This is a genomic window from Streptomyces sp. ITFR-6, from assembly GCF_031844725.1.
Taxonomy (GTDB): Bacteria; Actinomycetota; Actinomycetes; order Streptomycetales; family Streptomycetaceae; genus Streptomyces.
On sequence record NZ_CP134612.1, the window covers coordinates 5758488 to 5816158 of the forward strand.

At 71.1% G+C, this 57671-nt stretch carries 44 protein-coding genes, 2 tRNA genes and 4 pseudogenes (2 of these 50 cut by a window edge); 29 read left to right on the plus strand and 21 right to left on the minus strand.

The window, feature by feature from the left end:
• The 4 genes from RLT59_RS26270 to RLT59_RS26285 form a co-directional block, all read right to left on the minus strand.
• Nucleotides 1–265 carry the 5' end (the start) of an FtsX-like permease family protein gene (locus RLT59_RS26270; protein ID WP_311305681.1) on the minus strand. The gene continues 1079 nt to the left of window position 1, outside the view, so 265 of the gene's 1344 nt are visible here — the first part of the coding sequence; it begins with the start codon at nt 263–265; its stop codon lies beyond the left edge, outside the window.
• A complete protein-coding gene (locus RLT59_RS26275) occupies nt 255–992 on the minus strand; it encodes an ABC transporter ATP-binding protein (protein ID WP_311305682.1) in 738 nt (245 codons plus the stop codon). Before RLT59_RS26275 ends, RLT59_RS26270 begins: the two co-directional genes overlap by 11 nt.
• On the minus strand, nt 989–1546 hold the full coding sequence (locus RLT59_RS26280; protein ID WP_311305683.1) for a PadR family transcriptional regulator: 558 nt from the start codon (nt 1544–1546) through the stop codon (nt 989–991). The genes RLT59_RS26275 and RLT59_RS26280 overlap by 4 nt, the downstream gene beginning before the upstream one ends.
• Before the next feature lie 109 nt (nt 1547–1655).
• Complete coding sequence (locus tag RLT59_RS26285; RefSeq protein WP_311305684.1) at nt 1656–4655, minus strand: glycoside hydrolase family 84 protein; 3000 nt, start codon at nt 4653–4655, stop codon at nt 1656–1658.
• Nucleotides 4656–4966: 311 nt separating this feature from the next.
• Here RLT59_RS26285 and RLT59_RS26290 point away from each other — a divergent pair, with 311 nt between their 5' ends.
• The 6 genes from RLT59_RS26290 to alc all read left to right on the plus strand — a co-directional run bounded on the left by RLT59_RS26290 (nt 4967) and on the right by alc (nt 10992).
• On the plus strand, nt 4967–5239 hold the full coding sequence (locus RLT59_RS26290; protein WP_311305685.1) for a hypothetical protein: 273 nt from the start codon (nt 4967–4969) through the stop codon (nt 5237–5239).
• On the plus strand, nt 5240–7468 hold the full coding sequence (malQ, locus tag RLT59_RS26295; protein WP_311305686.1) for a 4-alpha-glucanotransferase: 2229 nt from the start codon (nt 5240–5242) through the stop codon (nt 7466–7468).
• A gap of 38 nt (nt 7469–7506) precedes the next feature.
• A complete protein-coding gene (locus tag RLT59_RS26300) occupies nt 7507–7722 on the plus strand; it encodes a hypothetical protein (protein ID WP_073738998.1) in 216 nt (71 codons plus the stop codon).
• Nucleotides 7723–7888: 166 nt separating this feature from the next.
• The gene (locus RLT59_RS26305; RefSeq protein WP_399126125.1) at nt 7889–8866 is read left to right on the plus strand and encodes a DMT family transporter; all 978 of its coding nucleotides are present in this window, start codon (nt 7889–7891) and stop codon (nt 8864–8866) included.
• Nucleotides 8863–9783: a LysR substrate-binding domain-containing protein gene (locus RLT59_RS26310; RefSeq protein WP_311305687.1), complete on the plus strand. Its 921-nt coding sequence runs from the start codon at nt 8863–8865 to the stop codon at nt 9781–9783. The genes RLT59_RS26305 and RLT59_RS26310 overlap by 4 nt, the downstream gene beginning before the upstream one ends.
• A 63-nt stretch (nt 9784–9846) precedes the next feature.
• Complete coding sequence (gene alc / locus RLT59_RS26315) at nt 9847–10992, plus strand: allantoicase (protein ID WP_311307865.1); 1146 nt, start codon at nt 9847–9849, stop codon at nt 10990–10992.
• A gap of 82 nt (nt 10993–11074) precedes the next feature.
• Here the strand turns inward: alc and pepN (RLT59_RS26320) are convergent, their stop codons facing one another.
• Nucleotides 11075–13651 (minus strand): aminopeptidase N, encoded by a 2577-nt coding sequence (gene pepN / locus RLT59_RS26320; RefSeq protein ID WP_311305688.1) that lies wholly within the window; start codon nt 13649–13651, stop codon nt 11075–11077.
• Nucleotides 13652–13765: 114 nt separating this feature from the next.
• Between pepN (RLT59_RS26320) and RLT59_RS26325 the strand changes: the two genes are divergently transcribed.
• Nucleotides 13766–14287 carry a DUF1203 domain-containing protein gene (locus tag RLT59_RS26325; RefSeq protein WP_311305689.1) on the plus strand — a complete coding sequence of 174 codons (522 nt, stop codon included), beginning with the start codon at nt 13766–13768 and terminating at the stop codon, nt 14285–14287.
• Between the two features lie 54 nt (nt 14288–14341).
• Here RLT59_RS26325 and RLT59_RS26330 read toward each other — a convergent pair whose 3' ends face one another.
• From RLT59_RS26330 to pepN (RLT59_RS26345), 4 genes are all read right to left on the minus strand, one after another.
• Nucleotides 14342–15370, minus strand: coding sequence for an aspartate-semialdehyde dehydrogenase (locus tag RLT59_RS26330; RefSeq protein WP_311305690.1), 1029 nt, complete (start codon nt 15368–15370; stop codon nt 14342–14344).
• Between the two features lie 188 nt (nt 15371–15558).
• The gene (locus RLT59_RS26335) at nt 15559–18870 is read right to left on the minus strand and encodes a S8 family serine peptidase (RefSeq protein ID WP_311305691.1); all 3312 of its coding nucleotides are present in this window, start codon (nt 18868–18870) and stop codon (nt 15559–15561) included.
• Nucleotides 18871–19055: 185 nt separating this feature from the next.
• Nucleotides 19056–20123, minus strand: a complete 1068-nt coding sequence (locus RLT59_RS26340) for a hypothetical protein (protein WP_311305692.1) — start codon at nt 20121–20123, stop codon at nt 19056–19058.
• Nucleotides 20124–20464: 341 nt separating this feature from the next.
• Entirely contained in the window at nt 20465–23062 is a 2598-nt protein-coding gene (gene pepN, locus RLT59_RS26345; RefSeq protein WP_311305693.1) for an aminopeptidase N, read from the minus strand.
• A 134-nt stretch (nt 23063–23196) separates the two neighbouring features.
• Here pepN (RLT59_RS26345) and RLT59_RS26350 point away from each other — a divergent pair, with 134 nt between their 5' ends.
• The gene (locus RLT59_RS26350) at nt 23197–23847 is read left to right on the plus strand and encodes a mycothiol-dependent nitroreductase Rv2466c family protein (protein WP_311305694.1); all 651 of its coding nucleotides are present in this window, start codon (nt 23197–23199) and stop codon (nt 23845–23847) included.
• A gap of 48 nt (nt 23848–23895) precedes the next feature.
• On the opposite strand, the gene RLT59_RS26355 is transcribed toward RLT59_RS26350, so the two are convergent.
• The gene (locus tag RLT59_RS26355; protein WP_311305695.1) at nt 23896–24429 is read right to left on the minus strand and encodes a DUF4240 domain-containing protein; all 534 of its coding nucleotides are present in this window, start codon (nt 24427–24429) and stop codon (nt 23896–23898) included.
• An 80-nt stretch (nt 24430–24509) separates the two neighbouring features.
• On the opposite strand from RLT59_RS26355, the gene RLT59_RS26360 reads away from it, so the two are divergent.
• Complete coding sequence (locus RLT59_RS26360; protein WP_311305696.1) at nt 24510–24968, plus strand: GNAT family N-acetyltransferase; 459 nt, start codon at nt 24510–24512, stop codon at nt 24966–24968.
• Nucleotides 24969–25028: 60 nt separating this feature from the next.
• Nucleotides 25029–25316 (plus strand): annotated as a pseudogene (locus RLT59_RS26365) (aspartate aminotransferase family protein); the annotation flags it as partial.
• Between the two features lie 167 nt (nt 25317–25483).
• Here the strand turns inward: RLT59_RS26365 and RLT59_RS26370 are convergent.
• Nucleotides 25484–25840 (minus strand): NUDIX domain-containing protein, encoded by a 357-nt coding sequence (locus RLT59_RS26370; protein WP_311305697.1) that lies wholly within the window; start codon nt 25838–25840, stop codon nt 25484–25486.
• Nucleotides 25841–26049: 209 nt separating this feature from the next.
• Nucleotides 26050–26889 carry an MOSC domain-containing protein gene (locus tag RLT59_RS26375; RefSeq protein WP_311305698.1) on the minus strand — a complete coding sequence of 280 codons (840 nt, stop codon included), beginning with the start codon at nt 26887–26889 and terminating at the stop codon, nt 26050–26052.
• 115 nt (nt 26890–27004) lie between these two features.
• Here RLT59_RS26375 and RLT59_RS26380 point away from each other — a divergent pair.
• Nucleotides 27005–27675, plus strand: a pseudogene (locus tag RLT59_RS26380) (O-methyltransferase).
• Between the two features lie 131 nt (nt 27676–27806).
• On the opposite strand, the gene RLT59_RS26385 reads toward RLT59_RS26380, so the two are convergent.
• Together RLT59_RS26385 and RLT59_RS26390 are read right to left on the minus strand one after the other, a co-directional pair.
• Nucleotides 27807–28448, minus strand: coding sequence for a superoxide dismutase (locus RLT59_RS26385; RefSeq protein ID WP_073739012.1), 642 nt, complete (start codon nt 28446–28448; stop codon nt 27807–27809).
• A 202-nt stretch (nt 28449–28650) separates the two neighbouring features.
• The gene (locus RLT59_RS26390; RefSeq protein ID WP_311305699.1) at nt 28651–30081 is read right to left on the minus strand and encodes an amino acid permease; all 1431 of its coding nucleotides are present in this window, start codon (nt 30079–30081) and stop codon (nt 28651–28653) included.
• 402 nt (nt 30082–30483) lie between these two features.
• Between RLT59_RS26390 and RLT59_RS26395 the strand changes: the two genes are divergently transcribed.
• A complete protein-coding gene (locus RLT59_RS26395) occupies nt 30484–31080 on the plus strand; it encodes a biotin transporter BioY (protein ID WP_073739014.1) in 597 nt (198 codons plus the stop codon).
• On the opposite strand, the gene RLT59_RS26400 is transcribed toward RLT59_RS26395, so the two are convergent.
• Complete coding sequence (locus tag RLT59_RS26400; protein WP_311305700.1) at nt 31061–32359, minus strand: FAD-binding oxidoreductase; 1299 nt, start codon at nt 32357–32359, stop codon at nt 31061–31063. The genes RLT59_RS26395 and RLT59_RS26400 overlap by 20 nt on opposite strands.
• Before the next feature lie 112 nt (nt 32360–32471).
• Entirely contained in the window at nt 32472–33923 is a 1452-nt protein-coding gene (locus tag RLT59_RS26405; protein ID WP_311305701.1) for an amino acid permease, read from the minus strand.
• Between the two features lie 228 nt (nt 33924–34151).
• Here RLT59_RS26405 and RLT59_RS26410 point away from each other — a divergent pair, with 228 nt between their 5' ends.
• Both RLT59_RS26410 and RLT59_RS26415 read left to right on the plus strand, forming a co-directional pair.
• The gene (locus RLT59_RS26410) at nt 34152–34640 is read left to right on the plus strand and encodes a ribose-5-phosphate isomerase (RefSeq protein ID WP_073739017.1); all 489 of its coding nucleotides are present in this window, start codon (nt 34152–34154) and stop codon (nt 34638–34640) included.
• An 85-nt stretch (nt 34641–34725) separates the two neighbouring features.
• Nucleotides 34726–35535 carry an Fpg/Nei family DNA glycosylase gene (locus RLT59_RS26415; protein ID WP_311307866.1) on the plus strand — a complete coding sequence of 270 codons (810 nt, stop codon included), beginning with the start codon at nt 34726–34728 and terminating at the stop codon, nt 35533–35535.
• A 28-nt stretch (nt 35536–35563) separates the two neighbouring features.
• Here RLT59_RS26415 and RLT59_RS26420 read toward each other — a convergent pair whose 3' ends face one another.
• On the minus strand, nt 35564–36796 hold the full coding sequence (locus RLT59_RS26420; protein WP_311305702.1) for a GNAT family N-acetyltransferase: 1233 nt from the start codon (nt 36794–36796) through the stop codon (nt 35564–35566).
• 105 nt (nt 36797–36901) lie between these two features.
• On the opposite strand from RLT59_RS26420, the gene RLT59_RS26425 reads away from it, so the two are divergent.
• Nucleotides 36902–38047, plus strand: a complete 1146-nt coding sequence (locus RLT59_RS26425; RefSeq protein WP_311305703.1) for a SpoIIE family protein phosphatase — start codon at nt 36902–36904, stop codon at nt 38045–38047.
• 50 nt (nt 38048–38097) lie between these two features.
• Here the strand turns inward: RLT59_RS26425 and RLT59_RS26430 are convergent, their stop codons facing one another.
• Nucleotides 38098–39261, minus strand: a complete 1164-nt coding sequence (locus RLT59_RS26430) for a cation:proton antiporter (protein WP_311305704.1) — start codon at nt 39259–39261, stop codon at nt 38098–38100.
• A gap of 307 nt (nt 39262–39568) precedes the next feature.
• On the opposite strand from RLT59_RS26430, the pseudogene RLT59_RS26435 reads away from it, so the two are divergent.
• The 3 genes and pseudogenes from RLT59_RS26435 (at nt 39569) to RLT59_RS26445 (ending at nt 43381) form a co-directional block, all read left to right on the plus strand.
• Nucleotides 39569–40136, plus strand: a pseudogene (locus tag RLT59_RS26435) (ATP-binding cassette domain-containing protein).
• A complete protein-coding gene (locus RLT59_RS26440; protein ID WP_311305705.1) occupies nt 40136–42886 on the plus strand; it encodes an ABC transporter permease in 2751 nt (916 codons plus the stop codon). The pseudogene RLT59_RS26435 and the gene RLT59_RS26440 overlap by 1 nt, the downstream one beginning before the upstream one ends.
• Nucleotides 42887–42895: 9 nt before the next feature.
• Nucleotides 42896–43381 carry an HD domain-containing protein gene (locus RLT59_RS26445; protein ID WP_311305706.1) on the plus strand — a complete coding sequence of 162 codons (486 nt, stop codon included), beginning with the start codon at nt 42896–42898 and terminating at the stop codon, nt 43379–43381.
• 64 nt (nt 43382–43445) lie between these two features.
• Here RLT59_RS26445 and RLT59_RS26450 read toward each other — a convergent pair whose 3' ends face one another.
• Nucleotides 43446–44603 carry an acyltransferase family protein gene (locus RLT59_RS26450; RefSeq protein WP_311305707.1) on the minus strand — a complete coding sequence of 386 codons (1158 nt, stop codon included), beginning with the start codon at nt 44601–44603 and terminating at the stop codon, nt 43446–43448.
• Between the two features lie 479 nt (nt 44604–45082).
• Here RLT59_RS26450 and RLT59_RS26455 point away from each other — a divergent pair, with 479 nt between their 5' ends.
• Nucleotides 45083–45277, plus strand: a complete 195-nt coding sequence (locus RLT59_RS26455; RefSeq protein WP_145763503.1) for a hypothetical protein — start codon at nt 45083–45085, stop codon at nt 45275–45277.
• A gap of 136 nt (nt 45278–45413) precedes the next feature.
• Here RLT59_RS26455 and RLT59_RS26460 read toward each other — a convergent pair.
• Nucleotides 45414–45487: transfer RNA gene (locus RLT59_RS26460), tRNA-Gly, on the minus strand.
• 165 nt (nt 45488–45652) lie between these two features.
• On the opposite strand from RLT59_RS26460, the gene RLT59_RS26465 reads away from it, so the two are divergent.
• The 5 genes from RLT59_RS26465 to clpX all read left to right on the plus strand — a co-directional run bounded on the left by RLT59_RS26465 (nt 45653) and on the right by clpX (nt 50364).
• A tRNA-Pro gene (locus RLT59_RS26465) sits at nt 45653–45729 on the plus strand.
• A gap of 150 nt (nt 45730–45879) precedes the next feature.
• Nucleotides 45880–47274, plus strand: coding sequence for a trigger factor (gene tig, locus RLT59_RS26470; RefSeq protein ID WP_311305708.1), 1395 nt, complete (start codon nt 45880–45882; stop codon nt 47272–47274).
• A 264-nt stretch (nt 47275–47538) separates the two neighbouring features.
• Complete coding sequence (locus RLT59_RS26475) at nt 47539–48144, plus strand: ATP-dependent Clp protease proteolytic subunit (protein ID WP_164494417.1); 606 nt, start codon at nt 47539–47541, stop codon at nt 48142–48144.
• An 80-nt stretch (nt 48145–48224) separates the two neighbouring features.
• Nucleotides 48225–48908, plus strand: a complete 684-nt coding sequence (locus RLT59_RS26480; RefSeq protein WP_024492986.1) for an ATP-dependent Clp protease proteolytic subunit — start codon at nt 48225–48227, stop codon at nt 48906–48908.
• Between the two features lie 157 nt (nt 48909–49065).
• Entirely contained in the window at nt 49066–50364 is a 1299-nt protein-coding gene (clpX, locus tag RLT59_RS26485) for an ATP-dependent Clp protease ATP-binding subunit ClpX (protein WP_311305709.1), read from the plus strand.
• 75 nt (nt 50365–50439) lie between these two features.
• Here the strand turns inward: clpX and RLT59_RS26490 are convergent.
• A pseudogene (locus RLT59_RS26490) lies at nt 50440–51276 on the minus strand (hypothetical protein).
• A 150-nt stretch (nt 51277–51426) separates the two neighbouring features.
• On the opposite strand from RLT59_RS26490, the gene RLT59_RS26495 reads away from it, so the two are divergent.
• The 5 genes from RLT59_RS26495 to RLT59_RS26515 form a co-directional block, all read left to right on the plus strand.
• On the plus strand, nt 51427–54048 hold the full coding sequence (locus tag RLT59_RS26495; protein WP_311305710.1) for a valine--tRNA ligase: 2622 nt from the start codon (nt 51427–51429) through the stop codon (nt 54046–54048).
• A 115-nt stretch (nt 54049–54163) separates the two neighbouring features.
• Nucleotides 54164–55687, plus strand: coding sequence for a bifunctional tetrahydrofolate synthase/dihydrofolate synthase (locus RLT59_RS26500; protein ID WP_311305711.1), 1524 nt, complete (start codon nt 54164–54166; stop codon nt 55685–55687).
• A gap of 5 nt (nt 55688–55692) precedes the next feature.
• Nucleotides 55693–56049 carry a DUF4233 domain-containing protein gene (locus RLT59_RS26505; protein ID WP_311305712.1) on the plus strand — a complete coding sequence of 119 codons (357 nt, stop codon included), beginning with the start codon at nt 55693–55695 and terminating at the stop codon, nt 56047–56049.
• A gap of 139 nt (nt 56050–56188) precedes the next feature.
• Nucleotides 56189–56602: a nucleoside-diphosphate kinase gene (gene ndk, locus RLT59_RS26510; protein WP_024492992.1), complete on the plus strand. Its 414-nt coding sequence runs from the start codon at nt 56189–56191 to the stop codon at nt 56600–56602.
• Between the two features lie 293 nt (nt 56603–56895).
• A protein-coding gene (locus RLT59_RS26515) for a rod shape-determining protein (protein ID WP_024492993.1) crosses the window boundary here: on the plus strand, nt 56896–57671 show its 5' portion. It continues 244 nt past the right edge of the window; the window shows 776 of its 1020 coding nt (coding positions 1–776); its start codon is at nt 56896–56898; its stop codon lies beyond the right edge, outside the window.

Below are 57671 nucleotides of genomic sequence, written 5' to 3' on the forward strand. Positions count from 1 at the left end.
TCCGGGCGCACTGGCCCAGGAAGCCGAAGACCGGGACGAGCAGGAGCACCAGGGTCGCCACCACACCCGCGCGCCGGCCGGGCTGATTCAGCAGCCCGTGTCCGAACGCGATGGACGCCTGCCCCTGGACCGAGGACACCGTGACCGCAGCGAGGGCCAGGCCGGTGGCGAGCAGCGCGCCCACCGAGGTGAGCGCGATCCGCCACCACTCACGGCGGTCGGAACCGAGGACCAGGGTCCAGGCGATGCGTGCGTCAGTCCTCATGGCGGGCCGCCTCCTGGACGGTGAACCGGGTCGCGCCGGAGTGCACGGCCCCGTCGCGCAGCCATACCTCCCGGTCCGCGTACGCGGCGATCTGCGCGTCGTGCGTGACGAGCAGCACCGCGGTGCCGGACTCACGGGTGGCGTGCACCAGAGCGGTCATCACCTGTTCGCCCGCGAGGGAGTCCAGGGCGCCGGTCGGCTCGTCCGCGAAGACGGCCTTCGGCCCGGTGATCAGGGCCCGCGCCAGCGCGACCCGCTGGCTCTGACCGCCGCTCAGCTCGCCGGGCCGCAGCTCGGCCTGTCCGCGTACGCCGAAGCGCTCCAGCCAGGAGTCCGCTTGCCGCTGTGCCTCGGCGCGGCCGGTTCCCGCGAGCAGGAGGGGCAGCGCCACGTTGTCGAGCGCGGTGAGCTCGGGGATCAGCTGCCCGAACTGGAACACCACACCGAAGTCGGTACGCCGCAACTCGCTGAGGCGCGCCTCCGGCACCAGGCCGAGCTGCTCGTCCCCGTAGCCGACCGTGCCCTCGTCGGGGCGGACGATGCCCGCGAGGCAGTGCAGCAGCGTGGACTTCCCGCTGCCGCTGGCTCCGGTGACGGCGAGGATCTCGCCGGCGCGGAGTTCGACCGAGGCGCCGCGCAGTGCCTCGGTCCGTCCGTACCGCTTCGTCAGTCCGGTGGCGGTGATCAGTGGCGCCGGTGCCGTGGGCCGGTCGGCTCTGCTGCTCATGTCGGCTGGACCTCCGTGGTCAGGGTTGCGAGGCGGGTCGCCGTGGTGGCCATCCACCGGACGTCGGCGTCCAGATGGTTCAGGGCGTAGTCGGCCGAGAGGACCGTGCTGAGGCCCGCCCCGGGCGTGGTCTTGAGCTGGGTCAGTTCGTGCATCCGTGCCATGTGCGCGGCGCGCTGGGCCTGGAGGTAGGCGGCCGCGTCCGCGGTGCGGTCGCCGCCGACGGCCGCCGCGACGAGGATCGAGGTGACGACCTTGGCGAAGATCTCGTTCGTCACGAAGGGCGCGGGCGGCGCGGTCTCGCCGGCCCAGTGGGCGAGCTCGCGCGCGCCCTCGTCCGTGGACCGGTAGAGGGTGCGCTCCGGCCCGCCGTCGGAATCGGTGCCCTCGACCGAGGCCAGGCCGTCCCGCACCAGGCGTTGCAGGGTTGTGTAGACCTGGCCGTACGCCAGGGGGCGGGCCTGCGGGAAGAGTTCGTCGTACCGCCGTTTCAGCTCGTACCCATGGTTGGACCCCCCGGCAAGCAGCCCGAGGAGGACGTGACGGATGCTCATGGCGGCGACTATATACTCGGTATATGTACTGAGTGAATAGTACGGCGTGAAAACCCCGGCACGTGGTGAGCGGAGGGAACAGCGCTCGGTCCAGGGGGTGTTGCCGCCGCTACCCCGCGACGGCGTACGCCTGGACCGACCAGAGCGAGTAGCCGTACTCGGTGGCCCGCCCGTCGCCCTGGATCCTGATGAACCGGGTGTCCTTCGCGTCCATCCGGACCGACTCGTGGCCGCCCCTGCCCTCGCGGACGGTGGCCGCGGTGCGCCAGGTGCGGCCGTCGGCGGAGACCTGTACGCGGTAGCGGGAGGCGTACGCGTCCTGCCAGTCCAGCACCACCTGCCCGAGCCGGGCCGGGGCGGGCAGTTCGGCCTGCCACCAGGCGCCGTCCTCCGCGGGGGAGGACCAGCGGGTCTCCGGGTCGCCGTCCGACGCGGCAGACGCGGGGAAGTCCGCCGTCTCGTCACCCGAGGAGGAGGCGGTGGCCGTACGGAGCAGGTCGGGGCCCGCGGTGCGCGGGAAGGCCCGGACGGTCAGGGTGGTCTCCTCCGCGCCGAAGGAGAACGGCACCTCGTACTCGCCCGCCGGGGTGTCCGCGGGCACGGTGATCTCCACGGGCACGTCCGTACGGGAACCGCGCTGGACGGTCGTCTGCTTGGGCAGCCGCACCTTGATGCCCTTGGGCGCCTTGGCGGTGAGCGAGCCCTTCACCTCGGCCGGACGGCCGGGTGAGAGCCGGGCCTCGACCCGCTGCGGCTTGCCGCCGATCTCCGCGTCCGTCGCGCCGTGCGCGAGGTCGAGCCGGGCCGCGGGTTCGTCGCCGAACCACGGCACCAGCGAGCGCACCCGGGGCGCCGTTCCCGCCGACGGGGCCGCGCCCGCGAGCGGCGGGATGATCAGCGGCGGCGCGCCGGTGATCGAGGGGGTGACGGTCGGCCAGCTGATCCGGACCGCGTCGGCCCGCAGGCCCTGGCCCCCGGTCTGGGTCCAGCCGCTCGACGAGAGCGCGCCGAGGCTGTGCCAGCCCTCGCCGGGCACATGGGCCTGGACCGTCGCGTCCGCCGGGGTGGCGCCGCCGTCCGGCACGGCGGTCGCGGTGACGGCCGCCAGCGGACGGGCCCGGTCCAGGCGCACCGTGTAGCTGCCCTGCGCCTCGGTCACCGTGCCGTTGTCGCGGTCCGCCCCGGTCCAGGCGTCGGCCTCCTTGCGCGCCCGGTCCAGGAACGGGCCGAGCACCCCCTTGCCGACCGTCGCGCCGCTCCCCTTCACGGACCTGCTCACCGGCTCCAGGGCCAGCGACGCCTGCCAGGCGGCCGCCCCGTCGCCGCGTGCCTGGGCCTGGAGCAGATCGACGGCCAGCTCGCCCGCCCTGCCGTACCGGGACAACTGCTCGGTCCACGGCCGCACTTCGTCGTCGAGCCGCCCGTCGGCGAGCCCGGCCAGCCGCTGCGGGGTCTCGCGCATCACGGTGAACGCGGAACGCAGCCGGGCCGCCGCCTTGTCACGCGCCGAGGCGTCCGTCCCGCCATGGGTCTTCCAGAACGCGGCGAGCAGCGGCTTCAGGTACGCCGATTCGTCGCCGCCCAGCACCGAGGCGGCGCTGTTCCCGGCCAGGGCGCGCAGCGCGTCCCGGCTGCCGGGGTCCGTGCCCGCGAGGTCGTCGATGGCCGCCTGCCAGGACTGCTGCGGCTGGTAGCCCTTCGGGTTCCAGGCGAAGTCGGCGGCGGTGAACAGCGGGATCCGGGAGGCGGACGGCTGCTCCATCGCATTGGCCAGCAGGGCGGCGGAACCGATGGCGACCGCCGGGTCGCGGCCGGTGTACGGACCGAGGAAGATCCGGTCCTGCGCGTAGTCGTTGACCGGGTAGTTGTCCATCGTGACCAGCGGATGGCGGAACGTGGCGCGCGCACCGGCCAGTTCGCCGCCGGTGATGGTCCTCGGCACCACCCCGACGCCGGTCCAGGCGACCTGCACCCGGTCGTCGAGCTCCTTGGCCAGCTCGGTGCGGTAGTCGGTCGCCCCGTCCTGGTAGAACTCCGTCGGCATCATCGACAGCGGCTGCGCGTCCGGATGGCGCTCCGCGAGGTGCTGGGCCACCGCGCTCACCACGCGGGCCTGCGCCCTGGCCGCCGCCCTCGGTCCGTCACCGAAGGCGTCGGCGTCGGCCGAGCAGTGCCATTCGCTGTAGCTGACGTCCTGGAACTGCACCTGGAAGGCCCGCACCCCGAGCGCCCACATCGCGTCGATCTTCTTCGTCAGCGCCTTCACATCGCGCTCGGAGGACAGGCACATCGACTGGCCGGGTGCCACGGCCCAGCCGAGCGTCACGTGTTCGGCGGCGGCCCGCTCCGCGAGCGCGCGGAAGTCGGCGCGCCGGTCCGCGGGGTACGGGTCGCGCCAGCGGGCCTGCCGGTAGGGGTCGTCGCCCGCCGCGTACAGGTACCGGTTCTGCTTGGTGCGCCCCATGAAGCCGAGCTGGGAGAGGCGTTCGGTCTGGGTCCAGGGCTGCCCGTAGAAGCCCTCGGTCATCCCGCGCACGGCACTGGAGGGCCAGTCCCGGACGGTGGCCCCGGCGACGCTGCCGCCCCGGATCAGCTGACGCAGGGTCTGCACCGCGTGGAACAGCCCGTCCTCACCCAGGCCGTCCATGGCGACGGTGTCCCGCCCCGCGACGTGGCCGGCCGCGATCCGGTAGCCGCCGGCGGGCAGATCGCCGCGCTCCGGGGCGCGCAGGGTGCGCAGCGCGTCCAGGGCTCCGTCGCCGCCGAACCGGATGACGGGGCCGCGCCCCGGCAGGGATTCGTGGACGGTCCGCACGCCCGCGTCGCGCAGCACCTCGCGGAGCGCGGTGACGGCGTACGGGTCGGCCCGCGCGTCGGCCACCAGGGTGACCTCGCCGGACAGTGGTACGGCGGAGCCGGACGCCTTGATGCTCTGCGGCCGGGGCCACACGGTGGGCAGCGCGCCGTCGTCCGTGCGGTCGGGGGTGCTGGAGACGGGCGTTCCGGGCGGCGCGGGGGCGGCGAAGGCGGCCGGGGCTCCGGTGGAGAGGAGCCCGCCGAGCACGGCCACGGCGACCGCCGCCGCCTGCTTCCTGCGCCTGAGCCGCATGCCCGTTCTCCCCTCGCTCCCACTGGTGGGCTCCGAGCCCACCACCCGCGCGCGAGGGTGTCAATGTGCGTGGTCGTTGTGGTGCAAATGCCCGTTGTGGCGGATGGGACGGGGCGGGTGCGGCTGACGCCGCGTCACGCGAAAGATGGCGCCGAATGGCCGAAAACGACGGACGTCTTACGGGGAATCCGCCTCCGGGGAACGGATTGTGACCCAGAGCACGTTGAACTCGTTGTCATAACGCCTACGTCTGCGGACGCGTCCGCTGGGTAGGTCTGCTGTGTCCTGCTCTCCACGGCCAGGAGGCCACCATGCCCGATGCCGCGCAGCTCCTGCTCTCCGCCCTGACGAAACAGGTGCCGGGACCCGCCCCGCTGATCAGCGCCTGCCCCGCCACCGTCCCCGGCCCCGGACCGCTCACCAGCGAGGCCCCGCTGGCCGACGCCATACCGCTGACCAGTGAGCCCCCGCTCGCTGACGCCACGCCTCTGACCAGCGAGCCCCCGCTCGCCGTCCTCGCCCCGCTGACCAGCGAGCCGGCTTCCTCCGGCAGCGCTTGGGGCATGGAGTCCCCAGGAGTCTGAATGGGCCTGTCCCGGCTCGCCGCACTGCACGGCGTCGCCGCCTCGTACTCCCCGTCCGCCGACGTCACGGTGCCCGTCCCCGACGGCACGGTCGTCGCGGTGCTCGCCGCGCTCGGTGTCGACGCCGCCACGCCGGAGGCGGTTCAGGAGGCGCTCGCCGCCGCCGAGTCCGCGGCCGGCTCCCGGCTGCTCCCGCCCACGCTCGTGGTGTGGACCGGGGAACCGCTGCCCCCGGCGCTGACCGTACTGCCCCCCGGCACGGAGCTGACCGTCCGCCCCGAGGAGTCCGTCCGCCCGGAGGAGTCCGGTCCCGTCCGGCCGGCCCGGATGCGGATCCCCTCCAGGAGCACGGCTCCGACCGTTTCCGGCCAGACGCCCGGCGCGGTGGCCGTTTCCGGCCGAGCGCCCGGCCAGGCGGCCGGTGCGGTGAGCGGTGCGCCCGCGCCCGGCTGGTGGGCCGAACCCCCGCTCGGCGTGCACCGGCTGACCGCCCGCGCGCCGGAGCGGCCCGCGGAGTCCTGCACGCTGATCGTCGCCCCGACCCGCGTCCCGCAGCCGCCGCGCGGTCACGGCTTCCTCGTACAGCTCTACTCCCTGCTCTCCGCCCGCTCCTGGGGCATGGGCGACCTCGGTGACCTCGCCGACCTCGCGTCCTGGTCCGGGCGGTGCCTCGGGGCCTCCTTCGTCCAGGTGAACCCGCTGCACGCGGCGGTCCTGGGCACCCCCACCGACCCGTCCCCCTACCGCCCGTCCTCGCGGCGTTTCCCCGACCCGGTGCACCTGCGCGTCGAGTCCGTCCCGGAGTACGGGCACGCGGCCGACCGGGCCGCTCTCGACGAGCTGCGCCGCCGGGCCGCCGAGCTCAGCGACGGCGTACTGAACAAGGGCGCCCTGATCGACCGCGACGCCGTCTGGGAGCTCAAGCGGCAGGCCCTCGCCATCCTCGCGGCCGTCCCCCTCACGCCCGGCCGCCGCGCCGAGTACTGCGACTTCCTCGCCCGGCAGGGACCGGCCCTGGAGGACCACGCCCTGTGGTACGCCCTGGCCGAGGTGCACGGCTCCGACTGGCACAGCTGGCCGGCCGGGCTGCGCGACCCCCGCTCCCGGGAGACTGCCCGCGCCCGGGGCGAACTGCTCGACCGGGTCGACTTCCACTGCCGGCTCGCCTGGCTGACCGACACTCAGCTGGCCGACGCCCAGCGCGCCGCCCGGGACGCCGGGATGGCCGTCGGGATCGTCCACGACCTCGCGGTCGGCGTGCACCCCGGCGGCGCCGACACCTGGGCCCAGCAGGACGCCTTCGCGCACGGCATGTCCGTCGGCGCGCCCCCGGACGCCTTCAACGCCCGCGGCCAGGACTGGGGCCTGCCGCCCTGGCGTCCCGACGCGCTGGCCGCCTCCGGCTATGCCCCGTTCCGGGGTCTGCTGCGCGGGATCCTCGGCCGGGCCGGGGCCCTGCGCATCGACCACGTGATGGGCCTGTTCCGGCTCTGGTGGGTGCCGGAGGGCCGTCCGCCGACCGAGGGCACCTATGTCAGTCAGGACGCCGAGGCGATGCTCGCCGTGCTCGTCCTGGAGGCCCACCGGGCGGGCGCCGTCGTCGTGGGGGAGGACCTCGGCACCGTCGAACCGGGCGTCCGTGAGGCGCTCGCCCGGCGCGGCGTCCTCGGCACCTCCGTCCTCTGGTTCGAGCGGGACTGGGCGGGCACCGGCCGCCCGCTGGCCCCCGAGGAGTGGCGCGAGGACTGCCTGGCCACCGCCACCACGCACGATCTGCCCTCCACCGCCGCCCGGCTGACCGGCGACCATGTGACGCTGCGCCACCGCCTCGGCCTGCTCACCCGCCCGCTGGACCAGGAGCGCACGGAGGACGGCGCGGACACCGCGGAGTGGCTCGGCCTGCTCTCCCGGCTCGGCCTGCTCCCCGAGGGCGGTGGCGAGGAGGAGGCGGCCGTCCGCGCCGTCCACCGCTTCCTGCTGCGCACCCCGGCCCGGATGACCGGGGTCTGGCTGCCCGACACGGTCGGTGACCGCCGCCCGCAGAACCTGCCTGGCACCTGGGACGAGTACCCCAACTGGCGGCTGCCCATCGCCGATGCGGAGGGCCGGCCGGTCACCCTGGAGGAACTGGCCGCCTCCCCCCGGCTGCACCGGCTGATGGAGGTGCTCAACCCCCGCCAGGAGCCCGGAAGGGCCCGTACGGCACCCCCGGGCGCGCGGCCCTCGTAGCCGTTCGCTACGTTTGCACCGTGGACAAGAAGAACGCTATGCGCGCCGGCGCCGTCGCCGCCGGAACGACGCTGATGATGCTGCTCATGACGTCCCCCGCGCTCGCGCTCACCCGCGACGACGGCGACGACCCGGGTCCCGGCCTGAGCGTGATCGACACGATCGGCCTGTTCGTCGTGGCCCCCCTGGTGCTGTTCGGGGTCATCGCCGGTCTGGTCATGGTCCTCGACAAGTCCAAGAAGCAGCAGGCCTGACACCCGGCCGCGCGGCACACAGGGCCTGCGCGGCACCCATAACGTCCCAGGGCGTCCCGACGTGCGCGAGCGCGCCGGGGCGCCCTGTCGTGCGTCAGTGAGCCGCCCACTCCCTCATCGTTAAGCTCTGCTTCATGAAACCATCGGAAGTATTCGATGGACCTGAATGCTCGGCCGGTGTGACGGTGGCTCCGTGACCGATGTCAGCGAGGTTCCCCCGAAAACGGTACGAGCGGCAGCGGCCCGGCGGACCTCGGGGGCGGGCCTCCTGCTCGCCCTCGTCGCGACGGTCGTCTGGTCCGGCAGCTTCGTCGCCTCGCGCGCCCTGCACGACACCGTCCCGCCCGTCCAGGCCGCCTTCTGGCGCTGGATCGTCGCCGTCGCGGCGGTCGCCCCACTCGCGGCGCGGGAGACCTGGCGGCAACGCGCGTTGATCCGCCGCCACCTGGGCTTCGTCACCCTCGCCGCACTGCTCGGGATCACCGTCTACAACACCCTGGTCAACCAGGCGGGCCTGTCCACCCCGGCCGGCCGGATGGGCATGATCATGGCCGCCTCACCGGTGGTGACGGCGGTGTACGAACGCCTCGGCGGCCACCGGCTCGGCGGGCGCCGCATCGCCGGAATGGCCATCGCCTGCACCGGAGTTCTGCTGCTGGTCGGCAACGGCTCCCTCGCACCGCACGTCGCCCCAGGTGACCTGTGGATGTTCGCCGCCATGCTCAGCTTCGCCTCATACAGCGCCCTGCTGCGCCGCCGCCCCCCGGAGATCGGCCAACCGGCCTTCCTCCTGGCCACCTTCGTGCTGGGCGCGCTGATGCCGGCGCCCGCCTTCGCGGTCAGCGTCGCCGTCCAGGGCGGGTTCGAGCCGACGGCCGGCACCGTCGGGCCGCTGCTGTACGTCGGGGTGTTCTCCTCGGCCCTCGCGTTCTTCGCCTGGAACCGGGCCGTCGCGCTGATCGGCGCGGTGCGGACCGGGATCGTCTACTACCTCCAGCCCGTCTGTGTGGCCGGGCTCCCCTTCGTCCTGCTGGGGGAGCCGACCGGGCCGGGCGGGCTCCTCTGCCTGGCCCTGATCCTCGGCGGGGTGGCGCTGGGGGCGGGCCGGGTCCGGGACCGTCCGGCGGCTAATGTGCGGACATGACCGAGTGGGACATCAAGAAGCTCCGGATCCTGCGGGTGCTGAGCGAGCGCGGGACCGTCACGGCGACGGCGGAGGCGCTCATGATGACCCCCTCCGCGGTGTCCCAGCAGCTCTCGAACCTCGGCAAGCAGCTCGGCGTGCCGCTGCTGGAGGCGCAGGGCAGGCGGGTCAGGCTCACCGACGCCGCCCACCTCGTGCTCCGCCACGCCGAAGTGGTCTTCGCCCAGCTGGAGCGCGCGGACGCCGAACTGACCGGCTACCTGCGGGGCGAGGCGGGGGAGGTGCGGGTCGGCGCGTTCTCGACCGCGGTGCCCGCCCTCGTCGTCCCCGCCGTCCAGCTGCTGGGCGCCGACGGCAGGCCGGGACCGGGGGTGCGGGTGCGGGAGGCCGAGGCCGCCGAGGCGTACGAGCTCCTCGCGGCCGGTGACGTCGACCTCGCGCTCTCGCTCGCCGCGCACGCCCCGACGGCGCGCGACACCCGGTTCGCCCTGCTGCCGCTGCTCGCGGACCCGCTCGACGTCGCCCTCCCCGTCGGGCACCGGCTGGCCGGATCCCCCGGACTCCGGCTGGCCGACCTCGCCGCGGAGCCGTGGATCTTCGGCGGCTCCGGCCCGTGGTCGGAGATCACCACCGCCGCCTGCGAGGCCGCCGGGTTCGTCCCGGAGCAGGCCCACAGCGCCTCCGGGTGGACCGCGATCCTGGCCATGGTGGAGGCGGGCATGGGGGTCGCGCTGATCCCCCGGATGGCCTCCGCGGAACGCCGCAAGGGCGTGGCGCTACGGGTGCTCGGCGCCGATCTGCCCCGGCGCCATGTGGTGGCGGCGGTGCGGCAGGGGGCCGAGACCGGTCCCGCGGTGGCCCGGGTGCTGGCCGCGCTCAAGGAGGTCAGCGCCGCGCGCGAAGCATCGTTCAGCTGAGCTGAACGAAATGTGCGAAAACTTTCGATGGACCTGATCGATGGTCTGTACGACAGTGAGCACATGACCTTCGACGCGAGCGAGACCCCCGCCCTGGACAACGACCCCCACGCCAACGACGCGGCCCCGTACGGCGGCGGTGACCCGTACGCCGACTACCGCACCACCGAGCTCCCCTTCACCGAACTGGTCGACCTCGCGGACCGGCGCCTGGGCGCGGGCGTGATCGCCGCCAACGACGAGTTCTTCGCCCAGCGCGAAAACCTCCTGCTCAGGGAGCGCGCGGTCTTCGACCCCGAGCACTTCGGCCACAAGGGCAAGATCATGGACGGCTGGGAGACCCGCCGCCGCCGCGGCGCGGACGCCGCCCACCCCTTCCCCGCCCCCGAGGAGCACGACTGGGCCCTGATCCGCCTCGGCGCCCCCGGCATCATCCGCGGGATCGTCGTCGACACCGCCCACTTCCGCGGCAACTACCCGCAGCGCGTCTCGGTCCAGGCGACCTCGGTACCGGGCTCGCCCAGCCCGGAAGCCCTCCTCGCGGACGACGTCAAGTGGGACGAGATCGTCCCGCAGACCCCGGTACGCGGCCACGCCGCCAACGGCTTCGAGATCACCGGCGACCGCCGCTACACCCACATCCGCCTCTGCCAGCACCCCGACGGCGGCATCGCCCGGCTGCGGGTGCACGGCGAGGTCGTCCCCGACCCGTCCTGGCTCGCCGCGCTCGGCACCTTCGACCTGATCTCGGTCCTGAACGGCGGAAGCTACGAGGACGCCTCCGACCGCTTCTACTCCTCACCGACCCAGATCATCCTGCCCGGCACCTCCCGCAAGATGGACGACGGCTGGGAGAACCGCCGCCGCCGGGTCCGCGACACCAACGACTGGGTGCGCTTCCGGCTGCCCGCCCAGGGCGCCGTCCGCGCGGTCGAGATCGACACCGCCTACCTCAAGGGGAACGCGGCCGGCTGGATCGCCCTCCAGGGCCGCAACGGCGAGACCGGCGAGTGGTTCGAGATCATCCCCCGCACCCGCCTCCAGCCCGACACCCTGCACCGCTTCCCGCTCCGCGCCCAGGCCGTGGTCACCCACGTCCGCCTGGACGCCTTCCCGGACGGCGGGGTGGCCCGGATGCGCCTGCACGGCTCGCTGACCGAGTCCGGCGCGGCGGCCCTGGCCGCCCGCTACGAGGAGTCGGGCGCCTGAGGACTGCCCGTAAAGACTCCCGCCCGGCGGACGGCTGCGCTTCAGCGCCTGCCCGCCGGGCGGTTTCCATGTTCCGCGAGGGTCAGGCGGTCGCCGCCGCCTCGTCCGCCGCACGGGCCCTGAGCGCCCGCTCCACACCCGAACGGGACTCCGACATCAGCCGTCGCAGGGCCGCGCCCGGCTCCGCGGAAGCCAGCCAGGCGTCCGTGGCGTCCAGGGTCTCCTGCGAGACCTGGAGCGCCGGGTACAGACCGATGGCGACCTGCTGGGCCATCTCGTGGCTGCGCGAGTCCCAGACGTCCTTCACCGCGGCGAAGAACCGCTCCGTGTACGGCGCCAGCAGCTCGTGCTGGTCGGTCTGGACGAACCCGCCGATGACCGCCTCCTGGAGGGAGTTCGGCAGCTTGTCGGACTCGACGACCGAGGCCCACGCCTCCGCCTTCGCCTCCTCGGAGGGACGCGCCGCACGCGCGGAGGCCGCGTGGCGCTCGCCCGCCGCCGTCCGGTCGCGCTCGTACTCGGCGGCGATCTCGTCCTCGTCCAGCAACCCCGTCGCGGCCAGCCGCTGCACGAACGCCCAGCGCAGCTCGGTGTCGACGGCCAGGCCCTCGATCACCTCCGTGCCGTCCAGCAGCGACTGGAGCAGGTCGAGCTGCTGCGGGTTACGGGCCGTGGCCGCGAAGGCACGCGCCCAGGCCAGCTGGTGGTCACTTCCCGGCTCCGCCGCGCGCAGGTGCGCGAGCGTCGCCTCGGTCCACTGCGTCAGCCCCGCCTCGCGCCACTGGGGCGCCGAGTACAGGTCCAGCGCCATCTTCACCTGGCGGTGCAGCGACTGGACGACGCCGATGTCCGACTCCTTGCCGACCCCGGACAGCACGAGCGACAGGTAGTCCCGGGTGGCCAGCTCGCCGTCCCGGGCCATGTCCCAGGCGGAGGCCCAGCACAGGGCGCGCGGCAGCGACTCGGTGAAGTCGCCCAGGTGCTCCGTGACGACCCGCAGCGACTCCTCGTCGAGCCGGACCTTCGCGTACGAGAGGTCGTCGTCGTTGAGCAGCACCACGGCCGGGCGCCTGGTGTCGGCCGGGAACGGCACGGCGGTGCGCTCGCCGTCGACGTCCAGCTCGATCCGGTCGGTGCGGACCAGCTTCCCGGCCTCGTCGAGGTCGTAGCAGCCGATGGCGATCCGGTGCGGCCGCAGCGTCGGCTCGCCCTTCGCCCCCGCGGGCAGCGCGGGCGCCTCCTGGAGCACGGCGAACGAGGTGACGTTGCCGTCGGCGTCCGTCTCGATCTCCGGGCGCAGGATGTTGATGCCGGCCGTCTCCAGCCACGCCTTCGACCAGGTCTTCAGATCGCGCCCGGAGGTCTTCTCCAGCGCGCCCAGCAGGTCGGAGAGCCGGGTGTTGCCGAAGGCGTGCGCCTTGAAGTAGGCCTGCACACCCTTGAAGAACTCGTCCATGCCGACGTACGCCACCAGCTGCTTCAGGACAGAGGCGCCCTTGGCGTACGTGATGCCGTCGAAGTTGACCAGGACGTCGTCCAGATCACCGATGTCGGCCATGATCGGGTGCGTCGAGGGCAGCTGGTCCTGCCGGTACGCCCAGGTCTTCATCGAGTTGGCGAACGTGGTCCAGGAGTGCGGCCACTGCGAGCCCTCGGCGTACGAGAGGCAGGCGATCGAGGTGTAGGTGGCGAACGACTCGTTCAGCCACAGGTCGTTCCACCACTCCATGGTCACGAGGTCGCCGAACCACATGTGGGCCAGCTCGTGCAGGATCGTCTCGGCCCGCGTCTCGTACGCCGCGTCCGTCACCTTGGAGCGGAACACGTACTGGTCGCGGATGGTGACCGCGCCCGCGTTCTCCATCGCGCCCGCGTTGAACTCCGGGACGAACAGCTGGTCGTACTTGGCGAAGGGGTACGCGTAGTCGAACTTCTCCTGGAACCAGTCGAAGCCCAGCCGGGTCACGTCGAAGATCGCGTCCGCGTCGAGGTACTCGGCGAGCGACGGGCGGCAGTAGATGCCGAGCGGGACGCTCTGCCCGTCCTTCTCGTAGCTGCTGTGCACCGAGTGGTACGGGCCGGCGATCAGCGCGGTGATGTACGTGGAGATGCGCGGCGTCGGCTCGAAGGACCAGACGTCGTCCGTGGGCTCCGGCGTCGGAGAGTTGGAGATCACGGTCCAGCCGGACGGGGCCTTCACGGTGAACCGGAAGGTCGCCTTCAGGTCGGGCTGCTCGAAGCTCGCGAAGACGCGGCGCGCGTCCGGCACCTCGAACTGGGTGTAGAGGTACGCCTGCTGGTCGACCGGGTCGACGAACCGGTGCAGCCCCTCGCCCGTGTTCGTGTACGAGCAGTCGGCGACGACCTTCAGCTCGTTGGCGCCCGCCGCCAGATGCGCCAGGGTGATGCGCGAATCGCGGAACACGGCCGCGACGTCCAGGGGCTTGCCGTTCAGCTCGACCTCGTGGACGGCCGGGGCGACCAGGTCGATGAAGGTCTGCGCCCCCGCTTCCGCCGAGTCGAAGCGCACGGTGGTGACGGACCGGTAGGTCCCGCCCTCCTGCGCTCCGGAGAGGTCGAGATCGATCTCGTACGCGTCCACGGTCAGCAGGCGCGCCCGCTCCTGTGCCTCTTCGCGGGTCAGATTCGTGCCAGGCACGCGGTCATCTCCTTGATGTGTGATGTTTCCGGTCATCCTTCCACGTGACCCGCGCCCAAGGCGATGTCCGTTTTCCGCCGGACCGTACCCGGTGGGGCGCGCCATTCTCTCCGTATGACCAGTTACGAGGCACGCGCGATCGAAGAGGCCGCGCTCAAGGAACTCCGGGAGACCGACGACGCGGGACGCCCCTGCGTCCCGTACACCGCCACGGACGCGGGCAGCCCGCTGCGCTGCTGTCTGCGCGGCAACGAGGTGGGGGAGCGCATCGCCCTCGTCTCCTACGCCCCGCTGCGCCGCTGGGCGGCCGCGGCCTGGGCGAAGCCGGGGGCGTACGACGAGCAGGGTCCCGTCTTCATCCACGCCGAGGAGTGCGAGGGCCCGGCGCCCGGCCGCACCGGCTACCCGTTCTCCCGGGCGGGCGCGCTGCGGACGGTGCGGCGCTACGACGGGGACGGGCACATCGCGGGCGGCCGGCTGCTCCAGATCCCGGCGGACGGGGAGCGTGGCTTCGACGAGGCCTTCGCAGAGGCGTTCGCGGACCCCGAGGTGGCGTTGGTGCACGTCAGGGCGGTGGAGTACGGCTGCTGGCACTTCGAGGTGCGCCGCCCGGATTCAAGCCCCTCCGGCGACTGAGGAGCTGGGGTCCGGGGGCGGAGCCCCGGACCCCAGCGGACGGGCTGATCGCGGTCAGCCCGCCAGCTCCGCCGCGACCAGCTCCGCGATCTGGACCGCGTTCAGCGCCGCGCCCTTGCGCAGGTTGTCGTTGGAGACGAAGAGCGCGAGACCGTGCTCCACGGTCTCGTCGGCCCGGATGCGCCCGACGAAGGACGCGTCCTGCCCGGCGGCCTGAAGGGGGGTGGGGATCTCCGAGATCTCCACGCCCGGGGCGGCCGCGAGCAGCTCGTACGCGCGCTCCACGCCGATCGGCCGCGCGAACCGGGCGTTGACCTGGAGCGAGTGGCCGGAGAAGACCGGGACCCGGACACAGGTGCCGGACACCTTGAGCTCGGGGATCTCCAGGATCTTGCGGGACTCGTTGCGGAGCTTCTGCTCCTCGTCCGTCTCGAAGGAGCCGTCGTCGACGATCGCGCCGGCCAGCGGCAGCACGTTGAAGGCGATCGGACGCTTGTAGATGTCCGGCTCCGGGAAGTCGACGGCGCCGCCGTCGTGGGTGAGCTTGTCGGCCTCCGCGACGACCTTGGCGACCTGGCCGTGCAGCTCGGCCACACCGGCCAGACCGGAGCCGGACACCGCCTGGTACGTGGCGACGGTCAGCGCTTCGAGACCGGCCTCGTCGTGCAGCGGGCGCAGCACCGGCATGGCGGCCATCGTGGTGCAGTTCGGGTTGGCGATGATGCCCTTGGGGCGGTCCGCGATCGCGTGCGGGTTGACCTCGGAGACGACCAGCGGGACCTGCGGGTCCTTGCGCCAGGCGGAGGAGTTGTCGATCACGACGGCACCCTGGGCGGCCACCTTCTCGGCGAGCGCCTTCGACGTCGCGCCGCCGGCCGAGAACAGCACGATGTCCAGGCCGGTGTAGTCGGCGGTGGAGGCGTCCTCGACGGTGATGTTCCGGCCCTGCCACTCGATCGTGGAGCCCGCGGAGCGCGCGGAGGCGAACAGCCGCAGCTCGTCGGCCGGGAACTTCCGCTCGGCCAGGATCCTGCGCATGACTGTGCCGACCTGACCGGTGGCGCCGACGATTCCGACCTTCACAGGAACTCCTTCACGCGTACGAATGGCACGGTTGCCACTCCATGATGCGTATGTCCACGGCTCCCTTGTCCAATCCATTGTCCGGCTGGCGGACGGGGAGCGGACCGGGTGCGCACAGCGCGGTGGGGCGGGCGCCCGTTGAGCGCCCGCCCCACTGTCGTACGGATCACATGCCTACGGTGACGCGGTTACGGCGTGACCTTCTCGATCACGACGCTGCCGGTGCCCGCCGCGGTGCCCCGGGCGTTCACCAGCTGGACCTCACCGAAGAACTGCCGGCCCTCCGGTGCCGCTCCGGCGACCGCGACCTCGGCGCTGACCTGTGCCGACGCGCCGGCGGCCAGGTTGACCGCCTTCGACTCGTCGACGGAGAGGGTGCCGAGCGACGGCGAATAGTACACGTCGCGGTAGTCGTACTCGGTGGTGCCGGCCGGGACGTCGTAGCCGTCGACGACGACCGTGTACGTGCCGGCGGCCGGCTTCACCAGGCTGACCGACTCCTCCGAGCCGGCCGTGGTGGAGGCGCCCACCTGGGCCGAGCCCTGGTAGACGTACAGGTCGAGGTCGGCGTTGGCGTCCGCGGTGTTCCCGATGGCGATGTCGAGCTTCTCGACACCTTCACCGATGGTGACCGTGGTGGTCTGCTCGTCGCCCGTGGAGATCGACGGGCGGTCGACCTCGGCCGAGCCCAGCGAGCCGCCCTTGAGCTTGCCCTCCAGGGCGCCCGCGTTGTTGGTGACCGTCCAGTCCACCTTGGCCGGGGTGCCGATCTTCGCCTCGGGGATGGTCTGCACCGCCGGGTCGAAGGAGGCGCCGAGCAGCGAGACATCCAGCTTGTACGGGTTGTCCAGCAGCGGCGAGGTACGACGGGCCTCGACCTCGATCTCCCAGACGCCGGCCTGCGGGTCCGGGTACGAGCGCACGTCGGGGCGGCAGGTGTTGGCCGGGTTCTCGTAGTTCGGGTAGCAGAACGGCGTCCCGCTGTCCTCCACCGCGACCCCGTACGGGTGGATGGAGATGAAGCGGGTCTGGCTGCCCGAGCGCAGGGCGCTCATCGCGACCTCAAGGGTCTTGGCGCCCTCCGGCACGGTCACGAAGTACGACGTGGTGCCGTTGCGCTGCACCGAGCCGGACGCCTTGTACGCGTAGCCCGGCTTCGTCAGCTTCTTGGAGACGACGACGGTGGCCAGGATCTGCTGGTCGACGCCGGAGGTCTTCGCGTCGTCGACCTGGAGGATCGCGCTGTGCACGCCCGCGCTGCCCGGCTTCGCCTGGACCTTGACCGTCACCGGCTTGCCGAGGGGCAGTGAGACGGTCTTCGGGCCAATCAGCTTGAAGGTGCCGTCGTTGTACTTCCAGGACAGCTTGTGCTTGACCTTCTTGTCCGGGCCTGTGGTGCGGGTGACCGTGACGTCGTACGACTTCTGCTGGCCGGCCTTGAGGCCGCCCTCGCGGTCGTACAGGCCGGTGCCGAAGCCCGGGTCCTTCAGCGCGAAGTCGATCGCGGTGTCGACCGGGGCCCTGACGGTGTACTCGTGCGCCGGGGCACCCTGCTTCTTGATCTGCTTCCAGGCGCCGATGATGTCGATCAGACCGGCACCCTGGGCGTGCGCGGGCACTCCCTTGATCTGGGTGGCGGTGCTGGTCAGCGCGGTGCGCAGATCGGCCGGAGGCAGCTCGATGTGCTTCTGCTTCGCGGCGGACAGCAGCAGCGCGGTCGCGCCGGCGGCCTGCGGCGAGGCCATCGACGTGCCCTGGAGCATGGAGTAGCCGGCCGGGAGGGAGTAGCCCGCCTCGGCGACCGGGGAGCCGGGCAGCCAGGTCTGCGTCGAGTTGATCGACGCACCGGGCGCCGTCAGCGTCGGCGTGAAGCCGCCGTCCTCACGCGGTCCGCGCGAGGAGAACGGCAGCATGTCGTACTTCTTGGTGACGGCCGAGCCGTAGTTCGCGGCCCAGGTCTCCTTGGAGATGGACGCGCCGACCGAGATGACGTGGTCGGCCAGGCCCGGGTCACCGATGGTGTTGACGCCCGGACCGTCGTTGCCGGCCGAGATGACCAGCTGGACGCCGTAGATGTCGACGAGCCGCTTGTACAGCTCGGAGCGGGCGTTGTTGCCGTCGTTCAGCGGCGGCAGGCCGCCGATCGACATGTTGACGACATCGACACCGCGGTTCACGACGAGGTCGATCATGCCCTCGGTGAGCGCGATGTTGGTGCAGCCGCCGTCCCAGGTGCAGGCACGCGAGGAGACGATCTTCGCGCCGGGCGCGGCACCGTTCATCTTGCCGCCGAACAGGCCGTTCGCGGCGGTGATGCCCGCGACGTGCGTGCCGTGCTCGGACTCGATGACCCCGATGGAGACGTAGTCGGAGGTGTCACCGGCGGCGTTGTAGACGACGCCCTTGCGGTTCTCCACGACGAACGGGATGCGCTCGACGACATCGGTGCGCGGGTTGTCCTTGCCGAAGTAGGAGACCTGGTGCTTCTCCTTGTACGGCTTCATGACGGTGTCGTCGCGGAAGTCCGCGTTGTTGTTCAGGTCCACCCGGGTGGTGCCGGTGACCGGGTCGTACAGCACGGCCCACACATCGGTGGTGTCGCCGTCGCGGTTCAGGTCGCCCGCCATGTCGCCGCCCTTGGTGGCGGCCTCCGCGAACAGGCTGATCCGGTACTTGCCCTTGGGCGCGGAGTAGGTGCGGCCCTTGTACGTGAAGGTCGGGCCGGACACGGCGTCCGTCATCCGCAGCCAGGTGCCGTCGCCGTCACTGACCGGGTCGGTGGCCGTCACCCAGTCGGTGATCTTGCGCTCTCCGGTGCTGGTCTTCTGGAGCGCGGGGTGACCGAGGTCGACGCCCGCGTCCAGCACACCGATGGTGATGCCGCGGCCGTCGGCCTTCGGGTTCTGCTTGACGAAGTCGACCGCGCCCGTCTCGAACGACGGGTTGTACGGGTTCTTCGCCGGGGTCTTCCTGCCCGGCGCCGCGTAGCTGCCCGTCGACTTCGCCTTGGCCTTGCTGCCGGTCGCCCGGTCGGCCGCGGGGGTCGGGTCGTCCAGCATGATCTCCTGCTTGAGATCGATGCCGTGGACGGAGGCCAGCTTCGAGGCCGCCTTGATGGTGGCCTCGGCGCTCGCGGTCGGCACGGTCGCCCGTACGTAGCCGAGCTTGTCGTACGCACGCCCCAGCACGGAGCCCTTGACGGCGCCCAGCTGCTTGCTGACCTGCTCGGTCGCACCAGGTGCGGTGGCGACCATCATCGTGACGTTCTTCTCGCCCTTGGCCCGCGCCTTGGCGAGCACATCGGCGTCGGCCGTGCCGAGCTTGTCGGCCGAGGCGTCGCCGGTGGCGGCCTTGACGGGGGCGGTGGCCGGGTCGTCGGCGGCGAAGACGGGGGCGACGCCGGTGGCGGCCAGTGCGGCCACCAGACCGGCGGCGGCCGCGACTCGGGCCACGCGTCTCGCTCCGGGTATGTAACCGGGGGATTCGGAGGTCATCAGCATCCCTGTATGTGAAAGAGAGAGTCCGGAAATCGGTACCGGATGACCGCTCACCCTTTCGTAAATGACAGGGGTTTGTGGAGACTTGGGGTGGGCGAGTTGTGTACATGGCGGAATTCCGCCACTGGTGCCGAAGCGTCAGGTGGGACGAAAAGGTGGATACGTGGCGCCCGGGAGGCCGCTGGGGCTCACCGGGGAAGGATCACCACGTACGCGGCCGGCTCCCGCGCGGCCGCCGCCATCATCGCCGTCCGCACCACGACCGCCTGCTGCTCCGGCGCCTCGCGCAGCTTCCGGGGGGAGAGAAGGACGACGGTGACCCCCAGCCGCTCCAGGTGCTCGTGCCGGGCGGCGTACGCGGACCACTCCGCCTCGTGCTCCTCCTGCCGGCGCTCGTCGTCGAGCCGGCCGTACCGAGGGGCTCTGGTGTCCAGTTCGAGGGCGACCGCCTCTTCGGGCCAGTAGGCGTCGACCCCGCCCAGATGCGGGCCGCCGGGCAGCCGCAGGTCCACGTTCCACAGGGGCTCCGGCAGCCCGTAACCCCGCACCAGGCCGTACAGCCGGTCCTCCGCCAGCGCCCGGCCCTCCGCGAGCAGCGAGTCCACCGCGTTCACCACCTGGGGGCGGCCGAGGACCTTGGCCCGGTTCAGCTCACCCACCACGACGGCCGGTTCGCAGTGACCGTCGCGGACCGCCTCCGTGAGCAGCCGGCGGACCGCGAAGGCGTCGCCGGTCCTGGCGACTGCGTCGGCCAGCGCGCGGGCCACCGGCGCCACCGGCAGCCCCTCCAGCACCTCGGGCTCCGGCAGTTCCGGCGTCCGCACGAGATGCGCGTACCGCACGGAGCGCAGCCGGCGGGCCCGGGGCACCAGCACGTCGATCCGGTCCAGCGAGGCGGCGGGCGGCGCGGCGGCGAACCCGTGCAACGACAGCGCGGCGAGCCCGGTGACCATCGCCTCGCCGTACGCGGGGTCGGTGCCACCGGTCCGCTCCGGCGCGGACCGCCGGCCGGAGACCGGCGGGCGTCCCGCGTGCAGCAGGGCGGACCGCAGCCGCTCCCGGCCGCTGAGCGGCCCCGGGTGCAGCACATAGACACCGGGCAGCGGCTGCTGCCACGGACCGCCGGTGCGGCACTGTCCGGTGGCCTGGGCGGCGGAGATGCCCCGGGCCTTCAACTGGGCCGCGGACAGCACGTGTTGCCGTACATCGGAGGTGGTGCGGAGGTGGCAGGGGGAGGGCGGGGTGTTCTGGGTCATGCTCCGGGGTATCCCGCGCGCCGCCGGGGCCGTAACCCCTGTTACAGGTCCGTCGACATTCCAGGACAACGCCGTCCTAAAGTACGGACGTTCGACAACCGAAATGGCCCGTACCGCCGGGGATTGCGGCCCCTCCAGGAGGAGCGCACCACCGCCGCCGAGCGCCCGGCGCGCACGCCGCACCACAGCCGGCCCGCACCCGCGAACCTGCGGCCGACGGATTATGAGTCCGCTGCTCTCAGCCGGACCGCACCCGGCGAATCCCAGCCCGTCCGGCGTTTGAGGACGGAACCCTCGCCGGGGTCAGCGGCATCCCGGCGAGGGCTTCGTACCGGAGACCGTCAGGCGGCTCCGCCGTCACACGCCTGCGCGCGCAGCCCCCGGTCGAGGTCGTCGCGGGCCTCCAGCACCAGCCGCCGCAGCGCGGGCGCCGCGTCCGCGTGCGCGGAGAGCCACGCGTCCGCCGCCGCCAGGGTCGACGCGTCGCCCTGGAGCGCCGGGAACAGGCCCTTCACCACGGCCATCCCGATCTGGATCGACCGCTCGGCCCACACCCGCTCGATGACCTCGAAGTACGTGCCCGCGTACGGCGCCAGCAACTCCCGCTGCGACGACTGCGCGAAGCCCAGGATCGTCGCCTCCACCAGCGCGTTGGACAACGCGTCCGACTCCACGACGCCCGCCCAGGCCTGCGCCTTGACGGCGGCCGAAGGGCGCGAGGCCAGGCAGCGCACCTGGTGGCGCTTGCCGGACGCGGTGTCGTCGCGGGCCAGCTCCGCGCCGATCACCGACTCGTCGGCCAGACCGTGCGAGGCCAGCGGGGACAGGAACGCCCACCGCAGCTCCTGGTCGACATCGAGCCCGTCGATCCGGGCCGTGCCGTCGAGCAGCCCCGACAGCAGCTGGAAGTCCGGGGCGGAGGCGGCGACCGCCGCGAAGAACCGGGCCCAGGCCAGCTGGTGCTCGCTGCCCGGCGCCGCGAGCCGCAGCTCGCGCAGCGCGCCCTCGGACAGCGCCCGGCCGCCCTCCTCGCGCCAGTCCGGCGCCGCGTAGTGCACCAGCGCGGTCCGGGTCCAGGCGTGCAGCATCTGCAGCACACCGATGTCCGTCTCCCGGCCGGAGAAGTCCAGCACCAGCGAGACGAAGTCGCGGGCCGGCATCATCCCGTCCCGGGTCATGTTCCACAGCGCGGACCAGCACAGCGCCCGCGCGAGCGGGTCCGTGATGTCACCGAGGTGCGAGCGCAGCGTGGTCAGCGACACCTCGTCGAAGCGGACCTTGCAGTACGTGAGGTCGTCGTCGTTGACCAGGATCAGCTCGGGCCGCTCGGCCCCGGCCAGCTCCGCGATCACCGTGCGCGGCCCCGCCACGTCCGCCTCGGCCCGTGCGTAACGCACCAGGTCACCGTCGGCGGCGCGCCGGTACAGGCCGACCGCGACCCGGTGCGGGCGCAGCTCCGGGTGCGATTCGGCCGCCTCCTGGAGGACCGCCAGTTCGGTGATCCGGTCCGAGGCGTCGTACGTCACCAGCGGGGTCAGCGAGTTGACGCCCGCCGTCTGGAGCCAGGAGCGCGACCAGCCGGTCATGTCCCGGCCGGACGTCTCGGCCAGCACCGAGAGCAGGTCGCCCAGCTGGGTGTTGCCGTAGGCGTGCTTCTTGAAGTAGCGCCGGGCGCCCTCCAGGAACGCGTCCCGTCCCACGTACGCCACCAGCTGCTTGAGCACGGAGGCGCCCTTGGCGTAGGTGATGCCGTCGAAGTTGAGCTTGGCGTCCTCCAGGTCACGGATGTCGGCCGTGATCGGGTGGGTGGACGGCAGCTGGTCGGCGCGGTAGGCCCAGGACTTGCGGTTGTTGGCGAAGGTGATCCAGCCGTCCTCGAACCGGGTCGACTCCACCATCGCGAACACGCCCATGAAGTCCGCGAACGACTCCTTGAGCCACAGGTCGTCCCACCACTGCATGGTGACGAGGTCGCCGAACCACATGTGCGCCATCTCGTGCAGGATGACGTTGGCCCGGCCCTCGTACGACGCCTTCGTCACCTTCCCCCGGAAGATGTACTCCTCGCGGAACGTGACACAGCCCGGGTTCTCCATCGCGCCGAGGTTGTACTCGGGCACGAACGCCTGGTCGTATTTTCCGAACGGGTACGGGTAGTCGAAGTTGTCGTGGAAGAAGTCCAGGCCCTGCTTGGTGATCAGGAAGATGTCGTCGGCGTCGAAGTGCCGGGCGAGCCCCTTGCGGCACAGTGCGCCGAGCGGGATCTCCAGCTTCGTCCCGTCCTCGAACGTCCGGCTGTAGGAGTCGGTCACGTAGTGGTACGGACCGGCCACGACCGCCGTGATGTACGTCGAGATCGGCTTCGTCTCCGCGAACCGCCACACCCCGCCCTCGCGGGACTCCTCCGCGCCGTTGCTCCACACCGTCCACGCCTCGGGGGCGGTCACCCGGAAGCGGTAGGGGGCCTTCAGATCGGGCTGCTCGAAGTTGGCGAAGACGCGCCGCGCGTCCGCCGGCTCGTACTGCGTGTAGAGGTACACCTCGCCGTCCTCCGGGTCGACGAAGCGGTGCATGCCCTCACCGGTGCGGCTGTACGCGCACCGCGCGTCCACCACCAGGACGTGCTCGCCCTCCGCCAGATCCGCCAGCGCCACCCGCGTCCCGTCGAAGACGGCCGCCGGGTCCAGCGCCGTGCCGTCCAGCGTCACCGAGGTCACGGACGGCGCGATCAGGTCCGCGAAGGTCGACGCACCGCCGCGCGCCGCGCGGAACCGGATCGTGGTCACCGAGCGGAACGTCCGCGGACCGGACTCCGGGCCGCCGTCCCCGTCGGGCTCACCGAGGGCGGACCGGACGTCGAGCTCGACGTCGTAACCGTCGACGGTCAGCAGCTCGGCCCGCTCGCGGGCCTCGTCGCGGGACAGGTTTTCACCGGGCACGGGCACACTCCTTTGTGTCACGTTCGAATACTTTGATCCTCCCATGCCGCTTCCCGGCCGGGCATGCGGGAATGGCCGGAGCGTTCCCCGGTGTTTCCGCGCACAGATGGAGATCGGTCCGCCTGAGGAGAGACATGTCTGAGAACAGCACGGCAACCCGCAAGATCCCCGCCGATTTCTGGTTCGACCCGCTCTGCCCCTGGGCCTGGATGACCTCTCGCTGGATGCTTGAGGTGGAGAAGGTCCGCGACGTCGAGGTCCGCTGGCACGTGATGAGCCTCGCCGTCCTCAACGAGCCCCGGCTGGACGAGCTGCCCGAGGAGTACCGCGACCTCCTGGAGAACAAGGCCTGGGGCCCCGTCCGGGTGGTGATCGCCGCCCAGCAGAAGCACGGCGACGACATCGTCGGCCCGCTCTACACCGCGCTCGGCACCCGCTTCCACAACCAGGGCGAGGGCCCCACCCGCGAGGCGATCGTGGGAGCGCTCGAAGACGTCGGCCTGCCGGCCGAGCTCGCGGAGTACGCCGACTCCGACGCGTACGACACCGAGCTGCGCGCCTCCCACCAGGAGGGCATCGACAAGGTCGGCCAGGACGTCGGCACCCCCGTCATCGCCGTGCCCGGCGCGGACGGCGAGCAGATCGCCTTCTTCGGTCCGGTCGTCACCCCCGCCCCCAAGGGCGAGGACGCGGCGAAGCTGTGGGACGGCACGCTGCTCGTCGCGTCGATCCCCGGCTTCTACGAGATCAAGCGGACCCGGACCGCCGGGCCCGACTTCTCCTGACCACGAGGGTGCGGGCCCCGTGCGCCGCGGGGCCCGCACCCGGCCGTCTCACCCGTACAGCGCGTCCAGCTTCGGCAGCCGCCGCGCCATCTCGTCCTCGTCGTCGAAGTCGAAGTCCCACTCGGGATCCAGGGCGGGGAGATCGACCGTGAACGAGCCGCGGGGCAGCTGCTCGCCCGCCACCCGGCGGTAGGCGTCCCACGCGACCCCGAGCATCCGCTCGCACTCCACCTCCTCGTCTTCGGCCGCGGCCTCCTTGATCACCGGCAGCTCCGCCAGCGCGTCCGGATCCGCGACCACCCGCTCGAACACGGCACGGCCCTGCCCTATGAGCCAGCCCCGGAAGTAGTCGAACCCGTCGTCCGAGCAGCCGCCGTTCACCGTGTACGCGGCCGCCCAGAGCGGCGCCCGGTAGGAGGCCGCCATCAGGTCCCACAGCAACTGCTGCGCCGCGACGATCTCGTGCGCCGGCCGCTCGGAGAGCAGATCCGAGATCCGGTCGGCCACGTCCTGTGCGTCTGCCGGGTCCGTGACCAGGGCGCGGGCGTCGTCGATCAGCTTCCAGAAGTCCTTGGAGTCCATGGGGTGAAGCATGACGGAGGGGACTGACATCCTGATCCGGAGGTTCCGGTGACACGCCACCGAGCGAAACGGAGATCCGGATGAAGGTACGGCCCGCACGCCCCTCCGAGGCCGCCGAACTGACCGAACTCGCCCTGCGCTCCAAGGCGTACTGGGGATACGACGAGGAGTTCCTCGCCGCCTGCCGGGCCGAACTCACCATGGAACCCGACGGCATCGGCCCCCGCCGGACCGCGGTCGCGGAGGAGGACGGCCGGGTCCTCGGCTTCACCACCCTGGAAGAAGCGCCGCCCACCGGAGTGCTCGGCATGATGTTCGCAGAGCCGGACGCGGTCGGACGCGGAGTGGGCCGGCTGCTCTTCGGGCACGTCGTCACCGAGGCCCGCAGGCTCGGGTTCGCCCGCTTCACGATCGACGCGGATCCGAACGCCGAGCCGTTCTACCGGGCCATGGGCGCGGTACGCGTCGGCGCGACGCCCTCCGGGTCGATCCCGGGCCGCGAGCTGCCGCTGCTGGAGTTCACACTCACGTCACGCTGACCTCTTGTCGCGGGCTCGGACTCTCGTTCATGATCGGCGGCATGCAGGAAGAGCCAGCCCCTGCCGACTGACCCCGCACCCGGCGCTGCCGCCGACGCCGTACTCGCGGCCCTGCGCGGCGCCGACGCCCCCACCCGGGGCGGCCGGACCTTCGCCTACGTCTACGACGCGGGACTGGCGGGCCTCGACGAGCTGGCGGCCGCCGCGTACACGGCGTACGCGACCGTCAACGGCCTGGACCCCACGGTCTTCCCGAGCGTGGCCAGGCTGGAGAACGACGTGGTGGGCGCGGCGGCCGCGCTGCTGGGCGCGCCCGGCGCACAGGGCACGTTCACCAGCGGCGGCACGCCTCACCGGGGACACCGGCCTGCCCACCAGGATGGCCCCGGTACTGGCCCTGCTGGACGCCCTGCCGGTACCGCTGAAGGAACGGCTGCTCGCGGAGTTCGTGGGGTCGGTGTTCCGGATCTGAGCGGGCCGTCTCAGCCGGTCTCGCGCTCCTCGTCCACGGTCCATCAGTGATGGCCGTACGAGCCCTCGTCGGTCGCCACCCGCATCCCCGACACCTCGGCCGTGACCCGGAGCGGGCGGTACTCCTCGTACTGGTCGAAGTGCCGGCCGTCCACCCCGAACCGGATCTGCCGGGTCCGGACGACCGGACCCAGCCGGGCGGCGGCCGGCTCCAGCGCGGTCTCCTCGCGGACCTCGCGCAGCGCCGCCGCCACGTAATCCTCACCGGCCTCCACCCCGCCGCCGACCGTGAACCACCAACGCGCCCCCACCCGGCGCGGATCGCGGCCGCACAGCAGCAGCAGCCGGTCGCGCTCGTCGGTCAGCAGGAGCCTGGACGTGCACCGCTTCCGTATCGCCATGGGCCAGGACCCTGCCCAGGGCCACCGGGACGCCTCCGCGCCCGGCGCGGCTCAGGCGTAGAAGTCCCGCTGCCACCGGTGCTCGGCCGGCACGGCGAGCTGGTCCCCGGTGAGCGGGCGCCCGTCGCTCAGCACGGTGTCGTCGCGCCCGCCCAGCTGGACTCACCGATGCCCCAGGCGCCGTAGCCGATCTCGGATATCCGCCGGTTCTACGGAGTGACCAGGCTGTGGACGGTGACCGGGTCGCCCACGCTCACCACGCCCTCGCAGACCACCGCGTTCTTCACGCCGAAGCTGACCCGGTTCCCGTACTGCGCCTCGCGCCGGTACGTCGCCAGGGTCCGGACCGGTTCCGGGCCCTTGCGCAGGCCGGTGACCTGGTCGACGAGGGGGACGTTGCAGCGCGTCGCCCGTACCGAGTGGGCGAGTTCGACGGAGCCCAGGGTCATCCGGCGCACCCGGTCCTCGAAGTGCGGTTCGTCCTTGCCGGTCAGGACGATGTTGGGGCGGAACCGGTCCATCGGCACGGCGTCGGCGTCGCCCCGTGCGGCGATCCGGGCGTTCAGGTCGTCCAGCGAGGCGGTCGAGGTGACCAGCACCGCGTGCGCGTCCGCGAAGTTGAGCTTGCCGGGGGTTTCGCCCCAGCCGTCCCGGTCGAAGCCGGGGGCCGCCCGCACCAGGCGCGACTTGGCTCCCAGCACCTCGGAGAACCATTCCGCGACCGTGTCGCCCTGGTCGACGGCCGCGCCCAGGGGGCGGTCGAACATGCTGACGTCGCGGCGCGGGCCGTCCACGTCGACCTCCAGCAGCAGGGGCTCGACGCCTTCCGCGGAGAGGGTGAGCGCCGCCCCGGACCGCAGGACGGCGACCTTGATCGCGGCCATCGCCGGGTGCGTGCGCTGGCTGCGGAACGCGCCCTCTTCCGCGTCCACCACCATGAAGGTCCGGTCGTGTTCGAGGCCCGTCCCGACGACCCGCACGGAGCCGGTGGCGGTCCCCGCGCAGCCCTTGACCGGGTAGTGCACCAGCTCTCGCACGGTGATCGTCATGACGTCCTCTCCAGGGAAACGCTGAGGCCACCATCATCCCATTCACCCGGCATGATGTAAGTTCCTTTTGGGAACTTGCATGGTGCCGGGAGCGGTGCCGAGAGCGGTACGTGTCATGACGCAGGCGCGCTGGTCCGAGGTCGACGACTACTTCAACGCTCTGCTGCTGGGCCCGGACGGAGGCGCTCGACGCGGCCGTCGAGGCCAGCGAGAGGGCCGGGCTGCCGGCGATCCAGGTCGCGGCCGACCAGGGCAAGCTGCTGAACCTGCTGGCCCGGCTCCAGGGGGCGCGCACGGTGCTGGAGATCGGCACCCTGGGCGGGTACAGCACCATCTGGCTGGCGCGTGCGCTCCCCGAGGGAGGCCGCGTCGTCACGCTCGAAGCCGATCCGGAGTGCGCCGAGGTGGCGCGCCGGAACATCGAGCACGCCGGTCTGGCGGAGGTCGTGGAGGTCCGGGTGGGACCGGCCCTCGACACGCTGCCGCTCCTCGCGGACCAGGGGTACGGGCCGTTCGACGTCGTGTTCATCGACGCCGACAAGCCGAGCAGCCCCGACTACCTGGCCTGGTCGCTGAAGCTGACCCGGCCCGGCAGCCTGATCGTCGCCGACAACGTCGTGCGCGACGGAGAGGTGGCCGACGCCGGGAGCGAGGACCCGAAGGTGCTGGGCGTGCACCGGTTCACCGAACTCGTCGCGGCCGAGCCGACCCTGACCGCGACCGCGCTCCAGACCGTCGGCACCAAGGGGGTACGACGGGCTGCTGATGGCCCTGGTCACCGAGTAGCCGCCGGCCGCGGCCGCGCGGACATGGAAGGGCCCCCGCGAGTCATGTCCTCGCGGGGGCCCTTCGTTCATCCGCCTGCCGGGTGAAGGTTGAGAAGACGATCACGAGGCAGGACGTCGGGGGTGCTGGGGTCAGGGGGCGAGCAGCAGTACGTCCGCGCGCTCCTTGGCGGCCGCGTACCGCTTCGCCACGTCCTGCCAGTTGACGACGCGCCACATCGCCTCGATGAAGTCGACCTTCTGGTTCTTGTACTGAAGGTAGAAGGCGTGCTCCCAGGCGTCGAAGACGAGGACCGGCACCGAGCCCTGGCCCACGTTGCCCTGGTGGTCGTAGACCTGCTCGACGATCAGCTTGCCGCTGACCGGCTCGTACGCGAGGACGCCCCAGCCGGAGCCCTGCGTGGTGGCCGCGGCCTTCGTCAGCTGGGACTTGAAGCCCGCGAAGGAGCCGAATGACTCGGTGATCGCGTCCGCGAGGCCGCCGACACCGTCCGCCGCGAGGGGCTCGCCGCCGCCGTCGCCGGTCATGTTGTGCCAGTAGATCGAGTGCAGGATGTGGCCGGAGAGGTGGAACGCGAGGTTCTTCTGGAGCCCGTTGATCGCTCCCCAGGCCTCCTTGTCGCGTGCCTCCTCCAACTGCTCCAGGGTGTCGTTCGCGCCCTTCACGTACGCGGCGTGGTGCTTGTCGTGGTGGAGCTCGATGATCTGCGGATTGATGACCGGTTCGAGCGCCGCGTAGTCGTACGGGAGTTCCGGGAGCGTGTACGTGGCCATGGTGCGAACCCTCCAGCTGCTGTCCTGTTGTTATTGCAATCTATATGCAAGAGCAGGCTAACAGCAGGAGTGGCTGAGGGATGATCAGCCCTTCGGCGTAGGACTCAGGTCGCCCGCGGACCCTTCCGGGCATACGGAAGCGCCGGGCGGGCCGGAGTGATCCGGCCCGCCCGGCGCATCGTGTACCGGGTCGCGCGTCGGGCTACGCGTCCGCCGTCGGGGGCGAGGCCGCCGCGCGGCGCTGGCGTACGAAGCCGATGACGATCAGGACCGCCGTCAGCGCGCCCGTCGCCAGCAGCTGGTCCCGCGTGTCGGGCTGGCGGAGCATCAGGACGAAGATGCCGGCCATGGCGAGCAGGGCCGCGACCGTGAGACCCGGGAACAGCCACATCCGGACCACCAGCTTCTGCGGCTCCTCGCGCTCCAGCCGGGCCCGCAGGATCAGCTGCGAGACGGCGATGAAGATCCAGACGACCAGGATCACCGCCCCGGTCATATTGAGCAGCCAGGGGAAGACGTCGTCGGGCCGCCAGTAGCTCAGCAGCACGCACAGGAAGCCGAACACGGAGGAGACCAGCACCGCGCCGCGCGGCACACCGGACGAGATCCGGCCGAGCCGCTTCGGGCCCTGCCCCCGGGCCACCAGCGAGCAGGCCATGCGCGAGGCGCCGTAGATGTTGGCGTTCATCGCGGAGAGCAGCGCCACCAGGATGACCACGTTCATGATCTCCGCGGCACCGCTGATGCCGAGGTGGTCCAGAGCCGCGTAGAAGGGGCCGACCGAGACGACCTTCGGGTCGTCCCACGGGACCAGCGTGACGATGACCGCCATCGAGCCGACGTAGAAGAGCGCGATCCGCCACATCGCCGTCCGCGCGGCCTTCGCGACGCCCCGCACCGGGTTCTCCGACTCGGCCGCGGCGATCGTGACGGTCTCCAGACCGCCGTACGCGAAGACGGAGGCGAGCAGCCCGATGACCAGCCCCTCTGAGCCGTTCGGCAGGAAGCCGCCCTCGCCGCTGAGGTTGGCGGTGCCCGGCGCGTCCGTGTCCGGGAGCACGCCCAGGATCGCCAGCACGCCCAGCACCAGGAACAGCGTGATCGCGACGACCTTGAGCGCGGCGAACCAGAACTCGAACTCGCCGAACTTCGTCACAGAGGCCAGGTTCGTCCCCAGGAACACCACCATGAACAGGGCCACCCAGGCCCACTCCGGCGTTCCGGGCAGCCAGCCGGTGACGATCTTCGCCGCACCGATCCCTTCGAGGCCGACGGCGACGCAGAGCAGCACCCAGAACGCCCAGCCCGCCGTGAACCCCGCCCACGGGCCGATCGCCCGCTCGGCGTGCACGGAGAAGGAGCCGGACGCCGGATTGGCCGCCGACATCTCGCCGAGCATCCGCATCACGAGCATGACCAGCAGCCCGGAGCAGGCGTAGGCGATGACGATCGAGGGGCCGGCCGCGGCGATACCCGCGCCGGAGCCGACGAACAGTCCGGCGCCGATGACGCCGCCGAGGGCGATCATCGACAGATGGCGCTGCTTGAGCCCGTGGGTGAGGGCCGAGTCGGTTCCGTGGCCGGAAGGGGCGGCCGGGGTGCCGGTGGGGGGAGGCACGGTGGTCCGGGGCATGGACGAACTCTGTTCGGTCGGTGAGACAGGGGACGGGTGACCAGTCTGGACGTGTGCCCCGCTCAGGCGGAACGGACGTCCGCTATACGGGCACCATGCTCACACAGGGCGTGCACCGCGCAGCGGGGAGCGGCCCGGTGCCGAGGCTCCGTCACGGGTCCGCTGTTTAGAGGGAGTCGACAGTCGGCTCCCCTCGCACCTCCCCGCCGGTGAGCAGTTGATCCGCTCCGACCTCCGTGATGAGCATCACGTCCAGGGGTGATTGTGTGCCGCGCTTTGTGTGAATCCCACCAAGGCCTCAACCGCCGCTTTGTGGGCCGCTGATGGTGATCGAGCGTTGCTCCGTCGGATAGCGTCAGGCTTCAGCCCTCCACCCACCTGCCCTCACCACGCGGAGTCCCGATGAGTACTGCTGCCGCCGCCCCCGTCCGTACCGGAGCGGTCCTCGCCGACCTGCTGCCCGCCGCCCGGCACCGCTACGCCGTGGACACCGCCCTGGTGCTCGGCGGCGCCGCGCTCACCGGCATAGCCGCGCAGATCGCCGTGCCGGTCCCCGGCTCGCCGGTCCCGGTCACCGGCCAGACCTTCGCCGCGCTCCTGGTCGGCACCGCGCTCGGGGCCCGCCGCGGCTTCCTCGCGCTCGCCGTGTACGCGCTCGTCGGCATGGCGGGCATGCCGTGGTTCTCGGCCGGCAGCTCCGGCCCCGGCGGCGCCTCCTTCGGCTACGTGCTCGGCATGCTGCTCGCCGCGACCGTGGTGGGCGGCCTGGCCCGCCGCGGCGGCGACCGCTCGGTGCTGCGCACGGCGGGCACCATGGTGCTCGGCTCGGCCATCATCTACTCGGTCGGCGTGCCCTACCTGGCGCTGTCCACCGGCATGTCGGCGAGTGCCGCGATCGCGGCCGGCCTGACGCCGTTCCTGCTCGGCGACGCGCTGAAGGCGGCGCTCGCGATGGGCGCGCTGCCCGCGTCCTGGAAGCTCATCGGCCGTCGCGGCTGACGCCGTACGCCCCACCGAAGAGGCTCGCCGGGTCGTGACGCGACACCAGACCGGCGAGCCTCTCGCGTGTCCGGGGTTCGTGGAACCCGTCCGTACGGTCCCCGCCGCCGAAGGAGAAGTTCAGCGACCGGCCCACGACGAGCGGTGCGAGGACCCCGGCCACCTCCTCGTACAGGGCCCGGACGGCGGCCACGTCCGTACCGTCCAGCGGTGACAGCAGCCGGAGCAGGAACCCGGCCTCCCGGTACGGCACCGCGTTCCCCGCCGCCGGGGCGGTGGCCAGGGCGCCGCCCAGGTGGTTGAGCTGGACCACGGTCATCATCGGGGCCTCGCGGCCGGTCAGCTCCAGCACCCGCGCCGCGCGCTCCGGATCCAGTCCGCTCAGCATCAGCCCGTCCCCGTAGTACGCGTGCGGGAACGGCGGATCGTTGTGAATGCTGGGGCTGTCGGTGTACGGCATCTCCCGCAGCGAGTCCGTGAGCACGGGCCCGATCGCCCGCAGCGGCGCGACGAGGCGCTCACCCCCGGCCGCGCTCCCGGTGTACGCCACGCGTACGGAGACGACGTACCGGCCCCGCAACGCCTCCGGCACCTGCGGCACATCGGGGTACACGAGTGCGGCCACCGACGACGTCAGCGCGTCGGGCAGGGTCCGGGTCCACTCCGGATAGCGCCGGAGCACCTCGGCGCCCGCCCCGCCGTCCCCGTCGAAGGCGATCGAGCCGCCGTACAGCCGGTCCACCGGGACGAGCCCGGTCTCCAGGCCCGTCACCACGCCCAGCCGGTGCCCGCCGCCGCGCAGCCCCCAGAACAGTTCCGGCTCGTCCGCCGCGGTGACATGGCGGAGCACTCCGTCGCCCGTCACCACGTCGAGTGAGCGCACCTGGTCGGCGGCGTACCCGAACTCCCGGCCCAGGATGCCCAGCCCGCCGCCCAGCGTGTAGGAGACGGCGCCCACGCCGGGCGCGGAGCCGTTCAGCGGGGCCAGCCCGTGCGGTGCGGCCGCCTCGACCACCTGCCCCCAGGTGGTGCCGGCCCCGATGGCGGCGGTGCGGCGCACCGGGTCGATCGTTACGGAGTCCATCCGGCGGGTGTCGATCAGGACCCCGCCCTCCACCGGGCCCGCCAGTCCGTGCCCGGTGGCGTGGACGGCGACCCGGAGCCCGCCGGAGGCGGCGCGGGCCACGGCGTCACGTACGTCATCCGCCCCGGCGGCCTCGACGACGAGGTCCGGGCGGACGGGGAAACCGGTCTGGAAACCGGACGGGACGGCAGTCATGGCGGAGGCTCTCCACTCGCTCGCTCGATGGCTTGCGCACTCGATGCTTACGAAGGAGAGCCTCCCCGCTATACCTGACAGTTTCCGTCAGGTATAGGCATGCGTACGGGGCTCATTCGGCGGACTTCCCGGCCGGGGTGCCGTTGCGGCGCCCGAGCGCCTCGCGTACCAGCGAGAACGCCACCACCAGGACCGCGACCAGCAGCGAGAGCAGCACCTGCTCGCGTCCCGCGTCATCGGTCAGCATGTAGACCAGCACGAACGAGATCATCGCGATGGTCGCCCAGGTCAGGTACGGGAAGAGCCACATCCGTACGACCAGCTTCTCGGGCGACTCGCGCAGGATGATGCCGCGCATCCGCAGCTGGGTGAAGCAGATGACCAGCCAGACGAACAGGGCGACCGCGCCCGAGGAGTTCAGCAGGAACGCGAAGACGGTATCCGGCCACTGGTAGTTGAAGAAGACGGCGACGAAGCCGAACACGACGGAGGACAGGATGGCCGCCTGCGGCACGCCCCGCTTGTTGGTCCGGGCGAACGCCTTCGGGGCGTCACCGCGGCCGCCGAGCGAGAAGGCCATCCGGGAGGCCGTGTAGAGGCCGGAGTTGAGGCAGGACAGCACGGCCGTCAGCACGATGACGTCCATCACCTGTCCGGCGTGCGGGATGCCGATCGAGTCGAGTGCGGCGACGTAGCTGCCCTTCTCCATGATCGAGGCGTCGTTCCACGGCAGCAGGGTCAGCACGACGAAGATCGAGCCCAGGTAGAAGACGGCGATCCGCCAGATCACGCTGTTGGTGGCCTTCTGGACGGCGCGCTGCGGGTTCTCCGACTCACCGGCCGCCAGCGTCACGATCTCGCTGCCCATGAAGGAGAAGACCACCATCAGCACCCCGGTGAGGATGGCGCCGGGCCCCTTGGGGAAGAAGCCGCCGGTGTCGGTGAGATGGACCAGCCCCGAGCCGGCGTTGTCCGAACCCGGCAGTACGCCGAAGACGGCGAGCAGCCCGACGATCACGAAGGCGCCGATCGCGACGACCTTGATCCCGGCGAACCAGAACTCGAACTCTCCGTACGAGCCGACCGAGACCAGGTTCGTCGCGGTCAGCACCAGCATCACGATCAGCGCCCAGGCCCACTGCGGGACGCCCGGCACCCAGTTCTCCAGGATCTTGGCACCCGCCGTGGCCTCGACGGCGAGCACCACGACCCAGAAGAACCAGTAGAGCCAGCCGATCGAGAAACCGGCCCAGCGGCCCAGGGCCTGGTCGGCGTAGGCGGAGAAGGAGCCCGACGCGGGACGGGCGGCGGCCATCTCCCCGAGCATCCGCATCACGAAGACGACCATCAGGCCGACCAGCGCGTACGACAGCAGGATGGCGGGTCCGGCGGCGGCGATGCCCGCGCCCGACCCCACGAAGAGGCCCGCGCCGATCACGCCGCCGATGGCGATCATCGAGAGGTGCCGGTTCTTGAGGCCGGCCTGTAGCCCGTCCCCGGGGCCCGCCCGGTCCGGCCCCTCGGGCTGTTGGCCCGGTCCGGCCAGAGTCGTCTGCGACGTCATGGATCGAATCCTCACGTTTTCGGATCACTCGGTGCATGCCCGCCGCGGCACGGTGGTGAGCGGCGAGCGTTGCATTGAAGCCCGGCGAACCCCGAAATCGGAACCCCCGCATCCGCATCGTTGACACGATCATCGCTTCAGCGGCTTCGCACGCACAGGGTCCGCACATCAGGGCCACACCGCACCCCGTCGTCGGTTACCCGGCGAAGCTCGTGCCACACTCCTCCCATGCGCGTGTACCTCGGATCCGACCATGCCGGTTACGAACTCAAGAACCACCTCGTCGAGTGGCTCAAGGCCCAGGGCCACGAGGCCGTCGACTGCGGTCCCCACATCTACGACGCCCAGGACGACTATCCGCCGTTCTGCCTGCGTGCCGCCGAGAAGACGGCCGCCGACCCCGACAGCCTCGGGATCGTCATCGGCGGCTCCGGCAACGGCGAGCAGATGGCCGCGAACAAGGTCAAGGGCGTCCGCGCCGCACTCGCCTGGAGCGAGCAGACCGCCGCGCTGGGCCGCGAGCACAACGACGCCAACGTGATCTCCATCGGCGGCCGGATGCACACCGAGGAGGAGTGCACGAAGTTCGTCGAGATCTTCCTCGCCACTCCGTACTCCGGCGAGGAGCGGCACAGCCGCCGCATCGCGATGCTCACGGCGTACGAGAACACCGGCGAGCTCCCCCCGGTCCCGGCCCACCACCCGCAGCAGGGCTGACCGCCGCACGCCTCCCGCTGTGCCGCCGGAGCCCCGGCGGCACAGCCATGTCCGTACCACCGCCTCACCCAGGAGCGCCGCCGCCGTGCCCGAGGGCCACACGATCCACCGCCTCGCGGACGACCATCGGGACAGGTTCGCCGGCCGGCCGGTGCGGGTGAGCAGCCCGCAGGGCAAGTTCTCCGACAGCGCCGCGCTGCTCGACGGCCGGGTGCTCGAAGGCACGGACGCGCACGGCAAGCACCTCTTCCTCGGCTTCGAGGGAACCGGCTGGGTCCACATCCACCTCGGCCTGTTCGGCAAGCTCGGATTCGGCACGGCGCCGGCCCCGCCGCCCACGGACACGGTCCGGCTCCGCCTCCTGAACGACGAGCACCACGCGGACCTGCGCGGCCCCACCACGTGTGCGCTGATCACCGACGCCGAGAAGCAGTCGATACACGACCGGCTCGGCCCCGACCCGCTGCGCTCCGACGAGGACGGCGAGCGCGCCTGGCAGCGGATCTCCCGGAGCCGGATCACCGTGGCCGCCCTGCTGATGGACCAGAAGGTCATCGCGGGCGTCGGCAACGTGTACCGCGCGGAGGTGCTGTTCCGGCACGGCATCGACCCGTACCGTGCCGGCCGGGACCTCACCCGCCGCGAGTGGGACGCGATCTGGACGGACCTGGGTGAGCTGATGCGCGAGGGCGTGCGCAACAACCGCATCGACACGGTCCGTCCCGAGCACCTGCCGGAGGCGATGGGCCGGGCGCCGAGGGTGGACGACCACGGCGGCGAGGTGTACGTCTACCGGCGGGCGCGCCAGTCCTGCCACGTCTGCGGCACGGAGATCCGGGCGGCGGAGCTGTCGGCCCGGAACCTGTTCTGGTGCCCGACCTGCCAGCTCCGCTGAACGCGTGCCGCCGGACGCGCCCGGCAGGCTAGAACCCCCGGGGCAGCCACGGCGCCACGTCGGACAGGAACGCGGAGGACGCCTCCGCCAACGCTCCCGCCCGCACCTCCCGCACCCGCCCGGCCAGGGCCAGCGCGCCCAGCGATTCGCCGCCCAGGTACGCCGTCCCCAACTCCCGTACGGACAGTGCCAGATCCGCCGCCTCCTCCGTGCGCTTGCACGACGCGCCGCCCTTCGCGTCGGCCGTCAGCCGCCAACGCCCCGCGTTCCAGGGGCAGAACGCGTCCTCGACCTCGAACACCACGTCCACCGGCGACCGGTAGCTCCGGGCCTCCAGCGCCGCGCCCACGTTCACCAGCCGCACATGGAGCGAGTCCCGGACCTGGATCCCGCACCGCCGCACGTCAGAGACCAGGTGCAGCACCGCGTCGTCCACCGGCCGGTTCCGCGCCTCGACGGTCGACGTCAGGTCGATCCCGAAGAGGAACCGCCACAGCGCCGCGTACCCCGCCGGATCCAGCGCCGCCAGGTCGCTCACGACGATCCGGCCCTTGGGCCCGGCCGTGTCCCAGTCCGGTTTGATGTGGTACGTGGTGTAACCCACCACCTCGCCGTCCCGCTCGGCCAGCACGCACTGCAGGGCGGAGCCGCCCTCCCGCGAACTCGCCGGATCGACGAGCGACTTGCGCTCCCAGCCCGGAGCGTGGGCCGGGGTGCCGGGGCGGCCCGGCACCAGACGCGCGTACACGCTCTCGCAGGCCCCGACCGCCTCGTCCTTCTTCGCGTGCCGCAGCCGCACCCCGTCCGTGCCCTCGGGGACGTTCAGCCGCACCCGGTCCGTGTCGATCGTCAGGGACATCCGGCGGGTCGCCGCCCCGTACCCGTACCGGCCGTAGATCGCCGGCTCCGACGCCGTGAGCACGGCGAGCGGCTCACCCAGTGCCCGCACGTCGTCGAGCTGACGGCGCATCATCGAGGTCAGCAGTCCGCGCCTGCGATGGGTGGCCGCGACGCTGACCATCGTCACGCCCGCGGCCGGCACCAGCGCGCCGCCCGGAACGGCCAGCCGGAAGCTGAACGCCCCGGACGTGGCGACGACATCGGGGCCGTCCCAGACCCCGAGCGAGCGCTCGTGCTCGGTCAGCGACTCGTAGAGCTCACGCTCCTCCGGCGGTTCGGCGACCCCTCCGAAGGCGAGCTCCAGGGACTCGAACCATTCGTTCCATTCGGACGGCCGCAACACGCGAAGCTCTGTAGTCATATGGCATGCCTACCAGGGGCTCGGCGGACAGGCGACCCGATTCCGAACGCATTGTCACAGGGGTCCCCCTGCACCGGAGGCCGCCGGGTGGATAAAGTCCCCGCAATGGCCCGACGCGCAGGAGCAGAGACCTACCCGGCCCGATTGCGGAAATCGGTGCACCGGGTGCGCAGCACGCTGCGCAGATCCGGCGTCGACTACTTCCGCGGCGACGGCTCCGACTGGATCGCCTTGGCCGCCCTGTTGCTGGTCATCCCCGCCATCACCTGCGGCACCCTGCTGAACCCGGTGTGGTGTTCACCGACCGCGCTCGTCCTGCCGATCGTCGCGGGCGGCCTGGTGCTGCGCCCCGCCAGCCTGCTCGGCCTGTACGCGGCGGCCGCCGCTGCCCTGATCGTCGAGTCGGTGCGGCTCGGCCCGTTCACGGACGGCGCGGTCGGGGTCACCCCGGGAACCGTGCTGACGGTCGCGGCCTGCGGCTTCTTCGGGCTGGTGCTCGCCCAGTTCAGGGCCAGGGTCGGCGTGCCGTGGCGGCGCGGCGGCACCATGCTCTTCGACCTGCGCGAACGCATCCGGGTGCAGAGCGCGCTGCCCCGGCTCCCGCAGGGCTGGCACCGGGAGATGTCGCTGCGCCCGGCGGGCGGGCAGTCCTTCTCCGGTGACTTCGTCGTCGCGGCCCGTACCAACGGCGGCCGCACCCTGGAGGCCGTACTCACCGACGTCTCCGGCAAGGGCATGGACGCGGGCTCCCGCGCTCTGCTGCTGTCCGGCGCGTTCGGCGGGCTCCTCGGATCGCTGCCGCCGCACGGCTTCCTGCCCGCGGCCAACGGCTATCTGCTGCGCCAGGACTGGGACGAGGGTTTCGCGACCTCGATCCATCTGGTCCTGGACCTCGAATCCGGCGACTACGAACTCCTCTCGGCCGGCCATCCGCCCGCCCTCCAGTTGCACGCGGGCAGCGGCCGGTGGGAGGAGATGGCCGCGGAGGGACCCCTGCTCGGGGTGTACGACGGGGCGCAGTTCGACGCCGTGAAGGGCTCGCTGGCCCCCGGGGACGTACTGATGCTGTTCACCGACGGACTGGTGGAGACGTCCGAACGGGACATGGCGGAGGGCATCGACCGGCTGACCGGCGAGGCCGACCGCTATGTCTCGACGGGCTTCGAGGGTGCCGCCTGGCACCTCATCGAGGCGTGTGCCAAGGACGTCAACGACGACCGGGCACTGCTCCTGCTGTCACGCAAGTCCTGAACCGTATGCAACCGGCCTGAACCGGGCGTACGTCAACGGCTTCCGGCTCGTCACCGGATCGGGGCGAGTGCGCTGTCGCGCCCGCCCGGAAGGATTCCGGCCAGCCAGTGCGAACGTCCGGCCACCAGCGGCGCCAGCACCGCGAGGACGAGCACGTATCCGGCGATGAACGGCGCGAGCCGCTCGTCGAGTCCGGCGCCCGCCGCCATCGTGGCGAGGATCAGCGCGAACTCGCCGCGCGCCACGAGGGTGGTGGAGATGTTCGCCGTGGCCTGCGGGCCGAACCCGTACAGCTTGGCGGTGGCGATCCCCGCGAGGACGTTCATGGCGAGGGTCACCGCGACGGCGGCCAGCACCGCCCACAGCACGACCGGCAGATCACCGGGGTTGATGGAGAGACCGAAGGCGAAGAAGAAGATCGCACCGAAGGCGTCCCGCAGCGGGTGGACCAGTCTGAGGATGCGCTCGCCGGAGGACGTGCTGCCGAGCATCAGGCCCACCATGAAGGCGCCGATGGCGTCCGCGACCCCGAACCACTCCGAGATGCCGGCCACCAGGACCGCCGCGCCGAGGAAGGAGATGACGAGGAGTTCGTCGTCCCTGGTGTTGATCAGCTTGCTGATGAGCCTGGTGCCGAACCGGGCGGCCAGGGCCAGCGCGAGCAGGAAGCCGAAGGCCTTTCCGCCGTCGACCGCCGCCGCCGCGAGGCTGTCGGCGCCCGAGAGGATGGGCTGGAGGGCGGCCAGGTACAGCGCGAGGAACACGTCCTCCACGACGATGATGCCGAGGATCGGCTTGGTCTCCGGATTGCCGATCCGGCCCAGGTCGACCAGGACCTTGGTGACGATGGCCGACGACGAGATGCCGAGCACCCCGGCCAGCACCAGCGCCTCCGACGTGCCCCAGCCCAGCGCGAAGCCGAAGCCGAGCCCGGCGCCGACGTTCAGGGCGAGATAGGCGCCGCCCGCGAGCGCCATCCGGCGCCCGCCCGCCTTGAGGTCGTCGAGGTGGAACTCCAGGCCGAGGTAGAAGAGCAGCAGCACCAGGCCGAGCGCGGAGAGCATCTCCAGATCGTGCGGGTCCGCGACCAGGACGATGCCGGGGGTGTGCGGGCCGAGCAGGATCCCGGCCAGGATGAACAGGGGGATGGTCGGCAGCCCGATGCGGCTGCCGACGCGGGCGAGAACGGCGGCGGCGAGGAAGGCGCCGCCCATGGCGATGAGCGTGTCTGCGTGTCCGATGAGCCCAGTCCTTCGCTTGGTCAAGAGAACGTCAAGGAATCGTCAGTAATTAGTTTACCGAATGATTGACGTTGCAAGTATGACCACCCTCACCGGGCGTCCCGACGGGCGTCCCGACAGGCCTCCCGACGGGCGTCCACCGGGCCTCCGACCCGCTCTCCCGACCGAGCGCCCTGGGGTTTTCCCCACCCCCGATCCGCCAGCCGCCGTCATGGTCCGGGCCCGTACGGATCCGTACGTTCGAGGTATCGATCACGGATGGCTACGGAAGGCTGACACCATGGGGCTTCGGCGCACCAGGCGGGGAGCGCAGGAGAGCGGGCGGGCGGCACGTGAGGCCCGCACGGCGCACACCTACGCGGGGCCCGTCCCCGCGGACCCGGCCGTCGAACTGCGCGGTGTCCGCAGGCAGTACGGCAGGGGCGGATCGGCCGTCCACGCCCTGCGCGGCATCGACCTCGCCCTGCCGAGGGGCAGCTTCACCGCGGTGATGGGCCCCTCCGGCTCCGGCAAGTCGACGTTCCTCCAGTGCGCGGCCGGGCTCGACCGGCCCACCGCGGGATCGGTCAGCCTCGGCGGCACGGAGATCACCGGCATGAGCGAGAACAAGCTCACCGAACTGCGCCGCAGCCGCCGAGATCCTCCAGCTGCTGCGGCACGCGGTCGACACCCTCGGCGCGACCGTCGTGATGGTCACCCACGACCCGGCGGCCGCCGCCTACGCGGACCACGTGCTCTTCCTCGCCGACGGTGAGATCGCGGACCGGCTGCCCCGCGCGGGCGCCGCCCGGATCGCCGCCCGGATGACCGCACTGACCGCCCCCGACTACGCAAGGGCCGCCGTCTGATGTTCGTCCCTAACGGCCTTGCCCGCGCGGCCGTACGCTTCAAACCCGCGTCCTTCGCGGGCACCTTCGTCGCCCTCCTGCTGGCCGCGGCCATCGTCTCCGCCTGCGGCATCCTGCTGGAGACCGGCCTGCGCGCGTCCGTACCGCCCGACCGCTACGCGAAGGCGCCGGTGATCGTCGCCGCGGACCAGCAGGCCCGGCTGACCGTCGGCAGCGGGGACGACCGGCACGAGGAGTCCAGCGCGCTGCCGGACACCGCCCGGCTGTCCGACACCCTGGTCGCCAGGGCCGCCGCCGCCCCCGGCGCCACGGCCGCGATCGGTGACGTCGGCTACCCGGTGCGCCTGGGCGCCGCGCACGAGGGGCCCGGCTCCGCGGCCGACGGCGTTGGCTCGACGACCGACGGCTCCGAGGCCGACCGGGCCGGTTCGACGCCCGACGGCGTTGGCTCCGCGGTCCACGGGTCCGGCTCGACGCCCGACGGTGTTGGCTCCGCGGCCGATGGGACCGGTTCGACGCCCGACGGGGCCGGCTCCGTGACCGACGGGACCGGCTCGACGCCCGACGGGTCCGGCTCGACGCCCCACGGCGTTCGCTCCGCGACCCACGGCGTCGGCTCCCCGGTGCGCCAAGGCTCCGCGCCCCTCACCGCGCACGGCTGGGGATCCGCCGCGCTCACCGGCACCCGGCTCGCGTCCGGTGACGCGCCGCGTACCGGCGAGGTCGTCGTCCCGGCCGGCCACGCCGGGGCCCGGACCGGTGACCGCGTCACGCTGGACACCCCGGCGGGCCCGAAGGAGTTCCGGGTCTCCGGCACCACCGACGCCGACGCCACCGTCTGGTTCACGGACCGCGAGGCCGTGGCGCTCTCCGGCCACCCCGGCCGGGTCGACGCCATCGCCGTACTCGCCGCCGACCCGGCCGCCCTCGCCCGCCAGGTCTCCGACGCCCTCGGCCACCCGAAGGGCGTCAAGGTCAGCACCGGCGACGACCGGGGCGCGGTCGAGGACCCGGGCCTCGCGGACGCCAGGGAGCTCCTCATCGGGCTCGGCGGCTCCTTCGGCGGCGTCGCCACCATGGTCGCCGTCTTCACCGCAGCCGGTACGGTCGCCCTCTCCGTCGGCCAGCGCAGCCGCGAATTCGCCCTGCTGCGCGCGATCGGGGCCACCCCGCGCCAGCTGCGCCGCAGCATCGCCACCGAATCCCTGCTCGTCGCACCGCTCGCCGGTGCGCTCGGCTGGCTGCCCGGAATCGCCCTGGCCGCCTGGTGGTTCGGGCAGCTCAAGGCGAAGGGCGCCGTCCCGGACGCCGTCGGGCTGCGGATCTCCTGGCTGCCGCTGACGATCGCCGTCGCCGCCGCGATGTTCACCGCGCTGAGCGCCGGATACGCCGCCGCGCGCCGCCCGTCGAAGACGAAGCCGGGCCTCGCGCTCGCCCAGTCCGCCGTGGAACGCCCGCCGTTCGGCTGGATCCGCACGCCCCTGGGGATCGCCGCGCTGGCCGGTGGCGGCGTCTTCGCGGGCATCGCCGCCTCACAGACCGGCGACGACGCGGCCAACGCCGCACTCGGTGTGGTCATGCTCTTCATGCTCGCGGTCGGACTGCTCGGCCCGCTGATCGCCCGGATCTGCGCCTCGGTCCTCGGCCTCCCGCTGCGGGCCGGCGGCGCCTCCGCCTCCCTGGCCGCGGCCAACTCCCATGCCAACTCACGGCGGATGGCCTCCGCGATCACTCCGATCGTGCTCGCCATGGCCTTCTCCTCGACGCTCGTCTTCATGCACACCAGCGAGGACCGGGCGACCGAGCACCAGCAGCGCGACGCCTTCACCGCGGACCACATCGTCTCCGCGCCGGCCGGCCTCGCCTCCGACGCCACCGAGCGCGCCGCCGCCACCCCCGGCGTCTCCACCGCCGTCGGACTGCTCCGCACCTCCGTGCTGGTCCCCGGAGGATCGGGCGGGGACACCTGGCTGGAGAACGCCCCGGCGCAGGGAGTCATCGGCTCCGGCCGCGAACTCGCCGCCGTCCAGGACCTCGACGTCCGCACCGGATCACTCGACGCCCTGGCCCCTGGCACCGTAGCCATCGACACCACGCTCGCCAGTTCGGCGAAGGCGCACACCGGCGACCGCCTCGCGCTGCGCCTGCCGGACGGCACCAAGGCCTCGCCGAAGATCGTCGCGGTCTACGGAAGAGGCCTGGGCGCCGCCCTCGTCACCCTCCCCTCCGCCGATCTGCGGACCCACGTCACCTCGCCGTACGCCTCCGACGTATTCGTACGGGCGACCCCGGCGGGCGCGGAGCGGCTCGCCGCACTCGGCACCGTCACAGACCCCTCCGGCTACGCCACCGCGCGGAGCCGGGACCGCGAGCTGAACGCCTGGGCCAACACCGTGATGGCCGCGGTCCTCGGCGGGTTCGCCGCCGTCGCGGCGGTCAACACGCTGGTGATGACCGTCCTGGACCGCCGCAGGGAGCTGACCATGCTCCGGCTCGTCGGCTCCACCCGCCGCCAGATCATGGGCATGATCCGCTGGGAGGCCCTGCTGGTCACCGTGGCCGGGGCCGCGCTCGGCACGGCCATCGCGCTGGCCACGCTCATCCCGATGATGCGGGGCCTGACCGGCGAATCCCCGTACATCCCGCCCGCGTTGTACGGATCGTTCCTGGCCGCCACGGTCGGCCTCGGCCTCGCCGCCGCACTGGTGCCCGCCCGCGCCGCCCTGAGCAGGGCCGCGGCCCGGCCGTAGAGTCGGGCCATGACGGCACCCCGCGCACACCTGACCCTGGCCGAAGTCGAGCGCATCGCCCGTGCGGCCCACGAGGGCCAGCGGGACAAGGCGGGACGCCCGTACGCCGAACACCTCGCGGCCGTCGCGGCGGGTGTACGGGCCGGGGGCGGCAGTGACGAGCAGATCGCCGCCGCCTGGCTGCACGACGCGGTCGAGGACGACGCGCTGTCCGAGCGCTGGCTGGCGGATGCCGCGCTGCCGCAGCAGGTCAAGGACATGGTCCTGGCGGTCAGCAAGCGGGCGGGCGAGGAGCTTCCGGCGTACGCCCGCCGCATCCGGGAGACCCCGGGCGCACTGCTGGTCAAGGAGTCCGACCTCGCGCACAACGCGGACCCGGCCCGCCTCGCGGTCCTGGACCCGGCGACCCGTACCCGGCTGGCCGCGAAGTATGCGCAGGTGCGGAGCCTGCTCGGACTCACCGCCCCGGAATCACCCACCGAACGTCGGGATTGAGCCAACACGGCGGAGCCGGACCCGCCCGGGTCCGGCTCCGCCGTGTTGGCTCAATCCCGACGTCTCAGATCTTGGCGGCGTCCCGCCGGAACGCCCAGTTCATGTCCGGTTCGGTCACACAGCGCATGACCCGTCGCACCGGAGGCGTGCACAGCAGCGTCACCCCGACCGAGGCGGCCACGGTGACGAGCACCAGCCCGGTGGGCGAGATCAGCCAGTCGTTGTGGTCGAAGAGGCCCGAGTAGTCGGCGCCCTTCACCAGGAACCCGTGCAGCAGATAGCCGCAGATCGTGCCGGCACCCAGGACCGTGAACCACATGTGGCGGCGCGGCACCCACGCCAGGAACCCGACGGTGAGCAGCGTCGCGCAGCCGAACAGGGCGAGGGTCATCACCGCGCCCGACCACCACGGCGCGTCCATCTCCTGGGCGCTGGAGTCGCGCAGGAACCAGCCCAGCTGCATCCGGGGCGCCGCCCAGTAGGCGAAGACCGCCGCACCGGCGAACAGCGGCAGGGCCAGCAGCCGCACCTCGCGGCGCTTGATCAGCCGGAAGTGCTCGGGCTTGAGCTGGAGCCCGAGCACGAAGAACGGCAGGAACTGCAGGACGCGCGGCAGGTCGAGGTCGTCGCCGATGCTGGGGGCGAGCGAGGCGAGGACCGCGATCACGAGCGACACGGCCAGCGGGTGGCGCAGGTTCTGCCAGATCGGCGTGGTGAGCCGCCAGATGAACAGCGCGACCAGGAACCAGGTGAGGTACCAGGGCTCCAGCAGGCTGATCGCCCCGTCTGACGAGCCGCTCGCGTACCGCCGGAACAGCGAGTACGCCGTCTCGAACACGATGTACGGCACGGCGACCCCCGTCACCAGGCGTTTCACCTTGGCGGGGGTCAGGCTGAACGAACGTGAGAAGTAGCCGGAAATGATGATGAAGGCCGGCATGTGGAAGGTGTACGTGACCATGTACGCCGCGCGGGCCGCCCGGCTGCCCTCCATGACCGGTACCCATGAGTGCGCCACCGCGACCAGCACGATGGCGAGGTACTTGGCGTTGTCGAAGTAGGCGTCACGCTTCTTCGCGGGCGGGGCCTGCGCGGGCCGTTCCGCCACGGCCACCGCGGTGGGTGCGTCCGGAGCCTGGCCCGGCGCTCGGCGTCTGGGCTCCGACTCCCGGGTCGCCGGGGGGAGCGGGGCCCTCTGGAATACGTTCGGAGCGTGGAACATCTCAAACACCCTAGACGTCTCGATTGCATTTCGTAAAACTGCCATCGGATATCGCGTGTGCCCAGTCGACCAAAAGGCAAACCCCTGTTTTTTGCCCGTTATGGGCTGGTTAATCCTCCTTAAATGGTGCATACGGGTGGGCAGTTGGGCGCGGTGAATTACGTCGCATTCGGCGCCGGGAATTGCATGTGGATGAAGTGTGTGGATAAGGAAACGATCGCCGTCGCAGATCATTTCCGTTCATCGGATCATTATCACGCGCACCCTCCGCCTCTGCCGTGCCACCACTGGACCGGCGGCCGGGTGCGGAGGCTGTGAACGGGTGTGCAACCGGCGCAAGATGGCGCGATACCGACTGGTCGCTACGTCAGACGGCGGCGACCACAGGGGAGTTGGTGGCACGATGGACGCAAACGGAGGCGTGCACGGCCGCACGCTTCCGGGCCGGCAAGGCGGACCGACCGAGGGTGTGATCAGTCGTGGCCATTTCACTGTCTGTGGTGCTTCTTTTGGCGATCATCCTGGTGGTCCTGATCCGAGGCGGGTCCATCAAGGCCGGACCCGCGGTCGTCGCGGTGCTCTTCGGCTTCTTCCTGGCATCGACCGGCATGGCGCCGTCGATCCAGAAGTTCATGGACTCGATAGCGCAGAGCATCAACCAGATCAGCTTCTGACCCCGGACGCGCGTCCCGGGCCCTACCCCGGCCCGGGACGCGCGCGGGGAAGGTGCGCGATGAACGCGCAGGGGGAACGCGAAGGGCCCGGTCCGGCGGCCATCCGAGAGGATGACGCCGGGCCGGGCCCGAGCCATGGAGCGGGCGACGGGAATCGAACCCGCGTAGCTAGTTTGGAAGACTAGGGCTCTACCATTGAGCTACGCCCGCATGCACCGCACCGCAGGTCACCGGGACCGCGGCACGAGAAGCATCGTAGCGGGTCGAGGGCGCTGCCCGCACACCCGATCCCGCACCCGGTGTCGCGTCGGGCGACGCCTCCGGAAAAGCGGCCGATGCACTGCCGGTCTCCATGTACCCTACGTGTCGCACCGACGGGGTGTGGCGCAGCTTGGTAGCGCGTCCGCTTTGGGAGCGGAAGGTCGTCGGTTCGAATCCGGCCACCCCGACCACCGGCAAGATCGCATTGTGGGAGTTCTCCACCTTGCCGTTACTATGCAAAATGCGTGCCCGTGTGTCTGATGTACCGGGCTCGGTCCGCGAAGCCGCCTCGTGTGCGGTGGAGCAGAACCCCAAGAAGTCAGCCACAAGGAGACCGAACCGTGAAGAGCGCCGTGGAGACCCTGAACCCGACCCGGGTTCGGCTCAGCATTGAGGTGCCCTTCGAGGAGCTCAAGGACAGCCTCGACGCGGCGTACAAGAAGATCAACCAGCAGGTCACGGTGAAGGGGTTCCGCAAGGGCAAGATCCCCAACCGGGTCATCGACCAGCGGTTCGGCCGTGGTGCTGTGCTGGAGGAGGCCGTCAACGACGCCCTTCCGAAGTTCTACACCGAGGCCGTCAACGAGGGAGAGCTCAACGTCCTCGGCCAGCCGGAGGTCGACATCACGGAGCTGAAGGACGGCGAACTGCTGGCCTTCACCGCCGAGGTTGACGTACGCCCCGAGATCGAGATTCCGGACTACTCCGGCATCGAGGTCACCGTCGACGCCCTTGAGATCAGCGACGAGGACATCGAGAAGGCCGTGGAGCAGCTCCGCGAGCGCTTCGCCTCGACCAGCCCCGTCGAGCGCGCCGCCGCCGACGGCGACGTCGTGACCATCGACCTGACCGCCAAGGTCGAGGGCGAGGTCCTGGAGGACGGCGTGGCCGAGGGTGTCTCGTACACCATCGGTTCCGGCGAGCTCCTCGAAGGCATCGACGGCGCCGTGACCGGCCTGGAGGCGGGTGGCGAGGCCACCTTCACCTCCGAGCTGAAGGGCGGCTCCGCCGAGGGCAAGGAGGCCGAGGTCACCGTCAAGGTCACCGCGGTCGCCGCCCGTGAGCTTCCCGAGCTGGACGACGAGTTCGCCCAGATGGCGAGCGAGTTCGACACCCTCGACGAGCTCAAGGCCGACAGCCGCAAGCGGCTGGAGAGCACCAAGCAGTACGACCAGGCCACCCAGGCCCAGGAGCGGGTCCTGGAGGAGCTCCTGAAGCTCGCCGAGGTCCCGATCCCCGAGAAGCTGCTCGCGGACGAGGTCCAGACCCGCAAGCACAACCTGGAGCACCACCAGCTCGGCCAGATGGGTCTCGACCTGGAGAAGTACCTGGAGATCCAGGGCAAGACCCTTGAGGAGTTCGAGGCGGAGACCTCGGAGCAGGCAGTCAAGGGCATCAAGACCCAGTTCATCCTTGACGAGCTCGTCAACAAGGAGAAGCTGAACGTGAACCAGGAGGAGCTCACCGAGCACCTCATGCGGCGCGCGCAGTCCTCCGGCATGAGCCCCGACCAGTTCGCCCAGGCCGTCGTCGAGGGCGGCCAGGTGCCGATGCTCGTCGGCGAGGTCGCCCGGGGCAAGGCGCTGGCCGTGGTCGTCGAGGCCGCCAAGGTCGTCGACACCAACGGTGAGCCCGTCGACCTTGAGGACGACGAGGACGTGACGGAGGAGGCCACCGAGGCGACCGAGGCCGCCGAGGGCACCACCGACGCCGACGAGGCGAAGACCGAGGCCTGAGCCTCGCGCTGAACCCGTACGACGGGCTCCGGACGCAGTCGCGTCCGGAGCCCGTCGTCGTATCGGCGCACGGCCCTACAACCCGTGTGCGCACTGCGGACCTTGCGCTCCCAGCGAACAGTTGCGGAAGCGGGATGGCGTTGTCCCACCTGCGCGTTAGGGTCCATGAATAGGAAGGGTCGGGGAGTCCCGGCCCACCCGGTACGAAGACGCTGAGACGGCCGGAGCCGTCAGAGACGAGCAGGTGGATACGTGACGAATCTGATGCCCTACGCCGCCGGAGAGCCGTCCCTCGGTGGAGGCCTCGGTGACCAGGTCTACAGCCGACTGCTCGGCGAGCGCATCATCTTCCTCGGTCAGCAGGTCGACGATGACATCGCCAACAAGATCACCGCGCAGCTGCTCCTCCTTGCCGCGGACCCGGACAAGGACATCTACCTCTACATCAACAGCCCCGGCGGTTCGGTGACGGCCGGTATGGCGGTGTACGACACCATGCAGTACATCCCCAACGACGTGGTCACCATCGGTATGGGCATGGCGGCCTCGATGGGCCAGTTCCTGCTCACCGGCGGCACCGCCGGCAAGCGCTTCGCGCTCCCGAACACCGACATCCTCATGCACCAGGGTTCGGCCGGCATCGGCGGTACGGCCTCGGACATCAAGATCCAGGCCCAGTACCTGCTGCGCACCAAGCAGCGGATGGCGGAGATCACCGCCCGCCACTCCGGCCAGACCGTGGAGACGATCATCCGCGACGGCGACCGCGACCGCTGGTACACCGCGGAGGAGGCCAAGGACTACGGCCTCATCGACGAGATCATCACGATCGCGTCGGGCGTTCCGGGCGGCGGCGGCACCGGCGCCTGATCCGGCCGACGCCGGACCGCACCGCAGCGCACCGCTTTTCTCTCGTACGCCGAGACACCCAGCCACAGAACGCCACCAGGATGGTGAACACCCACATGAACAACTTCTCCGGCGCCTCCGCGAGCGGCCTCTACACCGGCCCGCAGGTGGACAACCGCTACATCGTCCCGCGCTTCGTGGAGCGCACCTCGCAGGGCGTGCGTGAGTACGACCCGTACGCGAAGCTCTTCGAGGAGCGCGTGATCTTCCTCGGGGTGCAGATCGACGACGCCTCCGCCAACGACGTCATGGCGCAGCTGCTGTGCCTGGAGTCGATGGACCCCGACCGGGACATCTCGATCTACATCAACAGCCCCGGCGGCTCGTTCACCGCGCTCACCGCGATCTACGACACGATGCAGTTCGTGAAGCCGGACATCCAGACGGTCTGCATGGGCCAGGCGGCCTCCGCCGCGGCCGTGCTGCTCGCCGCCGGTACCCCGGGCAAGCGCCTGGCTCTGCCGAACGCGCGTATTCTGATCCACCAGCCGTCCTCGCAGACCGGCCGTGAGCAGCTCTCCGACCTGGAGATCGCGGCCAACGAGATCCTGCGGATGCGGACCCAGCTGGAGGAGCTGCTGGCCAAGCACTCCACCACGCCGATCGAGAAGATCCGCGACGACATCGAGCGGGACAAGATCCTGACCGCCGATGACGCCCTGGCCTACGGCCTGGTCGACCAGATCGTCGCGACCCGCAAGAGCGCGGCCGGAGCGGCCGCCTGACGTCGGCCTTTACCCCTTGGTACGGCAGGGTCACCCGGCCCCGGCCGTGTGAACCGTGCCAAGGGGGGCCCGAACGGGGGCCCAGGCAAGGTACCGTCGGATAGAGGCACCAGGAGGCGCTGAACCAGGCGTCTCCCAGGCGAAGGGGAAGCACCTCGTGGCACGCATCGGTGATGGCGGCGACCTGCTCAAGTGCTCGTTCTGCGGAAAGAGCCAGAAGCAGGTGAAGAAGCTCATCGCGGGACCCGGTGTGTACATCTGCGACGAGTGCATTGATCTCTGCAACGAGATCATCGAGGAGGAGCTCGCGGAGACCTCCGAGGTGCGGTGGGAGGAACTTCCCAAGCCGCGCGAGATCTACGAGTTCCTTGAGGGGTACGTCGTAGGCCAGGAGCCCGCGAAGAAGGCTCTCTCGGTCGCTGTGTACAACCACTACAAGCGGGTTCAGGCGGGCGAGAACGGCGGCGGGGCGAGCCGTGACGACGCGATCGAACTCGCCAAGTCCAACATCCTGCTGCTGGGCCCCACGGGCTCGGGCAAGACCCTCCTCGCGCAGACACTGGCCCGGATGCTCAACGTCCCGTTCGCCATCGCGGACGCGACGGCGCTGACGGAGGCCGGCTATGTCGGTGAGGACGTCGAGAACATCCTGCTGAAGCTGATCCAGGCGGCCGACTACGACGTCAAGAAGGCCGAGACCGGGATCATCTACATCGACGAGATCGACAAGGTCGCCCGCAAGAGCGAGAACCCGTCGATCACCCGCGATGTCTCCGGCGAGGGCGTCCAGCAGGCTCTGCTGAAGATCCTGGAGGGCACCACCGCCTCCGTACCGCCGCAGGGCGGCCGGAAGCACCCGCACCAGGAGTTCATCCAGATCGACACGACGAACGTGCTGTTCATCGTGGGCGGCGCGTTCTCCGGCCTGGAGAAGATCATCGAGTCCAGGGCCGGCGCCAAGGGCATCGGTTTCGGCGCCACGATCCGCTCCAAGCTGGAGATCCAGGCGAGCGACCAGTTCCAGGAGGTCATGCCGGAGGATCTGGTGAAGTTCGGGATGATCCCCGAGTTCATCGGCCGCCTCCCGGTCCTGACCTCGGTCCACAACCTGGACCGCGAGGCCCTGCTCCAGATCCTCATCGAGCCGCGCAACGCCCTGGTGAAGCAGTACCAGCGGCTGTTCGAACTCGACGGTGTGGAGCTGGACTTCGAGCGCGAGGCGCTGGAGGCCATCGCGGACCAGGCGATCCTGCGCCAGACCGGCGCACGCGGTCTGCGCGCGATCATGGAGGAGGTCCTCCAGTCGGTGATGTACGAGGTGCCGTCCCGCAAGGACGTCGCCCGGGTCGTCATCACGGCTGGCGTGGTCCGCAACAACGTCAACCCGACCCTGGTCCCGCGCGAGCCGCGGACGATCGGGAAGAACGACGACGGCAGGCACGAGAAGTCGGCGTAGCGGTGGCGTAGAGACGCACGCGAAGGGGCGCCCGGCCGGAACGAACCGGCTGGGCGCCGCTTCGCGGTGCCGGGATCAGACCTTGGTGCGGGAGGTGTTGTAGAGCTTGGCGGTGAGGCCCGCCACCTCGTCCTGAGACATGGGCTTGTTGGTCATGGCCCCACCGACGTCGAAACCGATGACAGCACCGACGGTGCTGTCATCGGCCCAGATGCAGACGGGCATGACCATTTCCTTGGGGCCGCCCGCCGCGGTGCCGTCGGCCTTGTCGTTGGCGACCTCCATGTTCTGGTACTTCATGAGCGCGTCCTTGAAGCCGGACGGAGTGACGCTCTCGGGGCTGCCGACGAGGGAGGTCTTGGCTTCGTCGTCCTCGGACATCCCCTTCTTGGCCTGCGCGAACATGCCGTCGAGGGCCTTCGCAGGGTCGGCTACCTCACCCCAATTTCCGTACACCATGAGCATCTTGCTCGTGAGCGGGTTCTTCCCGACATCGCCGCTCGCGTACTGGGCCTGAGCCTGGTGGACGTCCTTGATGCCCCGAGCTTCGGCGTCGGACTTGTCCTTGCTCGTCATCTCATCCGAGGATGCGGCGTCGTTCTTCTTGTAGTCGTCCACCGAGGCCGCCGGCGTCAGCTTGTACCCCTTCGTGGAGTCCGCCACGTCGCTGTTGCTGGCGCCGCCGCCCGACGTCAGGAAGTACACGCCGCCGCCGATGACCGCGAGCGCCACGATCACGCCGCCGATGATCAGGCCGGTCTTCTTCTTCGGCGGCTGGGCCGGGGGGAAGCCGGGCTGCTGGCCGTAGACCGGCTGGCCGCCGTACGGGGGAGTGGGGGGCTGCTGGCCCTACGGTCCGGGCTGGCCCTGGGGCTGCTGCCCGTCGTACGGGCCCGGCTGGTTGAAGCTCATCTGCGGATTCCCCTGTTCGTGAAGCTCAAGCGTTCTTATGTGTTCCGAACATCCTGACGGACGTCCCACGTACGTGGGGCACCGGGAGGCACACCGTTACCGAACAAACCGGTTTCGGCGCATGACTGTGACGGCCCTAAACTGTGTCGCGTGACCGAGAACGCAGCGCAGCAGCCAGCCAGCCACCCCGAACTGCCGACCCAGTACACGCCGGCCGAGGTAGAGGGGAAGCTGTACGAGCGCTGGGTGGAGCGCGGCTACTTCGAGGCCGACGAGCACAGCGAGAAGCCGCCGTACTCCATCGTCATCCCGCCGCCCAACGTCACCGGCTCCCTGCACCTGGGCCACGCCTTCGAGCACACGCTGATCGACGCGCTGGTCCGGCGCAAGCGGATGCAGGGCTTCGAGGCGCTCTACCAGCCAGGTATGGACCATGCGGGCATCGCCACCCAGAACGTCGTCGAGCGCGAGCTCGCCAAGGAGGGCAAGTCCCGCCACGACCTGGGCCGTGAGGCGTTCGTCGAGCGCGTCTGGAAGTGGAAGAACGAGTCCGGTGGCCAGATCTCCGGCCAGATGCGCCGCCTGGGCGAGGGCGTCGCCTGGTCCCGTGAGCGGTTCACCATGGACGAGGGCCTGTCCAAGGCCGTCCAGACCGTCTTCAAGCGGATGTACGACGACGGGCTGATCTACCGCGCCGAGCGCATCATCAACTGGTGCCCGCGCTGTCTCACCGCGATCTCGGACATCGAGGTCGAGTACCAGGAGGACGACGGCGAGCTCGTCTCCATGAAGTACGGCGAGGGCGACGAGACCATCGTCGTCGCCACCACCCGCGCCGAGACGATGCTCGGGGACACCGCCGTCGCCGTCCACCCCGACGACGAGCGTTATAAGCACCTGGTCGGCAGGCAGATCAAGCTGCCGCTGACCGACCGCACCATCCCGGTCGTCGCCGACCACCACGTCGACCCCGAGTTCGGCACCGGTGCCGTCAAGGTGACCCCGGCGCACGACCCGAACGACTTCGAGATCGGCAAGCGCCACGACCTGCCGTTCCTCACCGTCCTGGACGAGCGCGCCGTCATCACCGTCCCCGGCCCCTTCCAGGGACTGGACCGGCTGGAGGCCCGCTCCGCGATCGTCGCCGCCCTGCGCGCCGAGGGCCGGATCGTGGCCGAGAAGCGCCCCTACGTCCACTCCGTCGGGCACTGCTCGCGCTGCAAGACGACCATCGAGCCGCGACTGTCCCTCCAGTGGTGGGTCAAGGTCGAGCCGCTCGCCAAGGCGGCCGGTGACGCCGTCCGCGACGGCAAGGTCAAGATCCACCCGCAGGAGATGGAGAAGCGGTACTTCGACTGGGTCGACAACCTCCACGACTGGACGATCTCGCGCCAGCTCTGGTGGGGCCACCGCATCCCCGTCTGGTACGGCCCGAACGGCGAGGTCGTCTGCGTCGGACCGGACGACGAGGCCCCGACGGGTGAGGGCTGGACGCAGGACAGCGATGTCCTGGACACCTGGTTCTCCTCCGGCCTGTGGCCCTTCTCCACGCTCGGCTGGCCCGAACAGACCGACAGCCTCGCGAAGTTCTACCCGAACTCCGTCCTGGTCACCGGCTACGACATCCTCTTCTTCTGGGTCGCCCGGATGATGATGTTCGGCCTTTACGTCAACGACGGCGTCCCGCCGTTCGGGACGATCGTGCTGCACGGCATGGTCCGCGACGAGCACGGCAAGAAGATGTCGAAGTCCTTCGGCAACGTGGTCAACCCGCTGGACTGGATGGACAAGTACGGCTCCGACGCGCTCCGTTTCACCCTGGCGCGCGGCGCCAACCCCGGTACCGACGTCCCGATCGGTGAGGAGTGGGTCCAGGGCTCCGCCAAGTTCTCCAACAAGATCTGGAACGCCACCCGCTTCGCCCTGATGAACGGCGCGACCATCGAGGGCGAGCTGCCGGACGCCGCCGAGATGTCGGTGACCGACCGCTGGATCCTGTCCCGCCTCAACAAGACCGTCGCGGAAGTCGACGCGTACTACGACGACTTCCAGTTCTCCAAGCTCAGCGAGGCGCTCCGGCACTTCGCCTGGGACGAGGTCTTCGACTGGTACGTCGAGCTGTCCAAGACCACGTTCTTCGGCGGCGGCCGGGCGGCCGAGGTCTCGGGCCGGGTCCTGGGCGAGGTCCTCGATGTGATGCTGCGCCTGCTGCACCCGGTCGTCCCGTTCGTCACGGAGACGCTCTGGACCGCGCTCACCGGCCGCGAGTCCGTCGTCATCGCTAACTGGCCCGCGGACAGCGGCTTCCGTGACGACGCCGCGGAGCAGGAGATCGAGCTCGTCCAGCAGGTCGTCACCGAGGTCCGCCGGTTCCGCTCCGACCAGGGGCTCCAGCCCGGCCAGAAGGTCCCGGCCGAGCTGAACCTGGCCGGCACCCCGCTCGCCGCGCACGAGGCGGCCATCCGGCAGCTGCTGCGCCTCCAGCCCGCCGGGGACGAGTTCCAGGCCACCGCGTCGCTGCCCGTCGCGGGCGCCACCGTCGCGCTCGACCTGTCCGGCACGATCGACGTCGAGGCCGAGCGCAAGCGGCTGACGAAGGACCTGGAGGCGGCCCGCAAGGAGAAGGCGCAGGCCACCGGGAAGCTCGGCAACGCGGCGTTCCTGGCCAAGGCCCCGGACAACGTGGTCGACAAGATCCGCGGCCGGCTCACCAAGGCCGAGACCGACATCGAGCGGATCAGCAGCCAGCTCGCGACCCTGCCCACCGGCTGACGGCTCGCGTACGGAGCCCCCGCGCACCCGGCCCGCCCGGGAGCGCGGGGGCTCCGCCGTACCCGCGCCGCCGGGCGCTGCGCGCGATGTCGGTGGCCATCCGTAGACTGGTCCTGTGAGTGAGCCCCGCCCTTCCGACCGGCACGACGCGTCCGACTCCGACGACACCTTCGCGGAGATCGTCGACGAAGAGACCCAGCGCGACCCCGACCTGGCGGTGATCGAGGCCGGGAGCCGGACGCTGCGCGCCGCCTCCGGCCCGCCACAGGGCGACGAGGTCCCCGCCCGCCCCACCGATCCGGAGGTGGACAAGGCGCTGCGCGCGGTGGAGCAGGAGCTCGCCGGGCGCTGGGGCGAGACCAAGCTCGAACCGTCCGTGGCGCGTATCGCCGCGCTGATGGACATCCTCGGTGACCCGCAGCGCGCGTACCCCTCCATCCACATCACCGGTACCAACGGCAAGACGAGCACGGCCCGCATGATCGAGGGCCTGCTCGGCGCCTTCGAGCTGCGCACCGGGCGCTACACATCGCCGCACGTCCAGTCGATCACCGAGCGGATCAGCCTGGACGGCGCCCCGATGGACGCCGAGCGGTTCGTCGAGACGTACCAGGACATCAAGCCGTACGTCGAGATGGTCGACGCCCAGCAGCCCTACCGGCTCTCCTTCTTCGAGGTGCTCACCGGCATGGCGTACGCGGCGTTCGCCGACGCGCCGGTCGATGTCGCCGTCGTCGAGGTCGGCATGGGCGGCAGCTGGGACGCGACCAACGTGATCGACTCCACGGTCGCGGTCGTCACCCCGATCTCCCTGGACCACACCGACCGGCTGGGCTCCACGCCCGGCGAGATCGCGGTGGAGAAGGCCGGGATCATCAAGCAGGGTGCGACGGTCATCCTGGCCCAGCAGCCGGTCGACGCCGCCCAGGTGATGCTGAAGAAGGCAGTCGCGGCCGATGCCACGGTGGCCCGCGAGGGCATGGAGTTCGGCGTCGTCTCGCGGGAGGTCGCGGTCGGCGGGCAGCTGCTGACGCTGCGCGGACTGGGCGGTGAGTACGACAACATCTTCCTTCCGCTGTACGGCGCCCACCAGGCGCACAACGCCGTGGTGGCGCTCTGCGCCGTCGAGGCGTTCTTCGGGATCGGCGCGGAGCAGCCCGGATCGCTCGACGCCGACATCGTCCGCAAGGCCTTCGCCGCGGTGATCTCGCCCGGCCGTCTCGAAGTCGTGCGCTCCAGCCCGACCGTCATCCTGGACGCCGCCCACAACCCGGCCGGCGCCCTCGCCGCCGCGGCGGGGATCTCCGAGGCGTTCGGCTTCTCCCGGCTGATCGGGGTGGTCGGGGCCAGCGGCGACAAGGACGTCCGGGGGCTCCTGGAGGCCTTCGAGCCGATCTTCGCGGAGGTCGTCATCACTCAGAACTCCAGCGGCCGCGCGATGGACGCCGACGAGCTGGCCGCCGTCGCCGTCGAGGTCTTCGGCAACGAGCGGGTCCAGGTCGAACCCCGGCTCGACGACGCGCTGGAGGCGGCGATCACCCTCGCCGAGGAAGAGGACGAGTACGCGGGCGCCGGGGTGCTGGTGACCGGATCCGTGATCACGGTCGGCGAGGCCCGGCTGCTTCTGGGAAGGCACTGACCCACGTGCGTACGCTCTGTGCATCGACGCTGCTCGGTGAGTTCTTCGTGATCGGCTTCGCCGGACTCGTCGCGATGAAGTCCGACGACCTGTCGTCCGCGACGGTGTGGACGGTCTGCTGTATCGGCATGCTGCTCTCCGTGCTGCTCTGCGGGGTGATCACCCGTCCCGGTGGGGTGCAGCTCGGCTGGGCGCTCCAGATCGCGCTGGTCGCCAGCGGCTTCGTGGTGCCGATGATGTTCATCCTGGGAGTGGTCTTCGGCGGCCTGTGGTGGGCCTCGGTGCACTACGGCCGCAAGATCGACGAGGTGAAGGCGCGGTGGGCCGCGCAGGAGGCGGCGCAGGCCCCGGCCGGCACCTGAGCCCAGTGGCTGTCGTCCCGCGGTCAAACCCGGCGGCGGGGTCCTCACCGTGCCCCTGTAATCTCGCTTCACCGCACCCGTATGCCTGACCGGTACGCCTGACCCGTATGCCTGACCGTATTTCTGCAAGGAGCCGCACATGACCCAGCGCACCCTCGTTCTTCTCAAGCCCGACGCCGTCCGTCGCGGTCTGGTCGGCGAGATCGTCGGCCGCATCGAGCGCAAGGCCGGCTGGAAGATCACCGCGCTGGAGCTGCGTACCCTCGACCGGGCCACGCTGGAGCAGCACTACGCCGAGCACGTCGGCCGCCCGTTCTACGAGCCGCTCGTCGAGTTCATGCAGTCCGGGCCGGTCGTCGCTCTGGTGGCCGAAGGCGAGCGGGTGATCGAGGGCGTCCGCGCGCTGGCCGGTCCGACCGACCCGATCGCCGCCGCGCCCGGCTCGATCCGTGGCGACTTCGGCACGATCACCCGGGAGAACCTCATCCACGCCTCGGACTCGGAGGAGTCCGCAGAGCGAGAAATGAAGCTGTTCTTTCCGGGACTTTCCTGACCTTCGCTCCGCCAAACAGCGCTCATGACCTGGGGCGACCGAAGTAATTCGGTCGCCCTTCGGCATAGGGCCACCGATCGCGGGAACGCATCCCCCCGACGTAACGTCACCATGAGTGGGACGGCCACCCGTTCTGCTCAACAAGGCGAAGGACCCTCGCGCTGTGTCGGTGTATCCGGCACTACGATGGAAGCTTCCACGCCCGCAGCGCTCATCTCGCCTACCAAAACAAGCCATCACCGCTTTCACTTGGGAAGGCCCGACGCATCCTCATGGGGAACAAGGGGAACTCAATGTCGTTCATCGGCCGTGACATGGCTATCGACCTCGGGACTGCCAACACGCTGGTGTACGTCAGGGGGCGCGGCATCGTTCTGAACGAGCCGTCCGTCGTGGCCATCAACACCAACACCGGCGGCATCCTGGCGGTCGGCGCCGAGGCCAAGAAGATGATCGGCCGTACACCGGGCAACATCGTTGCCGTACGGCCACTGAAGGACGGCGTGATCGCCGACTTCGAGATCACGGAGCGGATGCTCCGCTACTTCATCCTGAAGATCCACAAGCGCCGCTACCTGGCCCGCCCGAGGGTCGTCGTCTGTGTGCCCTCCGGCATCACAGGGGTCGAGCGACGCGCCGTCATCGAGGCGTCGACGCAGGCCGGCGCCCGCCAGGTGCACATCATCGAGGAGCCCATGGCGGCGGCCATCGGCTCCGGGCTGCCGGTCCACGAGGCCACCGGCAACATGGTCGTCGACATCGGTGGCGGCACCACTGAGGTCGCGGTCATCTCGCTCGGCGGGATCGTCACCGCCCAGTCGATCCGGGTCGCCGGTGACGAGCTGGACAACGCGATCATCCAGCACATCAAGAAGGAGTACTCGCTCCTCCTCGGTGAGCGCACCGCCGAACAGATCAAGATCACCATCGGTTCGGCGTTCGAGCTGGAGAAGGACGAGCACACCGAGATCCGCGGACGCGACCTCGTCTCGGGTCTGCCCAAGACCGTGGTCATCTCCGCGACCGAGGTCCGCAAGGCCATCGAGGAGCCGGTCAACGCGATCGTCGA

Coding starts and splice junctions, on each gene's coding strand:
- RLT59_RS26275 (WP_311305682.1), bottom strand. CDS start 992: ATGAGCAGCAGAGCCGACCGGCCCACGGCACCGGCGCCACTGATCACC.
- RLT59_RS26280 (WP_311305683.1), bottom strand. CDS start 1,546: ATGAGCATCCGTCACGTCCTCCTCGGGCTGCTTGCCGGGGGGTCCAAC.
- RLT59_RS26285 (WP_311305684.1), bottom strand. CDS start 4,655: ATGCGGCTCAGGCGCAGGAAGCAGGCGGCGGCGGTCGCCGTGGCCGTG.
- RLT59_RS26290 (WP_311305685.1), top strand. CDS start 4,967: ATGCCCGATGCCGCGCAGCTCCTGCTCTCCGCCCTGACGAAACAGGTG.
- malQ (WP_311305686.1), top strand. CDS start 5,240: ATGGGCCTGTCCCGGCTCGCCGCACTGCACGGCGTCGCCGCCTCGTAC.
- RLT59_RS26300 (WP_073738998.1), top strand. CDS start 7,507: ATGCGCGCCGGCGCCGTCGCCGCCGGAACGACGCTGATGATGCTGCTC.
- RLT59_RS26305 (WP_399126125.1), top strand. CDS start 7,889: ATGCTCGGCCGGTGTGACGGTGGCTCCGTGACCGATGTCAGCGAGGTT.
- RLT59_RS26310 (WP_311305687.1), top strand. CDS start 8,863: ATGACCGAGTGGGACATCAAGAAGCTCCGGATCCTGCGGGTGCTGAGC.
- alc (WP_311307865.1), top strand. CDS start 9,847: ATGACCTTCGACGCGAGCGAGACCCCCGCCCTGGACAACGACCCCCAC.
- RLT59_RS26325 (WP_311305689.1), top strand. CDS start 13,766: ATGACCAGTTACGAGGCACGCGCGATCGAAGAGGCCGCGCTCAAGGAA.
- RLT59_RS26335 (WP_311305691.1), bottom strand. CDS start 18,870: ATGCTGATGACCTCCGAATCCCCCGGTTACATACCCGGAGCGAGACGC.
- RLT59_RS26340 (WP_311305692.1), bottom strand. CDS start 20,123: ATGACCCAGAACACCCCGCCCTCCCCCTGCCACCTCCGCACCACCTCC.
- RLT59_RS26350 (WP_311305694.1), top strand. CDS start 23,197: ATGTCTGAGAACAGCACGGCAACCCGCAAGATCCCCGCCGATTTCTGG.
- RLT59_RS26355 (WP_311305695.1), bottom strand. CDS start 24,429: ATGGACTCCAAGGACTTCTGGAAGCTGATCGACGACGCCCGCGCCCTG.
- RLT59_RS26360 (WP_311305696.1), top strand. CDS start 24,510: ATGAAGGTACGGCCCGCACGCCCCTCCGAGGCCGCCGAACTGACCGAA.
- RLT59_RS26370 (WP_311305697.1), bottom strand. CDS start 25,840: ATGGCGATACGGAAGCGGTGCACGTCCAGGCTCCTGCTGACCGACGAG.
- RLT59_RS26375 (WP_311305698.1), bottom strand. CDS start 26,889: ATGACGATCACCGTGCGAGAGCTGGTGCACTACCCGGTCAAGGGCTGC.
- RLT59_RS26385 (WP_073739012.1), bottom strand. CDS start 28,448: ATGGCCACGTACACGCTCCCGGAACTCCCGTACGACTACGCGGCGCTC.
- RLT59_RS26390 (WP_311305699.1), bottom strand. CDS start 30,081: ATGCCCCGGACCACCGTGCCTCCCCCCACCGGCACCCCGGCCGCCCCT.
- RLT59_RS26395 (WP_073739014.1), top strand. CDS start 30,484: ATGAGTACTGCTGCCGCCGCCCCCGTCCGTACCGGAGCGGTCCTCGCC.
- RLT59_RS26400 (WP_311305700.1), bottom strand. CDS start 32,359: ATGACTGCCGTCCCGTCCGGTTTCCAGACCGGTTTCCCCGTCCGCCCG.
- RLT59_RS26405 (WP_311305701.1), bottom strand. CDS start 33,923: ATGACGTCGCAGACGACTCTGGCCGGACCGGGCCAACAGCCCGAGGGG.
- RLT59_RS26410 (WP_073739017.1), top strand. CDS start 34,152: ATGCGCGTGTACCTCGGATCCGACCATGCCGGTTACGAACTCAAGAAC.
- RLT59_RS26420 (WP_311305702.1), bottom strand. CDS start 36,796: ATGACTACAGAGCTTCGCGTGTTGCGGCCGTCCGAATGGAACGAATGG.
- RLT59_RS26425 (WP_311305703.1), top strand. CDS start 36,902: ATGGCCCGACGCGCAGGAGCAGAGACCTACCCGGCCCGATTGCGGAAA.
- RLT59_RS26430 (WP_311305704.1), bottom strand. CDS start 39,261: ATGGGCGGCGCCTTCCTCGCCGCCGCCGTTCTCGCCCGCGTCGGCAGC.
- RLT59_RS26440 (WP_311305705.1), top strand. CDS start 40,136: ATGTTCGTCCCTAACGGCCTTGCCCGCGCGGCCGTACGCTTCAAACCC.
- RLT59_RS26445 (WP_311305706.1), top strand. CDS start 42,896: ATGACGGCACCCCGCGCACACCTGACCCTGGCCGAAGTCGAGCGCATC.
- RLT59_RS26450 (WP_311305707.1), bottom strand. CDS start 44,603: ATGTTCCACGCTCCGAACGTATTCCAGAGGGCCCCGCTCCCCCCGGCG.
- RLT59_RS26475 (WP_164494417.1), top strand. CDS start 47,539: ATGCCCTACGCCGCCGGAGAGCCGTCCCTCGGTGGAGGCCTCGGTGAC.
- RLT59_RS26480 (WP_024492986.1), top strand. CDS start 48,225: ATGGTGAACACCCACATGAACAACTTCTCCGGCGCCTCCGCGAGCGGC.
- ndk (WP_024492992.1), top strand. CDS start 56,189: ATGACCCAGCGCACCCTCGTTCTTCTCAAGCCCGACGCCGTCCGTCGC.